The organism is Serratia sp. M24T3 (assembly GCF_000257645.1).
Lineage (GTDB): Bacteria > Pseudomonadota > Gammaproteobacteria > Enterobacterales > Enterobacteriaceae > Rouxiella.
In genome coordinates this window covers 112,477-170,147 of sequence record NZ_AJHJ01000009.1, presented here as the reverse complement: position 1 = coordinate 170,147, position 57,671 = coordinate 112,477, and the positions used below count along the sequence as shown (strand labels likewise).

43 protein-coding genes and 1 pseudogene are annotated in these 57,671 nt (G+C 51.0%); 19 read left to right on the top strand and 25 right to left on the bottom strand.

Annotation, left to right across the window (positions count from 1 at the left end):
- Positions 1–101 precede the first annotated feature (101 nt).
- The gene (gene fghA, locus SPM24T3_RS10275) at positions 102–950 is read right to left on the bottom strand and encodes an S-formylglutathione hydrolase (RefSeq protein WP_009636687.1); all 849 of its coding nucleotides are present in this window, start codon (positions 948–950) and stop codon (positions 102–104) included.
- Positions 951–975: 25 nt separating this feature from the next.
- Positions 976–1,857 carry a LysR family transcriptional regulator gene (locus tag SPM24T3_RS10270; RefSeq protein ID WP_009636686.1) on the bottom strand — a complete coding sequence of 294 codons (882 nt, stop codon included), beginning with the start codon at positions 1,855–1,857 and terminating at the stop codon, positions 976–978.
- A gap of 142 nt (positions 1,858–1,999) precedes the next feature.
- Between SPM24T3_RS10270 and SPM24T3_RS10265 the strand changes: the two genes are divergently transcribed.
- The 7 genes from SPM24T3_RS10265 to mglC all read left to right on the top strand — a co-directional run bounded on the left by SPM24T3_RS10265 (position 2,000) and on the right by mglC (position 10,577).
- Positions 2,000–3,127: a YbfB/YjiJ family MFS transporter gene (locus SPM24T3_RS10265; RefSeq protein WP_009636685.1), complete on the top strand. Its 1,128-nt coding sequence runs from the start codon at positions 2,000–2,002 to the stop codon at positions 3,125–3,127.
- Between the two features lie 127 nt (positions 3,128–3,254).
- The gene (folE, locus tag SPM24T3_RS10260) at positions 3,255–3,917 is read left to right on the top strand and encodes a GTP cyclohydrolase I FolE (protein ID WP_009636684.1); all 663 of its coding nucleotides are present in this window, start codon (positions 3,255–3,257) and stop codon (positions 3,915–3,917) included.
- Between the two features lie 129 nt (positions 3,918–4,046).
- Positions 4,047–5,204 carry a DUF418 domain-containing protein YeiB gene (yeiB, locus tag SPM24T3_RS10255; RefSeq protein ID WP_009636683.1) on the top strand — a complete coding sequence of 386 codons (1,158 nt, stop codon included), beginning with the start codon at positions 4,047–4,049 and terminating at the stop codon, positions 5,202–5,204.
- Between the two features lie 254 nt (positions 5,205–5,458).
- A complete protein-coding gene (gene galS, locus SPM24T3_RS10250; RefSeq protein WP_009636682.1) occupies positions 5,459–6,490 on the top strand; it encodes an HTH-type transcriptional regulator GalS in 1,032 nt (343 codons plus the stop codon).
- A gap of 265 nt (positions 6,491–6,755) precedes the next feature.
- A complete protein-coding gene (gene mglB, locus SPM24T3_RS10245; protein ID WP_009636681.1) occupies positions 6,756–7,751 on the top strand; it encodes a galactose/glucose ABC transporter substrate-binding protein MglB in 996 nt (331 codons plus the stop codon).
- Positions 7,752–8,027: 276 nt separating this feature from the next.
- Entirely contained in the window at positions 8,028–9,548 is a 1,521-nt protein-coding gene (gene mglA / locus SPM24T3_RS10240; RefSeq protein ID WP_009636680.1) for a galactose/methyl galactoside ABC transporter ATP-binding protein MglA, read from the top strand.
- 18 nt (positions 9,549–9,566) lie between these two features.
- On the top strand, positions 9,567–10,577 hold the full coding sequence (gene mglC / locus SPM24T3_RS10235; protein WP_009636679.1) for a galactose/methyl galactoside ABC transporter permease MglC: 1,011 nt from the start codon (positions 9,567–9,569) through the stop codon (positions 10,575–10,577).
- Between the two features lie 117 nt (positions 10,578–10,694).
- On the opposite strand, the gene sanA is transcribed toward mglC, so the two are convergent.
- The 7 genes from sanA to artP all read right to left on the bottom strand — a co-directional run bounded on the left by sanA (position 10,695) and on the right by artP (position 17,710).
- Positions 10,695–11,570, bottom strand: coding sequence for an outer membrane permeability protein SanA (gene sanA / locus SPM24T3_RS10230; RefSeq protein ID WP_009636678.1), 876 nt, complete (start codon positions 11,568–11,570; stop codon positions 10,695–10,697).
- Between the two features lie 150 nt (positions 11,571–11,720).
- Entirely contained in the window at positions 11,721–13,418 is a 1,698-nt protein-coding gene (locus tag SPM24T3_RS10225; RefSeq protein WP_009636677.1) for an NAD-dependent malic enzyme, read from the bottom strand.
- A gap of 234 nt (positions 13,419–13,652) precedes the next feature.
- Complete coding sequence (cdd, locus tag SPM24T3_RS10220) at positions 13,653–14,537, bottom strand: cytidine deaminase (protein WP_009636676.1); 885 nt, start codon at positions 14,535–14,537, stop codon at positions 13,653–13,655.
- A gap of 279 nt (positions 14,538–14,816) precedes the next feature.
- A complete protein-coding gene (gene artM, locus SPM24T3_RS10215) occupies positions 14,817–15,485 on the bottom strand; it encodes an arginine ABC transporter permease ArtM (RefSeq protein ID WP_009636675.1) in 669 nt (222 codons plus the stop codon).
- On the bottom strand, positions 15,485–16,201 hold the full coding sequence (artQ, locus tag SPM24T3_RS10210) for an arginine ABC transporter permease ArtQ (protein WP_009636674.1): 717 nt from the start codon (positions 16,199–16,201) through the stop codon (positions 15,485–15,487). Before artQ ends, artM begins: the two co-directional genes overlap by 1 nt.
- Positions 16,202–16,212: 11 nt before the next feature.
- On the bottom strand, positions 16,213–16,944 hold the full coding sequence (gene artJ, locus SPM24T3_RS10205) for an arginine ABC transporter substrate-binding protein (protein ID WP_009636673.1): 732 nt from the start codon (positions 16,942–16,944) through the stop codon (positions 16,213–16,215).
- 37 nt (positions 16,945–16,981) lie between these two features.
- Positions 16,982–17,710 carry an arginine ABC transporter ATP-binding protein ArtP gene (gene artP, locus SPM24T3_RS10200; protein ID WP_009636672.1) on the bottom strand — a complete coding sequence of 243 codons (729 nt, stop codon included), beginning with the start codon at positions 17,708–17,710 and terminating at the stop codon, positions 16,982–16,984.
- A 221-nt stretch (positions 17,711–17,931) separates the two neighbouring features.
- On the opposite strand from artP, the gene SPM24T3_RS10195 reads away from it, so the two are divergent.
- Positions 17,932–18,777 (top strand): N-acetylmuramoyl-L-alanine amidase, encoded by an 846-nt coding sequence (locus SPM24T3_RS10195; protein WP_009636671.1) that lies wholly within the window; start codon positions 17,932–17,934, stop codon positions 18,775–18,777.
- 120 nt (positions 18,778–18,897) lie between these two features.
- Here SPM24T3_RS10195 and SPM24T3_RS10190 read toward each other — a convergent pair whose 3' ends face one another.
- The 5 genes from SPM24T3_RS10190 to SPM24T3_RS10170 all read right to left on the bottom strand — a co-directional run bounded on the left by SPM24T3_RS10190 (position 18,898) and on the right by SPM24T3_RS10170 (position 25,483).
- A complete protein-coding gene (locus SPM24T3_RS10190) occupies positions 18,898–19,929 on the bottom strand; it encodes an NAD(P)-dependent oxidoreductase (protein ID WP_009636670.1) in 1,032 nt (343 codons plus the stop codon).
- A gap of 162 nt (positions 19,930–20,091) precedes the next feature.
- Positions 20,092–21,549 carry a DUF2867 domain-containing protein gene (locus tag SPM24T3_RS10185; RefSeq protein ID WP_009636669.1) on the bottom strand — a complete coding sequence of 486 codons (1,458 nt, stop codon included), beginning with the start codon at positions 21,547–21,549 and terminating at the stop codon, positions 20,092–20,094.
- Between the two features lie 90 nt (positions 21,550–21,639).
- Positions 21,640–22,653, bottom strand: a complete 1,014-nt coding sequence (gene ltaE / locus SPM24T3_RS10180) for a low-specificity L-threonine aldolase (protein ID WP_009636668.1) — start codon at positions 22,651–22,653, stop codon at positions 21,640–21,642.
- Between the two features lie 107 nt (positions 22,654–22,760).
- Positions 22,761–24,482, bottom strand: a complete 1,722-nt coding sequence (poxB, locus tag SPM24T3_RS10175) for a ubiquinone-dependent pyruvate dehydrogenase (protein ID WP_009636667.1) — start codon at positions 24,480–24,482, stop codon at positions 22,761–22,763.
- Positions 24,483–24,583: 101 nt separating this feature from the next.
- Positions 24,584–25,483, bottom strand: coding sequence for a lysine exporter LysO family protein (locus SPM24T3_RS10170; protein ID WP_009636666.1), 900 nt, complete (start codon positions 25,481–25,483; stop codon positions 24,584–24,586).
- A gap of 183 nt (positions 25,484–25,666) precedes the next feature.
- Between SPM24T3_RS10170 and SPM24T3_RS10165 the strand changes: the two genes are divergently transcribed.
- Positions 25,667–27,472, top strand: a complete 1,806-nt coding sequence (locus tag SPM24T3_RS10165; protein ID WP_009636665.1) for an ATP-dependent endonuclease — start codon at positions 25,667–25,669, stop codon at positions 27,470–27,472.
- Between the two features lie 145 nt (positions 27,473–27,617).
- Here the strand turns inward: SPM24T3_RS10165 and SPM24T3_RS10160 are convergent, their stop codons facing one another.
- Together SPM24T3_RS10160 and cspD are read right to left on the bottom strand one after the other, a co-directional pair.
- Complete coding sequence (locus SPM24T3_RS10160) at positions 27,618–28,562, bottom strand: VirK/YbjX family protein (RefSeq protein WP_037378140.1); 945 nt, start codon at positions 28,560–28,562, stop codon at positions 27,618–27,620.
- A gap of 288 nt (positions 28,563–28,850) precedes the next feature.
- Complete coding sequence (gene cspD, locus SPM24T3_RS10155) at positions 28,851–29,072, bottom strand: cold shock-like protein CspD (protein ID WP_009636663.1); 222 nt, start codon at positions 29,070–29,072, stop codon at positions 28,851–28,853.
- 442 nt (positions 29,073–29,514) lie between these two features.
- Between cspD and clpS the strand changes: the two genes are divergently transcribed.
- Both clpS and clpA read left to right on the top strand, forming a co-directional pair.
- The gene (gene clpS / locus SPM24T3_RS10150) at positions 29,515–29,835 is read left to right on the top strand and encodes an ATP-dependent Clp protease adapter ClpS (RefSeq protein ID WP_009636662.1); all 321 of its coding nucleotides are present in this window, start codon (positions 29,515–29,517) and stop codon (positions 29,833–29,835) included.
- A gap of 27 nt (positions 29,836–29,862) precedes the next feature.
- A complete protein-coding gene (clpA, locus tag SPM24T3_RS10145) occupies positions 29,863–32,142 on the top strand; it encodes an ATP-dependent Clp protease ATP-binding subunit ClpA (protein WP_009636661.1) in 2,280 nt (759 codons plus the stop codon).
- A 209-nt stretch (positions 32,143–32,351) separates the two neighbouring features.
- Here the strand turns inward: clpA and infA are convergent, their stop codons facing one another.
- The 5 genes and pseudogenes from infA to trxB all read right to left on the bottom strand — a co-directional run bounded on the left by infA (position 32,352) and on the right by trxB (position 38,093).
- Complete coding sequence (gene infA, locus SPM24T3_RS10140) at positions 32,352–32,570, bottom strand: translation initiation factor IF-1 (protein ID WP_002211347.1); 219 nt, start codon at positions 32,568–32,570, stop codon at positions 32,352–32,354.
- Between the two features lie 100 nt (positions 32,571–32,670).
- Entirely contained in the window at positions 32,671–33,399 is a 729-nt protein-coding gene (gene aat, locus SPM24T3_RS10135; protein WP_009636656.1) for a leucyl/phenylalanyl-tRNA--protein transferase, read from the bottom strand.
- A 60-nt stretch (positions 33,400–33,459) separates the two neighbouring features.
- Positions 33,460–35,109 (bottom strand): annotated as a pseudogene (gene cydC, locus SPM24T3_RS10130) (cysteine/glutathione ABC transporter ATP-binding protein/permease CydC); the annotation flags it as partial.
- A complete protein-coding gene (gene cydD, locus SPM24T3_RS10125) occupies positions 35,106–36,878 on the bottom strand; it encodes a cysteine/glutathione ABC transporter permease/ATP-binding protein CydD (protein WP_009636654.1) in 1,773 nt (590 codons plus the stop codon). The gene cydD and the pseudogene cydC, both read right to left, overlap by 4 nt.
- Before the next feature lie 246 nt (positions 36,879–37,124).
- Positions 37,125–38,093, bottom strand: coding sequence for a thioredoxin-disulfide reductase (trxB, locus tag SPM24T3_RS10120; RefSeq protein ID WP_009636653.1), 969 nt, complete (start codon positions 38,091–38,093; stop codon positions 37,125–37,127).
- Positions 38,094–38,695: 602 nt separating this feature from the next.
- On the opposite strand from trxB, the gene lrp reads away from it, so the two are divergent.
- The 6 genes from lrp to SPM24T3_RS10090 all read left to right on the top strand — a co-directional run bounded on the left by lrp (position 38,696) and on the right by SPM24T3_RS10090 (position 47,964).
- Positions 38,696–39,190 (top strand): leucine-responsive transcriptional regulator Lrp, encoded by a 495-nt coding sequence (gene lrp / locus SPM24T3_RS10115; protein WP_009636652.1) that lies wholly within the window; start codon positions 38,696–38,698, stop codon positions 39,188–39,190.
- 126 nt (positions 39,191–39,316) lie between these two features.
- The gene (locus tag SPM24T3_RS10110; RefSeq protein WP_009636651.1) at positions 39,317–42,835 is read left to right on the top strand and encodes a DNA translocase FtsK 4TM domain-containing protein; all 3,519 of its coding nucleotides are present in this window, start codon (positions 39,317–39,319) and stop codon (positions 42,833–42,835) included.
- A gap of 241 nt (positions 42,836–43,076) precedes the next feature.
- Positions 43,077–43,688 carry an outer membrane lipoprotein chaperone LolA gene (gene lolA, locus SPM24T3_RS10105; RefSeq protein WP_009636650.1) on the top strand — a complete coding sequence of 204 codons (612 nt, stop codon included), beginning with the start codon at positions 43,077–43,079 and terminating at the stop codon, positions 43,686–43,688.
- Between the two features lie 7 nt (positions 43,689–43,695).
- Positions 43,696–45,039, top strand: coding sequence for a replication-associated recombination protein A (locus SPM24T3_RS10100; protein WP_009636649.1), 1,344 nt, complete (start codon positions 43,696–43,698; stop codon positions 45,037–45,039).
- Between the two features lie 104 nt (positions 45,040–45,143).
- Positions 45,144–46,436: a serine--tRNA ligase gene (gene serS, locus SPM24T3_RS10095; RefSeq protein WP_009636648.1), complete on the top strand. Its 1,293-nt coding sequence runs from the start codon at positions 45,144–45,146 to the stop codon at positions 46,434–46,436.
- Between the two features lie 382 nt (positions 46,437–46,818).
- Complete coding sequence (locus SPM24T3_RS10090; RefSeq protein WP_009636647.1) at positions 46,819–47,964, top strand: MFS transporter; 1,146 nt, start codon at positions 46,819–46,821, stop codon at positions 47,962–47,964.
- Positions 47,965–48,396: 432 nt separating this feature from the next.
- Here SPM24T3_RS10090 and pflA read toward each other — a convergent pair whose 3' ends face one another.
- The 4 genes from pflA to ycaO all read right to left on the bottom strand — a co-directional run bounded on the left by pflA (position 48,397) and on the right by ycaO (position 54,721).
- The gene (gene pflA / locus SPM24T3_RS10085) at positions 48,397–49,137 is read right to left on the bottom strand and encodes a pyruvate formate lyase 1-activating protein (RefSeq protein ID WP_009636646.1); all 741 of its coding nucleotides are present in this window, start codon (positions 49,135–49,137) and stop codon (positions 48,397–48,399) included.
- Between the two features lie 116 nt (positions 49,138–49,253).
- A complete protein-coding gene (pflB, locus tag SPM24T3_RS10080; RefSeq protein WP_009636645.1) occupies positions 49,254–51,536 on the bottom strand; it encodes a formate C-acetyltransferase in 2,283 nt (760 codons plus the stop codon).
- Positions 51,537–51,591: 55 nt separating this feature from the next.
- On the bottom strand, positions 51,592–52,455 hold the full coding sequence (focA, locus tag SPM24T3_RS10075) for a formate transporter FocA (protein WP_009636644.1): 864 nt from the start codon (positions 52,453–52,455) through the stop codon (positions 51,592–51,594).
- 502 nt (positions 52,456–52,957) lie between these two features.
- The gene (gene ycaO / locus SPM24T3_RS10070; RefSeq protein WP_009636643.1) at positions 52,958–54,721 is read right to left on the bottom strand and encodes a 30S ribosomal protein S12 methylthiotransferase accessory factor YcaO; all 1,764 of its coding nucleotides are present in this window, start codon (positions 54,719–54,721) and stop codon (positions 52,958–52,960) included.
- Positions 54,722–54,997: 276 nt separating this feature from the next.
- On the opposite strand from ycaO, the gene serC reads away from it, so the two are divergent.
- Both serC and aroA read left to right on the top strand, forming a co-directional pair.
- The gene (gene serC, locus SPM24T3_RS10065; RefSeq protein ID WP_009636642.1) at positions 54,998–56,083 is read left to right on the top strand and encodes a 3-phosphoserine/phosphohydroxythreonine transaminase; all 1,086 of its coding nucleotides are present in this window, start codon (positions 54,998–55,000) and stop codon (positions 56,081–56,083) included.
- Between the two features lie 136 nt (positions 56,084–56,219).
- The gene (aroA, locus tag SPM24T3_RS10060; RefSeq protein ID WP_009636641.1) at positions 56,220–57,503 is read left to right on the top strand and encodes a 3-phosphoshikimate 1-carboxyvinyltransferase; all 1,284 of its coding nucleotides are present in this window, start codon (positions 56,220–56,222) and stop codon (positions 57,501–57,503) included.
- Positions 57,504–57,671 lie beyond the last annotated feature (168 nt).

Sequence of the window (57,671 nt, the reverse complement as noted above, 5' to 3'; positions counted from 1 at the left end):
AGCCATGCGCAGCATTAAAGCCCGTGCGCAGCACACAAGCCAGTGCGCAGCACAAAAAAGTTGCCTTTAGATTGCCAATCTAAAGCCGCTAAGGGATCGGTCTATCCCAAATTCCCGGCATGGAAACGCAGGTGATCCTCGATAAAGCTCGCGATAGTGAAATAGCTATGGTCATAACCAGGCTGTACACGCAGCTGCAGCGGCCAGTCGCGCTGACGGGCCAGTTCGGCGAGCTTGGCCGGTTGTAGCTGGTCGGCGAGGAACTGATCATTGTCGCCCTGATCGACCAAGATAGGAAAAGTCGCCTGATCTGCCGGATAAACACTCAGCAAATGGCAGCTGTCATACTGTAACCATTGACTCTCGTCGTCGCCGAGATAGGCGCTAAACGCCTTGCGACCCCAAGCTACCTGACATGGATTAACAATGGGGGCAAAAGCAGAAGCGGAGTGGAAACGCTGGGGATTGCGTAAGGCCAGCATCAATGCGCCGTGTCCGCCCATCGAGTGACCCATAATCGACTGGCGATCGCTGATATTGAAGTGTTCCTGCAGCAGTAGCGGAAGCTCATCGATAACGTAGTCGTACATTCGATAATGAGCTGCCCATGGTGACTGGGTCGCATTTAAGTAAAAACCAGCGCCCTGGCCTAAATCGTAACCTTCGTCGTTGGCGACATCTTCACCGCGCGGGCTGGTATCCGGCATCACCAAAACGAGCCCTAATTCTGCAGCAATGCGCTGTGCGCCTGCTTTGGTTGTGAAGTTTTCATCGTTGCAGGTCAGGCCCGATAGCCAATAAACCACCGGAGGCGGATTGTCATCACGCGGCGGTGGCAGGTAGATGCTGAAGGTGGTGCTGCTTTGCAAACTGCTGGAGAAGTGACGATAACGCTGTTGCCAGCCGTCGAACATCCGGTGTTCTTCCAGAAGTTCTATTGATGTGCTCATCTGTTGCTCCTTTAGAGTTTTATAATTAATGCGCTAAATTCACAGAGCCATTCAGCTCCAAAATCAGTTCCTGCAATGCCCTTACGTTAGGCCCAAAAGCATCGCGCCGCCAAAACAGCCAAGTAGTGCTGGCGGCGAATTGCTCATCTAACTCATGTACTTGCACGCGTTCTTTGCCCTGCATTTGATCCAGCAGACTGCGCGGCAGCATGGCAATACCCGCCCCGCTGGCGACGCAGGCGACCATGGAGTGATATGACTGAATCTCCATGGTGCTGTTGGCGTGAAATCCGGCATGTCTCATCCAGTTCTCTAAACGTTGACGATAAGAGCAGCTGGGACGAAACGCAAATACCGTGTGTCCCGGTCGGCCAGGAAGGGTGACCATTGGGTCTTCTCCCTGCGGGGAGATGAGTACCAACCGTTCCTGAAAAGCCACGCAGCCGGTTAAATCTTCATCGTCAATTGGACCTTCAGCCAGACCTGCTGCCAGTTTTCCAGAACGGACGCTGTCGATGGTTTCGCCCGACGGTGCGGTGTTCAACGAGAGTGCAACCTGTGGATGACGCTGATGATAAGCCGCAAGCAGAGCAGGAAGGCGTGTCGCTGCCGAGCTTTCCATTGCGCCCAGCTCGAATTGCCCAGCAGGTTCACCGGCATGGGTTAAAGCCAGCGCTTCTTCACTCAACGCCAGAATTCGTTTAGCGTAACTCAAAAAGTTGTAGCCAATAGCTGAAAGCCGTAGTCGCTGTTTTTCGCGGATAAACAAATCAGTGCCCAGCTCTTGTTCAAGTTGGCGCAGGCGGGTGGTCAAATTAGACGGCACGCGGTGGAGCTGTTGTGCTGCACGCGCTACCGAGCCGGTTTCTGCCACACAGCAAAACATTCGTAACTGGGTAAGATCCATAATTTATTCTCTTATCGTAACGAAGTTTGTTTGTATTATTCACTATTCGTGATTCTAACTTTAGGTCATCATGATTAACAGAATTTTTAACGCACGAGAATTGTGAGCCGTGCGAATAACCACAGACTTTTCTGGAGTGAGTATGGCATTTCGTGTAGCACTGACCGGCTTTTTGGCCTTTGTAGTGGCATTGGGAATAGGGCGTTTTGCGTTCACTCCCCAGGTTCCGTTGATGATCGCCGAGCATCAGTTTACGTTGACCGGTGCTGGATTAGTGGCAGCATTTAACTATCTTGGTTACCTGTTTGGTGCCTATGACGCGATGAAATCCACCCGTCACGTTGAACGCCGCCTGTGGATTGGCGTTTGGGGAGCGGTGGTGCTGACGCTGCTTTCTGCCGTGGTCACTGGCGAAATCTGGCATTCTGCCATCCGCTTTGTGATTGGCTGGACCAGCGGTTGGGCGATGGTGTTGGTTTCGGCCTGGTGCAACGAGCGATTGGCACACTATGGCCGCCCGGCGATGAGCGCTGCGGTGTTTGCTGGCCCCGGTGCGGGAATTTTCCTCAGCGGTATTGTTGCTGCCGCCATTCACAGTCTGGCGCTGAGCGCTGCCGTAGCCTGGGCAGTTTATGGTGGATTAGCGCTGATTCTGGTGCTGCTTATTACCCGCAATTTTCCTCGCGCCGGTGAGCTGCACCGCGCCAATGTATCGACGATTCCGTTAGTCCTGACTCCTGACCTCAAAAGGTTGGTGCTGTGTTACAGCCTGGCAGGCTTTGGTTATATTCTTCCTGCGACATTTTTCTCACAGATGGCCAACGCTCGTTTTCCCGATAGTCTGTTCGCACAGTTTGTCTGGCCGGTGTTTGGCGGCGCGTCAATGATCGGCATTGTTATCGGTATCATGACCCGACACTGCCTGAAAACGCATCAGCGTCTGGCGTTGACGCTATGGATGCAGGGAATTGGCGTACTCTGTTCAGAAATTGTTCCCGGTGTTAACGGGCTGATTATCGGCGCTTTGCTAACCGGTGGCGGGTTCCTGTGTGTGGTTCAGCTGGCGTTGCAGTACAGCCGCGAGCTGGCACCCAACCATGCACGTTACATGGCAGGTTTACTCACCACCGGTTATGCCGTCGGGCAATTGATGGGACCCCTGCTATCGGCGGTTTCCACCTCGCTGACTCATCGACTTGAGCCCGCACTTTATGTGGCTATGGCCGGATTCTGGCTCGCCGGAGCACTGGTCATCAAACGCAGTCGATAACTTCGAGCTATTTCAGCCATCATGAAGAGCAATCACTGGATTCTGCGGGCGGACTCAACTACAGTAAGCCACCTCATTTTGGTGTGATCTGCATCAAGGTGATATCAACTGCTGGAGAAAGAAGAAAATGGCAACATTGAGTAAAGAAGCTGTATTGGTTCATGAGGCGTTAATGGCCCGTGGTCTTGAAACCCCGCTGCGTGAAGAGCCGTCTTTAGACGCCGATACCCGCAAACAGCGGATTAAAGAGCATATGACCGGTATCATGCAGCTGCTCAATCTTGACCTGAATGACGATAGTCTGGCTGAAACCCCGACGCGCATCGCCAAGATGTATGTCGATGAGATTTTCTCCGGCCTCGACTACGCCAACTTCCCGAAAATCACCGTTATCACTAACAAGATGAAAGTCGACGAGATGATTTCGGTGCGTGATATCACGCTGACCAGCACCTGTGAGCACCATTTTGTCACTATCGATGGTAAAGCGACGGTGGCTTACATCCCTAAAGACGCGGTGATTGGTTTGTCCAAAATCAACCGTATCGTGCAGTTCTTCTCGCAGCGTCCACAGGTGCAGGAACGTTTGACTCAGCAGATCCTGATTGCTCTGCAAACCCTGCTTGGCACCAAAGACGTTGCAGTGTCTATCGATGCAGTTCACTACTGTGTGAAAGCGCGCGGTATCCGTGATGCGACCAGCGCGACCACGACGACCTCCCTCGGCGGCCTGTTTAAAACCAGCCAGAATACCCGTCAGGAGTTCTTGCGCACAGTCCGTCATAACTGATCGCTGCGTTGATAAAATCGCTATACTGTACAGTATTGGCTCGAAGCCAATTTTCAGGGCAAACGCCTCGAAGAGCCCCAGGGCCTCTCGAGGCGTTTGCTTTTGTATCCCTGCAACAGGACGTTATTGATGCGCCCACGTATTGCTACCCTTGATTTTGCCCGTGGCATCGCCATTTTCGGCATCCTTCTTCTTAATATCAGCTCGTTTGGCCTGCCCAAGGCCGCTTACCTGAATCCTGCCTATGCCGGGCAACCTTCTGGCGTTGATGCCTGGACGTGGAGCGTGCTCGATGTGCTGGCACAGGGAAAATTCCTGATGATGTTTGCCATGCTGTTCGGCGCGGGGTTGCATTTGCTGTTACCGCGCGGCAAGGCCTGGATCCAGTCTCGGCTTTCGCTGTTGCTGCTGTGCGGGTTGATCCACGCGGTGTTTTTCTGGGATGGCGACATTTTGCTGTCTTATGGCCTGATAGGGCTGGTGTTTTGGCGGCTGGTGCGCGAGGCGAAAAGCAATCAAACACTGTTTCGAACCGGCGTGATGTTATATCTCATGGGCGTGGCGATTCTATTAATGCTTGGCCTGATTTCTAAACCCGATCCCGGCAGCTTCTGGAATCCTGGTTATGCCGAGTTGCAGTACGAGCAGTTCTGGCGCTTCAAAGGCGGCATTGAGGCAATCAATAATCGGCTGGACTTACTGTCGTCGAGCCTGATTTCAGTGGCCGTGCAATATGGCTGGGAATTGGGCGGTGCAATGTTGATGGGCGCGAGCCTGATGCGCAGCGGCTGGTTGAAAGGGCAGTTTAACGTTCGCCATTATCTGGGCGTAGCGGCAGTATTGTTACCGCTTTCATGGATCATTCAGATCCCGGCGGTGGCCATTGCCTGGCACACTGGTTGGGACTATCGTTGGAGCGGTTTTTATCTACAGGCCCCGCGTGAAATAGGCGCGCTGATGCAAGCCATGGGTTATCTGGCGCTGTGCTATGGCTGCTGGCCATGGCTGGTGAAGCAGCGTTGGGCTCTGTGGATGTCGCAAGTGGGGCGCATGGCGCTGACCAACTACCTGCTGCAAACGCTGATTTGCGATTTTTTCTTTAATACACTTCATTTTTATCAACATTTCAATCGGTTGCAGTTATTGGCGCTGGTTCCCGCTGTCTGGCTGTTAAACCTGACCGTCACGCTGTGCTGGTTGCACTATTTCCGTCAGGGGCCAATGGAATGGTTGTGGCGTCAGTTGACTGCCAAGGCCGCCGGAGAACCTGCCAATAGCGGCCGATGACGCAGATTGTGTGAGGATGCGACAAAAGTTGCAAAATTGTATGTAAACGTTTTCTGAGCTGTGACGAGACTCACGCTGGTTTGTCGTCAAAGTGTTTAGGATAGCGGTCGTGCAGAGTAAGCCGATCGCTTAACTAAAACAGGAAACAACCATGATCACTGTACTTTCTTTTTCGCTAGACTTTCTCTCTTCTGCCCGGGGTTCATCTCTTCCTAGCTGCCGTCGGCCTCTGTTCACGACCTGCGGAGCGACCTATGGTTACCATTCGTGATGTTGCCAAACTGGCCGGCGTGTCTGTTGCCACGGTTTCCAGAGTCTTGAATAATCCCGCTATTGCCAGTAAAGAGGCGCGAGAACAGGTGCTTAGCGCGGTCAAGGTGCTGGGCTATCGGCCAAACGCCAATGCGCAGGCACTGGCGACTCAAAGCAGCGATACCATTGGCGTAGTGGTCATGGATGTCTCCGATCCGTTCTTCGGTGCATTGGTCAAAGCGGTTGATACCGTGGCCCAGCAGCACAATAAATATGTGCTGATTGGCAACAGTTACCATCAGGCCGAAAAAGAACGTCATGCGATTGAAGTCTTGATCCGCCAGCGCTGTAACGCATTGATCGTACATGCTAAAGCGTTGGGAGATGCCGAGCTGGCACTGTTTATGGATCAAGTTCCCGGCATGGTACTGATCAACCGTGTGGTAAGCGGTTACGAACACCGTTGTGTGTCGCTGGAAAACGTCGTTGGTGCCGAGATTGCAACTAAACTGCTTATATCTCAAGGGCATCAGCGTATCGGCTATATAGGTTCCAGCCATGCTATTGCCGATGAAACCCAGCGTTTTGCAGGCTACGTAACCGCCATGAAGCAGGCACGTCACGACCAAACCTTGCCACCGGACAGCTGGCGCGCGGAAGGCTCTCCCGATTTACAAGGCGGTGAGGCGGCAATGGTCGAGCTGTTGGGGAGAAATTTGAACCTCAGCGCGGTGTTCGCCTACAACGATTCTATGGCCGCCGGTGCTCTGGCAGTATTGAAAGAAAACGGTATTCGCATTCCCAGCGAATTTTCATTGGTCGGATTCGATGATATTCCCATCGCTCGTTATACCAGTCCGAAGCTGACCACCGTGCGCTATCCGATTATCTCCATGGCCACGCTGGCGACCGAGCTGGCGCTTCAGGGAGCAGCCAATCAGCTATCTGCCGGAGTTTCCCACTGTTTTATGCCTACGCTGGTAAGGCGTCATTCTGTAGCGCCATGGCAAAGTGTGGCACCCGTCACTCCCTGAGAATTTAATCTGATGTAACCGTTTTCAATCTGTGAGAACTTTCACAGTTTATTAACATCGCACCTATTATGATTCAGGCGTTTTCAGGATGATTCTATCTGTTTCATTTTGATTGATACACAGCACAAATAAATAACAAAAGTGATGATTGGCAGTTCAGGAAGATCTTCGTCAAGGAAGGCGGGTATCTGGCAAAAATGTCGATTTAAAAGATATTGGACAGACACCAAATTCTGTACCCCCCTACATAAAACCGGAGATACAAATGAATAAGAAGGCTTTCACCCTGGCTACTCTGGCTGCCTGCATGATGTTTGGCACTGCCGCTCATGCTGCTGATACCCGTATCGGTGTCACTATCTATAAATACGATGACAATTTCATGTCTGGCCTGCGCAAAGATCTCGAGAAAGACGCGAAAGCGGCGCCAAATATTCAGCTGCTGATGAATGACTCGCAGAATGACCAGTCCAAGCAAAACGATCAGGTTGACGTGTTGATTGCCAAGGGCGTAAAAGCTTTGGCTATTAACCTGGTAGACCCGGCTGCTGCTCCTGTGATTATCGAGAAAGCCCGCGGTGCAGGTATTCCGGTTGTGTTCTTTAACAAAGAACCTTCACGCAAAGACCTGGATAGCTACGACAAAGTGTATTACGTCGGTACCGACTCTAAAGAATCTGGTGTGATCCAGGGGCAACTGATTGCCAAACACTGGAAAGCCAATCCGTCATGGGATCTGAACAAAGACGGTATCATTCAGTATGTGCTGTTGAAAGGCGAACCAGGCCATCCTGATGCCGAGGCTCGCACCACTTATGTGGTTAAAACGCTGAACGATCAAGGCATTAAAACCCAACAGCTGCAGCTTGATACCGCAATGTGGGATACCGCTCAAGCGAAGGATAAAACCGACGCCTGGTTCTCTGGCCCAAATGCCAACAAGATTGAAGTCGTAATCGCCAACAACGATGCGATGGCAATGGGTGCAGTAGAAGCATTGAAAGCTCATAACAAATCCGCCATTCCAGTATTCGGTATCGATGCCCTGCCAGAAGCATTGGCGCTGGTGAAATCAGGTGCGATGGCCGGTACCGTGTTGAACGATGCAGACAATCAGGCAAAAGCGACTTTTGATCTGGCTAAAAACCTGGCAGAAGGTAAACCAGCTGCAGACGGCACGCAATGGAAAATCGTTGATAAAGTGGTACGCGTTGCCTATAAGCCAGTTGATAAAGATAATCTTAGTGATTTCGTCAAATAATTTGTCGTACTTGCCGCCTCGCTACATCGTCAATGATTGAGAGTTTTTGTTTTAAGCGAGTATTGCAGCCAACACTATTTTGACCTGAAGTACGGATATAAAAGAAGTGGGAAGGTTAGTCGGCTAAGAAGCTAAAAGCAGTGGCATGTTTTAAGCAAGTCTTACGAGCTGGTTAAGTAAATATACTTTGCGTTATGTCGCTTAGGTCAGCCGGTCAGGAAATATCTGACCGGCGATTTTAATCTTTAGCCCGGTTTCATTTAATTAGGTAGCGCTATGGCCGATCTTAATACGGAACAGCCCCGCGAGTGGCTGCTGGAAATGAGTGGAATTAATAAATCATTTCCGGGCGTAAAGGCGTTAGACAATGTGAATTTAAAAGTGCGCCCACATTCCATTCATGCATTGATGGGTGAGAATGGCGCAGGTAAATCTACATTATTAAAATGCCTGTTTGGTATTTATAGTAAAGACTCAGGGACCATTCTTTTTCAGGGCAAGGAAGTTAATTTTAAAAGCTCGAAAGAGGCGTTAGAGCAGGGTGTATCGATGGTTCACCAGGAATTGAACCTGGTGTTGCAGCGTACGGTAATGGATAACATGTGGCTCGGCCGTTATCCAACGAAAGGTTTTTTTGTCGATCAGGACAAAATGTATCAAGACACCAAAGCAATTTTTGATGAGCTTGATATTGATATAGACCCGCGTGAAAAATGCGGAAAGTTATCTGTGTCGCAAATGCAGATGATTGAAATCGCCAAGGCTTTTTCGTATAACGCGAAAATTGTAATTATGGATGAACCGACCTCTTCTCTGACCGAGAAAGAGGTTAATCATCTGTTTACCATTATTCGTAAACTGAAAGATCGCGGCTGTGGAATTGTCTATATTTCTCACAAGATGGAAGAGATTTTCCAGCTGTGCGATGACATTACCATCCTGCGCGATGGCCAGTGGATCGTGTCACAGTCCCTTGAGGGCCTGGACATGGACAAGATCATCTCGATGATGGTCGGTCGTTCATTGAGTCAACGTTTCCCGGATCGTTTAAACACGCCGGGAGAGGTGATTTTGGAGGTGCGTGGCCTGACATCTTTGCGTCAGCCCTCGATTCGCGACATCTCTTTTGACCTGCACAAGGGTGAAATCCTGGGTATTGCCGGGCTGGTGGGCGCCAAGCGCACCGACATCGTTGAAACACTGTTTGGTATCCGTGAAAAGGTGCAAGGGACTATTAAGCTGCACGGCAAAAAAATAAATAACCACAGTGCCAATGAAGCCATCAACCACGGTTTTGCTCTGGTGACCGAAGAACGTCGTTCAACCGGTATATACGCTTATCTGGATATCGGCTTTAACTCGTTAATTTCGAATATTCGTAGTTATAAAAATAAAATAGGTCTACTTGATAATAATCGCATGAAAAGTGATACCCAATGGGTTATCGATTCTATGCGCGTTAAAACTCCGGGACATAAGACCAGTATTGGATCGCTGTCCGGCGGTAATCAGCAAAAAGTCATTATTGGACGCTGGTTGTTAACTCAGCCAGAAATATTGATGTTGGACGAACCTACGCGCGGCATTGACGTTGGAGCTAAGTTCGAAATCTATCAATTAATGACTGAACTGGCCAAGAAAGATAAAGGGATTATTATTATCTCTTCTGAAATGCCGGAATTATTAGGTATTACCGACCGAATTTTGGTTATGAGCAATGGACAGGTTGCGGGTATTGTTGAAACAAAAAATACTTCGCAGAATGAAATTCTACGCCTTGCATCCTTGCACCTCTAATTTCTAAGGGTTCTTATTATGAATGCATTAAATAAGAAAAGCATGCTCACTTATTTTAAAGAGGGCGGGATTTATGTTGTACTGTTTGTGTTGTTGGCAATTATTATATTCCAGGATCCGACTTTCCTGAGCCTGATTAACCTGGGCAACATTCTTACCCAATCGTCTGTGCGCGTAATTATTGCACTCGGCGTGGCTGGGTTGATTGTAACTCAGGGCACCGATCTCTCCGCAGGTCGTCAGGTAGGGCTTTCGGCAGTCGTAGCCGCGACCATGCTGCAAGGTATGGACAACGTCAACAAGGTATTTCCGCATCTGGAAGTCGTGCCAATTCCGCTGGTGATCCTTGCCGTTTGCCTGATCGGTGCGGTGATTGGTCTGGTCAACGGGATTATTATTGCCTATCTCAACGTAACGCCATTTATTACGACTTTAGGCACCATGATTATCGTCTACGGTATTAACTCGCTGTATTACGATTATGTGGGCGCGTCGCCAATTGCCGGATTTGATTCCCACTTCTCGCAGTTTGCTCAAGGGTTTATTACTCTTGGTGGCCTAAAGCTGTCTTATATTACCTTCTACGCGATTATTGCTATCGCCTTTGTATGGGTATTGTGGAATAAGACTCGCTTTGGCAAAAACATTTTTGCCATCGGCGGTAACCCTGAAGCAGCCAAGGTTTCCGGCGTTAACGTTCCGCTAAATCTGATAATGATCTACGCATTGTCCGGGGTGTTTTATGCCTTTGGCGGGATGCTCGAAGCAGGGCGCATCGGCAGCGCGACCAACAATCTTGGTTTTATGTATGAATTAGACGCAATTGCAGCCTGCGTTGTCGGTGGGGTTTCATTCGCCGGTGGTGTCGGTTCTGTAGCAGGCGTGGTAACCGGGGTGCTGATCTTTACTGTAATCAACTACGGTTTGACCTACATCGGTGTTAATCCTTACTGGCAGTATATTATCAAAGGCGGAATTATCATCTTCGCCGTGGCTCTGGATTCTCTGAAATACGCCAAGAAGAAGTAAGTTAAAACTTAACCTAAGAAGTTTACCTAAAGTCATTGTTCCGGTTTCAATGGCGGAGGGTAATACAGAAGCCTTTAATAGCAGGGTACAGGATTGTACTCTGCTTTTTTTTGCCCATTATTTACGAGCAGGAGGAATAACAGGATCTTTCGTGCTGCTGTCGGGCAATGGCAAAAATTCAGGTTTGCCGAGCAAATCGGGGATTGCCGGGGCTTCGGGGGCCAGGCTCTTGTCGGGTACTGCAACAGACTTTTTCTTCAGAGCTGCTTTCTTCTCCGCTGCCAGCATATGTTGCAGGGTAACCACTTGTTCTGGCGTAACCGCTGGATAACCTTGAGCATCTTCCGGAATATGATGCACAGCCGGAATGGGTATAAGCGGCCCCAGGAAACGCGGCTGGCGGTTAAGAATGTAAAGATCATTCAAGGCACCCAGACGGGCAAAAATCTCACGCACGCGAACGGTGAGAATATCCTTCGGCGACGGAACGGCAAAACACTGCGCCTGAATGCCCATATGTAAGGCAATAAACAGCGCGCGTTCGCAGTGGAATCTTTGGGTGATGATCAGAAAATCGTTGGTATCGAAGACCTTGCGAGTGCGCACAATAGAATCCAGAGTGCGGAATCCTGCGTAATCAAGCACGATGTCACTGGAAGGGATCCCCGCAGCCATCAAGTCACGGCGCATGGTCATCGGTTCGTTGTAACTTTGCAGTGCGTTGTCGCCGCTGAGCAGCAAATATTTTACCTTGCCGCTGTTATAGGCATTAATCGCGCCCTGAATGCGGTAAAGATAATACTGATTGATTACGCCGGTGCGATAATATTTAGCGGTGCCGAGCACTACGCCAACCTGCCGATGGGGCAACTGCTGCACTTCATCGTAGATGTAATCTTTGGTTTTCCAGCTGATCCAGCGGTCAAGCCCAATAGCGACAATCAGCATCAGGACTACGATGCCGATAAAGCTCACTATTAGCCGCTTAATCATGGTATTGCCTTAAAGTCATAGTAATGATGCAGAGGGTTCAAGGCTACTTTACCTGCGGGGATGAAGCAATAAGCTGAGGCTTAAACGACGGTGCTTGCTGTGTTTTTAAGCGAAATCCGCCACGACTGATGCCGGATTTCGCTTTGACTGTTAGAACGACGTACGTTTATAGCTACGATACTGCGGAGCCCAGAAGTTGTGCTCGATGGCTTTCGACAGTGCGTCTTCAGTAGTGACCTGTGCTACGCCCTCAATCTGCGCCATTTTCGCGACTTCCATAGCGATGCATTTCGATACACCCTGGATATCATTGACGTCGGGCAGCAAGGAACCCACGCCATCTGTTGCCAGCGGCGAACACTCTGCCAGAGCGCGACTTGCCGCCATCAGCATGCCGTCGGTTACCTGTTTGGCTCCAGAAGCAATCACAGCCAGGCCAATACCCGGGAAAATATACGAGTTATTGCACTGAGCTATTGGATAAACTTTGTCTTTGTAAGTTACCGGCGCAAACGGACTGCCCGTTGCCACCAGCGCAGCGCCGTCGGTCCAGGTGATAATATCGGCAGGATGCGCTTCTACACGCGAGGTCGGATTGGTCAATGGCATGACGATCGGACGTTCGCAGTGCTTGTACATTTCACGAATAATTTCTTCAGTAAACAAACCTGGCTGTCCAGAGACGCCGATCAGTACGGTCGGTTTAGCATGACGCACAACTTCGAGCAGGGAAATATTGTCGCTGTCGACGCCCCAGCCTTCGAGTTTTTCCGTTTTCTGCACCAGCAGGCTCTGGAAATCCAGCAGGTTAGTCAGCTTGTCGGTGAGCAAGCCAAAACGATCAACCATGAAGATGCGCGCGCGGGCTTCCTCTTCGCTGAGTCCTTCGGATTTCATCTGTGCAACGATTTGTTCGGCGATACCACAGCCAGCAGAACCCGCGCCCAAGAAGGTTACAGTCTGGTCACGCAGTCGGCTTCCTGCCGCGTGGCTGGCTGCCAACAGGCTGCCCACGGTGACCGCAGCAGTGCCCTGGATATCATCGTTAAAGCAGCATAGCTCTTCGCGATAGCGCTTGAGCAGCGGCATAGCGTTCTTTTGTGCAAAATCTTCAAATTGCAAAAGCACATTGGGGAAGCGAACTTTCACTGCCTGAATAAATTGATCAACAAAGTCGGAGTATTCTTCGCCGGTAATGCGCGGGTGTCGCCATCCCATATACAGCGGATCGTTAAGCAGTTGCGGGTTGTTGGTCCCGGCATCCAGCACTACTGGCAGCGTGTAGGCCGGGCTAATCCCGCCACAGGCGGTATAAAGTGACAGCTTGCCGATAGGAATGCCCATGCCGCCGATGCCCTGATCGCCAAGGCCAAGAATGCGTTCGCCGTCGGTAACCACAATCACTTTTACGTGCTGTTTGGTGGCGTTTTGCAGCATGTCATCGATGTGTTCGCGATTTGGATAGGCGATGAACAAGCCACGGGCGCGACGATAAATCTCGGAGAAATGCTCACAGGCTTCACCCACGGTCGGGGTGTAAATCACGGGCATCATCTCGCTTAAATGTTCATCAATAAGGCGATAAAACAGGGTTTCGTTGGTGTCCTGAATATTGCGCAAATAAATGTGTTTATCGATATCGGTTTTGAAATCCTGAAACTGGCGATAGGCACGAGCGGCCTGTTCTTCAATGGTTTCAACCGTTTCAGGCAGCAGGCCGTGCAGGTTGAAATTGGCACGCTCCTCTTGGCTAAACGCGCTGCCTTTGTTCAATAACGGGAATTCCAACAGGATCGGGCCTGCGTGAGGAATGTACAGCGGACGCTTACTTTCGTATTCAAGTTCCATTAATTTTTACTCTTCTGGTCTTGGTAGGGGACAGGTGAAGCAAAAGGTCGGAGCAAAGGTCACATTGTTTTTAAAATATGTGTGACAAGGACTTTAGCAGAGGTGAAAGCTCTAACTCAATTTTTTCACAATAATGGGGAGCTGCGTTGATAAACCGTTAATCAATAGAAGAAATGGGAGCCAAGAAATTATGGCCCCTTATTATGAAGGAAATACGAGTGCGGTAATGGAAGGTTAGATTTCGACGTGCTGTAACTGCAAGCAGCCCAATGCCGCGAGCGTGGCGCGGGTGGCATCGTGTTGGCTGACCAGCGGATCGTGGCTTTCGACTAGCACGGCCTGTTTAATTCGGGTGCAGTCCTCTCCGCTTAGATTAAGCACGATCAACGCAGCCTGTAAGGGTGGCAAACTTGGGTTAAAGGCGGCATTTTCAGCATAGCGGCCGGTAAATACCTGACCACTAAAGCTTTCCAGCGCGATACCGCTATGCGACTGGCTGTAGGGAGCATGGCTCTGATTACAGGCCGTTAGCGCCTGTTGAACCAGCGGAGCGGCGTTGGCAAGCTGATAGCCGTGGTCCACGTCGTCCATCAGCAGTGTCTCAATGGCTAAATCACGCGGGCCGAAGGAATAGGGTAAATACTCGCCGAGGCTGGCAACGGCGCGATCGGGCAGATGGATCTCCAGTTCAGTCCCGCTGTTCAGTTCATTCATAAACTGGCGACAGTGGCCGCAAGGGGTGTAATTAACGGTGATCGACTCCAGCCGTTTTTCTCCGCGCATCCAGGCATGAGTCACGGCAGACTGCTCGGCATGAACGGTTTGCTGCATCGAGGCGCCGCGAAACTCCATATTGGCTCCAAAATACAGGTTACCGCTGACGCCGCGCGCCACGGCACCCACGTAAAATTTGGAAATAGGGGCCACTGAGCAGGCAGCGGCCAGAGGCAGCAGCGCAAAAGCCAATGCGGCGTCATCAAGACCAGTTTGCGATTTAATCAGGCTCACCTGCTCGGAGCGCAACATCGCGGGGAAGTCGTCATCACTGAGTATCGGCTCAAGGGCTGATTGCAGATTGGCGGGCAGGCCGGCATAAGCAGCGACAAAACGAGTGTGCATTGAGACATCCTTGATAGCATTACGGGAAGTTATTTTACGAGGCTTTATACGAATTATGTGTGACTAGCATCACTTTATTTGTGCAATAAATGTAATGAGTATCAGCGATGCGAGATATCTCGCAGGTTTATGGATCTTTCAACCTGTTTTGCGAGTTCGTCAGATTGTTCATATCCGAACAAACATCAGGCTGTTCATCGAGAGTGCTGAAGTAACGAAGTTGAAGGAGACAAGGCGCGAAATCGAGAGATATTTTTCCGCGCCTTAAAATGACAGCGATTAGTTACGTCTTTCAAACGCCAGCGCGCGACGCTCAATCAGACGCATCATCAGCGTGAGCAAACCGTTGACGCAAAGATAAACTACCCCCGCAGCACCGAACACCATCACATCATAAGTGCGGCCATACATCAGCTGGCTGTGGCCCATGATATCCATCAGAGTAATGGTGTAAGCCAGCGAGGTACTTTTGAACACCAGCACCACTTCATTGGAGTAGGAAGACAGCGCGCGTTTAAAAGCAAAAGGCAACAAAATGCGCAGCGACGCTTTTCGCGACATCCCCAAAGCCTGGCAAGATTCCCACTGACCGCCCGGAATCGCTCTTACTGCACCGGTAAACAGCTGGGTGGTATAGGCTGCGCTATTAAGCGCCAATGCAAACATCGCACACAGCCAGGGTTGTGACAGCATTTCCCACAACCACGGGATAGTGCGGATTGACGGGAACTGCCCCGGACCATAATAAATCAGGAAGATTTGCACCAGCAGCGGCGTGCCGGTAAACAACGTAATGTAAGCGCGTACTATCGGGCTTAACACCGGCACTTTTAGCGTCAGTACAATAGTAAACAGCAGCGAAAGCAGCAGCGCGACAATCAGCGCGGCTACGGTCAGCGTCAGGCTAGTTTGCAGGCCTTGCAAAACTTCAGGCATATATTGCCACATCAGGAAGCGCTCCGATCAAATCGGGTGGTACGGAGTTCGATGCGTTTTATGACGAACTGACTAAACAAGGTCACTACCAGATAGATAGCCGCCGCGGTCATGTACCAGGTAAACGGCTCCTGAGTGCGGGTGGCAATACTCTTGGTTTGCAGCATCAGGTCATTGACGCTAATCAGTGAAACGAGTGCGGTGTCTTTGAGTAGCACCAGCCATTGATTGCCGAGGCCAGGCAGTGCGTGACGCCACATCTGCGGCATAATCAGCCGGAAGAAAATGGCTACTTTAGTCATTCCCAGCGCCTGACCGGATTCCCATTGACCATGAGGAACCGCTTTTAACGCACCGCGCAACGTTTGCGAGGCGTAGGCAGAATAAAGCAGAGACAGTGCAATCACACCACAGACAAACGGGCTGACTTCGAAATTATCGACTGGCAGTTTAACGGGGATCTGGAACAGATACAGATTGATGTCAAAGCCGTCGGACAGTGTTAGCAGCAGCTGTGAGGAGCCGAAATAGATGAACAGCACCACCAGAATTTCTGGTAGGCCGCGTAAAATTGTCACCCAGGCAGTGCCCAGCCAGCTTAGCGGTTTCCACGGGGATGACTCCCACACGGCAAACAGCATTGCCAGAAACAGGCCCAGGATCAGTGCACAAATGGCAAGGCCGACGGTCATACCGGCGGCGCTTAGCAGAGGTTGAAATTCAATCATCGCTATTCAGATTATTGCGTAAACCATTTGGTATACAGCGCTTTGTAAGTGCCGTCTTGTCTGACTTTCGCCAGCGCATCGTTCATTTTTCCCAACAATTCGGTATTGTTCTGACGCACCGCGATGCCTAAACCGCTGCCAAAGTAGCTCTGGTCGGTAATTTTGTCGCCGACTGTACCGAGGCCTGGGTTTTGCTTCAGGAATTCCTGTACTACGGCAGTATCGCCGAATACGGCATCAAGACGACCATTTTTCAGGTCCAGCACTGCATTTTGATAGCTGTCGTAAGGCACAGCAGTGATTTCAGGATGCTTGTCCAGCAGGTATTTCTGATGGGTAGTGCCGTTCTGGATACCGACGCGTTTGCCTTTCAGAGAAGCCAAATCGGTAAACTTACCTTTCTGAGCAAAGAAAATAGCGGAGTTGTCATAGTAAGCGTTAGTGAAAGAAACCTGCTTCAGACGCTCGGCGGTGATGTCCATGCCTGAAATAACCGCGTCGGTGCGGCGGAATTTAAGGCTTGGGATCAGGCTGTCAAAAGACTGATTGGTAAAGGTGCAGGTGGCCTGCATTTGTTTACACATAGCATTTGCCAGGTCGATGTCGAAGCCCTGGATCTTGTTGTTTGAATCAACAAATTCAAACGGCGCATAACCGGCTTCAGTGGCGAAACGAATGGTTTCTGCCGCGCTGGCGGATAAGCTGATACTGGCTAAAACAGCCGCAATAATAAGCTTTTTCATTGCAAACGACTCCATCATATAATCTTAAGGGGGCTAATCAATGTGATAAATAGCTGGCAAACTCTTGGGTTTGCGGCTGCGCGAAGCAGTTGGCATCACCTTGCTCGACGATACGGCCATTTTCCATGTACACCACGCGAGTAGCGGTTTTACGCGCAACTTCGACTTCATGGGTCACGATAACCTGCGTAATCCCGGTATCGGCCAGCTCACGGATAATGCTGACAATTTGTGCGGTAATTTCCGGATCAAGCGCGGCTGTGGGTTCATCAAACAGCAGCACCTGTGGCTCCATCATCAACGCACGGGCGATGGCAACGCGCTGCTGCTGACCGCCGGATAAATGCAGTGGATAGCGGTTAGCGAAGTCTTTGAGTCGCAAGCGAGTCAGCAGCTTCTCGGCCCGCGCCATGGCGGCATCTTTGCTTAAGCCGAGCACGCGGCACGGAGCTTCAAGCAGGTTGTCGAGCACGGTGCGATGCGGCCAAAGATTGTATTGCTGGAACACCATGCCGACGTTTTGACGCAGTTCGCGGATCGCTTTTTCGTCCGGCTTCTTTTGGAAGTCGAATTGATTACCGGCGATCTGCAGCGTGCCGGAGCGCGGCATTTCCAGCAGGTTAAGCACACGCAGAAGCGAGCTTTTACCCGCGCCGCTTGGCCCGAGCAGCACCAGCGTTTCACCCGCAGGGCAGTCGAGCTGAATGTCAAAGAGTGCCTGGTGGACTCCGTAGAAGCAGTTAATACTGTTTAGTTGAATACTCATGCGCAAATACTGAATAGCCATTAATGCCGCAGAGGGTACCCTCTGTAGCATAGTTATGCAACAAAGGAGCTGAGAATTTTATTTGTGTGCGGCCTGAATCCTAAAGTTAGCATAAGATATGGTTACCAGAGTGTTACATTTCGCTTATTTCAATACTTTTTACTTCAACCATTATACTGTCCGTAATCGGTGGCTAGCCAATGCAGGGAAGGGCGATAAAGATGTTATTTCCAATAGGGTTACACAGATTTAGTGTGTTTGCCGGGCTGTTGCTGGTGGCTGGCTGTCAGGTAACGGCTCCTGTTAAGGAACAGCATAACTATGTGCTTGAAACCACTCGGCAGGCGCAGGGGGCCGATCAGCGTATTCGTTTTTTAGTGATTCATTACACCGCCGAGGATTTTCACACGGCATTAAATACGCTGACCGATGAACACGTAAGCGCGCACTATCTGATTCCAGCCAGACCTCCTCTGGTCCACGGGCAGCCGGTGGCCTGGCAGCTGGTGCCTGAGTCTCTGCGCGCATGGCATGCCGGTGCCAGTGAATGGCAGGGTAGAAACAATTTGAATGACACTTCTATTGGTATCGAGCTGGAAAATAAAGGCTATACCCGCAGGATGCTGGAACAGCGTTTTTATCCGTTCCCCAAGGCGCAAATAACGCTGCTAACCTCGCTGAGTCAGGACATCGTAAAACGCTATCAAATCAAACCACAAGATGTGGTGGCGCACGGTGATATCGCGCCGCAGCGCAAGGAAGACCCAGGTCCGTTATTCCCTTGGCAACAGTTGGCTGAAAACGGTGTTGGTGCCTGGCCACAGGCGTCGCGGGTGAAGACGTTATTGCACGGGCGTGATCCGCAGCAGCCAGTTCCAATAGAGGAATTATTGAGCAAACTGGCGCGTTATGGGTATCCGGTGTCAACCAATATGACGCCGCAGCAGCAGCGTCGTGTGGTTGCAGCCTTCCAGATGCATTTCAGGCAGAGTGATTATCGTGGTAATGCGGATGCTGAGAGTGAGGCTATTGTGGAGGCGCTGCTTGAGCAATACCCTTCGTCATAAGCACTGTCATCGGGCTGGATGAGTTTACCAACCCGAAACATCAACTTGCCCAAGCTCATCGAGATACCTTCTCCGGCGGCCTTGTTACATCACCAATGACATAGAATAGAGGCTTTTACGTTAATTCGGATGGCCGATAATTCCCTGCTGTTGTTGAAGAGTACCGTGGTCTTTCAGCCAGATAGCGGTGCGGCGGATGCCCTCGTCGAGAGAAACAATCGGGCTATAGCCGAGTTCGGTTTTGGCGCGATGAATATCCAGCGTGACGTCAAAGTTAAGTTTGGCCACGCTATAGTGAGTAAACATCGGCTCGCGGTGTTGCTTGCGGCCAAGTTTTTCCATGCCGCGCGCCATCATGTCCAGCAGAGGGTAGGGCACCGAGCGAATACGATATTTAACGTCCAGTCCGCCCATTAGCTCCTCTAACAGCGTTTTTAACGGCCTTGGCTGCATATTAGTGATGTTATAGGCGCGCCCGGATTCATGATTTTGACTCTCGGTCGCCAGCCACATTGCATGTGATACGTTTTCGACGTAAGTCATATCAACCAGTGCCTCACCGCCGCGTGGCAGCATCAGCGTGCCGTATTTGATCATCTGCAATAGTCTTGGCAACAGCACATTATCGTGTGGGCCAAAAATACCCTGCGGGCGTAAAATCGTAAAATGGGTTTGCGGATTGGACAGCGCCAACGTGGTGATCACCTGCTCCGCAGCCGCTTTGCTGCGGGCAAACTGGTTGGCAAAGCGAGCGGGCCTGAAATCTTCTTTGATATCGCGATGGTGATGAAAATCGAAATAAATCGCTGGCGAAGACAGATGTACGAAGTTCTCAACACCGTAGGCTGCCGCCCATTCGCCGAGACGACGAGTAGCGCGAACGTTGGCCAACTGGAAATCTTGCTCGCTGCCCCAGGGCGCGCTCAGGCCAGAACAGTGCCACAGGGTGTCAACATCGGCGAGCAGCACTTTCGCCTCGGCGGATACCAGGTTAGTCAAATCGGCATGAATAAACTCCGCACCCAGCTTCTCCAGTAAGGGCCCCATTGCCGCATTGCGGCCGGTAGCCCTGACTTTGAGTCCTTTCTTACACAGATATTCCACTGCGTTGCGGCCTGGACCACTGGTTGCACCGGTAACCAATACCTTCATATGTATCCAAATTCTATAAAAATGTCGTTGCCGGGAGCCTGAACGTTGCTCCTGATAAATAGGTCGCCATTCTTTCTTGAATTTCTATGCTATGCAATCAGAAACAGGGAAAGTTGTGAGGCTCCTCGGTGCGTTTGCCTGCAAAATAACCCGGCTGCTTTTTCAGTGACCGCGCCGGTCTTTCTGACGCGCAAGGCTGGCAATTCGTTTCGCCATGCCGCGAAAAACAAACAGATGGGCAGGCATCATTGCATACCAGTAACAAAGACCGCGTGCTCCGGCCGGATGCCACCATGAGGCGATCTCCAGACTGCGCCTTTCACCATGATCTTTCAGTGTAAATGTTAGCCGCCCCAGACCAGGCGCCCGCATGCCAAACAGCAGCGTCAGCGATTTATCTGGCACCAGGCTTATCACTTTCCAGCCATCAATGTTGTCACCAACCGCAAACCGGTCAGTTGCAGGCCGCCCCGAAGGGGTTTTATTTCCCAACATCCGATCGATTCTTGCCCGTAACCGCCACAGGCCTTGAGAATAGAAGAAACCTTCCTCACCGCCCAATTGTTGAATCACGTGCCACAGCGCTTTGATTGAAGCTGAGGTTTCCAGTCGAAAATTCACTTCTTTCGGATAAAAAGCATAGCCTGGACGCCAGCGGCGATGCGCATCGGCATCATTGGCCCATTCCGGCGTGTTTAGCACCGCGTCTTCTTCCTGAGCCAGCGTCTGGGTAATTGCATCATCTATCGTGGTCAACTCCAGCGGCACGAGCTCGCGCAAGGTGTCACTATCGGGCGGCAGGTCTTGTTTAACGCCTTGAATCAAGGACTTGACCAGCGTGCTGGGTACCGAGGTCAGCAGTCCGAGAAATGCGACGGTCAACAGTTGTGTAGGAAGGGGAACCGGCACCAGCCAGCGTCGCTTATTGCTCAGAGCCATAAATCGCTCCATCAGCTGACGATAGCTGAGGTATTCAGGCCCTGCGGCATCAAAGATTTGGTGCTGCGCCGAGGGAGCAATACCAATTAACCCGCCGAGATAATGCATCAGGTCGTTAAGCGCAATCGGCGCAGAGTGCTTCCTCACCCAGCTCGGCGGTGTTAGCACCGGCAGGTTGTAAATCATATCGCGCATCAGCTCGAAGGCAGCAGAGCCAGGGCCGATGACAATCCCCGCGCGCAGCTCGGTAACGGGTATGCTACCCATGCGAAACAGATCGCCGGTCAGTTTACTGGCCTGTAATTGCAGTGAAGAGTCATGCTCTGGCTGCATCGAACCCAGATAAATAATTTGCCTGATTGATGAGTCTTTTAACGCCAGCAGTGTGTTTTGTGCCGCCTGACGCTCTTTCTCGAACAGGTCTTCGGCATCGCTCATGGCGTGAACCAGATAAACCAGGACGTCAGCATCGGCGAATGCATCGCGCAGGCTGGCGTTATGATAAACGTCAGCGAAGCAGCAGCGTACGCCTGTCCATTTCTGCGCAACCAGCACGTCTCTGCGCCGGGAGGCAGCGGTGACCTTGTATCCCTGCTGATTCAGGTGGGATACAAGGTGTTGGCCGATATACCCGCTTGCGCCAAGAACTACGACGCGAGTGTCTGCGTTGAGTGTAGGCATCTTCCATTTTGCTCGTTCAAAGTGACAAAAAAAATAGCCCGCAGGCGAAGAGCGGCGTCCTTGCTCTCGCGCAAACCTGCAGGCCGTGGATTAGCCCGGATTACGTAAAAAACGCTGCCATAGTTCGACAACTTTTTCCAGATCCTGACGGCTAATGTTGATGTGAGTAATTAACCGTGTCACCGGACCAGAGCTGATTAACACCCCTTGCTCTCGCATCCAGTTACCCAATTTCGCAGCCTGTTCAGCGGACTGGCGGACATACAGAATATTGGTCTGAGCACCCGGTGCAACAATATCGAGACCGATGTCGCGCAGCTGTTGCTCCAGCCAACGAGCATTATCGTGATCTTCTTGCAGGCGTTGAACATTGTTTTCCAATGCATAAATGCCTGCTGCCGCCAGAATACCTGACTGACGCATGCCGCCGCCGGTCATTTTTCTCCAGCGATTGGCACGCAGCATGTACTCTTTACTACCGCACAGCAGCGAGCCAATTGGCGCGCCAAGACCTTTGGACAGGCAAATGGTCAGCGTATCGCAATACTGTGTGATTTCGCTTAGCGGCACGTCCAATGACACTGCGGCGTTCATGACTCTTGCGCCATCGATGTGCAGCGCCAAACCTTTTTCACGCGTGAATTCAAAGGCCTGCTTGAGATAAGCTAAAGGCAGAACCTTGCCGCTGTGGGTGTTTTCAAGGCTTAGCAGGCGTGTACGGGCAAAGTGAATATCATCGGGCTTAATTGCTGCGGCGACTTTATCCAGGGGAATAGAGCCGTCATCGGCCATGTCCAGCGGCTGTGGCTGAATGCTGCCGAGCACCGCGGCGCCGCCTGCTTCGTACATATAATTATGCGCTTTTTGGCCGACAATGTATTCATCCCCGCGCTGACAATGAGACAGCAGCGCAACCAGATTGGCCTGGGTTCCAGTGGGGAAAAACAGCGCGGCTTCTTTGCCGGTCAGCTCGCAGGCTAGAGCCTGCAAGGCATTAACCGTAGGGTCGTCGCCGTAAACATCATCGCCTACCTCGGCCTGGTACATGGCCTGACGCATAGCTTCGCCTGGGCGCGTAACGGTGTCACTGCGTAAATCGATCAACGTTGCTTCCTCTTTATTGGCCTTGAAAAGCAGGGGCGTTGGTCGCCCCTGGTGGAATGTCTCCTCCACTATATACCTCTAAAATGCCAAAATGCAGAGCGGTTTCCTCAACGTAACCAGTTAGTTTTAGCTAAATCAACGACCTCGTCGCCTCGACCGTTAATAATCGCCCGCAGCATATAGAGGCTGAAACCTTTGGCCTGTTCCATTTTTATTGTCGGCGGCATCGCCAGCTCTTCCGTGTTGGTGATGACATCTATAAGTACCGGGCCGTCATGGGCAAAGGCCTCTTGCAGCGCTGCATCAACCTGAGAGGCTTTTTCAACGCGGATGCCTTTAATCCCGGTCGCTTCGGCGATGGCGGCAAAATCAGGGTTTTTCAGCTCGGTGCCGTCGGTCAGATAGCCGCCGGATTTCATCTCCATTGCCACGAAACCTAAGGAACTATTGTTGAAGATAACCAGCTTGATGGGCAGTTTGTGCTGGGCAATAGACAGAAAATCGCCCATTAGCATGGCAAAGCCGCCATCGCCGCACATCGCGATCACTTGGCGACTGCGGTCAATAGCCTGCGCGCCGATAGCCTGGGGCATGGCGTTAGCCATTGAGCCATGGTTAAACGACCCCAGCAGGCGGCGTTTGCCGTTCATTTTTAAATAACGGCAGGCCCAAACGGTAGGGGTGCCGACGTCACAGGTAAATATGGCGTTTTCATCGGCAAACTTACTGATCTGCTTAGCTAAATATTGTGGATGGATAGGCTGTTTGTCATTCATCGTCGCTAAATCGTCAAGACCTTTGCGCGCTTCTTGATAGTGTTTCAGCGCCTTATCGAGGAAACTGGTGTCGGTTTTGGCCTTGAGGCCGGGAAGCAGTGCTGAAAGAGTGGTTTTAATGTCGCCTACCAGCGCGACATCAACGTGGCAATGCGAGCCGATGCTGCCTGGGTTGATATCAATTTGAATGATTTTCGCATCGGTTGGGTAGAAGGCGCGGTAAGGGAATTGCGTGCCCAGCAGGACCAGCGTGTCGGCGTTGAGCATGGCGTGGTAGCCCGATGAAAAGCCAATAAGGCCAGTCATGCCAACGTCATAGGGGTTGTCCCATTCAATATGTTCTTTGCCGCGCAGCGCATGCACGATTGGGGCTTTCAGCGTTTCGGCGAGTTTAACCACTTCCTGATGCGCTCCGGCGCAGCCGCTGCCGCACATCAAGGTGATATTACTCGAGTTGTTTAACAGCTCGGCCAGTTTTTCCAGCTCCGAGCGAGGCGGTTGAACCAAAGGCAATTGAGGAGGATACCACTGGGTGCTTGCCTCTTCAGGGGCTGGTTTCAATGCTACGTCGCCCGGCAGTACGATGACCGATACGCCTTTGTTCAGAATGGCTTTGCGCATGGCAATTGCCAGCACCTGAGGCAGCTGTTCAGGGTTACTGATCAGTTCACAATAATGGCTGCACTCGCGAAACAGTTCGGTAGGGTGCGTTTCCTGAAAATAGTTGCTGCCAATTTCACTGGAAGGAATATGTGCAGCGATGGCAACCACGGGAACGTGATTACGATGGCAGTCGTAAAGTCCATTAATCAGGTGCAGGTTTCCAGGGCCGCAAGAACCGGCACAAACCGCGAGTTCCCCGGTGATTTGTGCTTCTGCACCTGCCGCAAACGCCGCGACTTCTTCGTGACGGGTGCCGATCCACTCGATTGTGCCCATGCGATTCAGGCTGTCGCTCAGGCCGTTGAGAGAGTCGCCGGTCACGCCCCAAATTCTTTTTACGCCAGCTTCTTCGAACGTTTTTGCAATAAATGCCGCAACGGTTTGTTTCATCAATTCCTCCGGTGTTTTTTGATTTTCTTACCGCATAAAAAGTTTGCTGCGGTTTTATATAAATTTAAAACGACTGGGGGTAAGCATAGTTCATAACTGATTTACGAAGAGAAAAGTGCCATCAGTATTGGAGCCAACAGGCTTAGCAGGAAGCCGTGAACCACCGCAGGCGGCACCATGTCGATACCGCCACTACGTTGGAGTACGGGTAGGGTAAAGTCCATAGACGTCGCTCCACACAGCCCTAGAGCCGAAGAACGACTGCCGCGCACCAGAGACGGTATAAGCATGATGGCGCACAGTTCGCGTGCCAAATCATTAAAGAACGCGGCGCTACCAATGACCGGGCCAAAAGAATCGGTTAACACGATGCCAGAAAGCGAATACCAGCCGTATCCGGACGCCATCGCCAGGCCTGTTTTTAGTGGTAATCCTAAAATGCAGGCGGCAAGCAAACCGCCACCGAGCGAGGCGACGCATACCACTGTAGCTACCATCACCCCGCGCCGGTTGAGGATAATCTGGCGCAACGTCAGGCTGCTGTTACCCAGCTGAATGCCAACAATCACAAGCAGTAAAATTAGCGCGGCTTCACTGGCCTCGCTGGCATAGGTTAGCCAGTGCCATTGAGTCAGGCCAAGCAAGAAACCAACCACCACCACGCCGCACAGCCGCAGCGAATCTAATGCCATACGCCATCTCGAGGTCAAAACTTCCTGACGATGCAAAGATTTCCACGGCTTGCGGCGTTCAAGCAGTCGCAGCGCCAGCAGGTTAAAAGCAAAGATGCAGACGAAAAATATCGAGGCGTATTCAAAAATCATTAGCAGGTTGCTGCTGAGATTGTCCAGAAATGCCAGACTGACCCCCATCACAAACAGGATCACGTAGACCATCCAGCTCAGTAACTGGTCGACGGTGCGCAGCAAACGCCGATTTTTGACCGGAATAAGATAGCCGAGGATCAGTGGCACAAGGATAATCAGCAGACCTGAGTACATATTAATAAGAGTCCATTCAAAAAAACGATAAAAAGCGTGCCACAACCTAGCGAAAACCTATGCAGGAGTAAAGGTCTGAGAGTAAGCAGGGTCTTTCGCTATTGACTCTTGACCAATGCGCCTGTTTGTCGTCATGCTCAGAACAGGAATCAGACCATAATAAAAGCTGCACGGGAGGTGCCAATGTATCTGGAGCATATTGATATTGTCGGGTTCCGGGGGATCAACCGACTCTCCCTGACTCTGACGCAACCAGACCGCCGCGGTGTGGCGCTTAACTCGCTCAATGCAGATAATGGGCTGACCCATCTGGGAACCATCAACACTAATACCGTGCTGTTGGGGGAGAACGCCTGGGGTAAGTCCAGCCTGCTTGATGCGCTGACCCTGCTGCTGTCACCAGAACCAGATCTCTACTGTTTTCAGGAGCAGGATTTCCATTTCCCGGCCGGTGAAAAACAGGATAAGCAGCGATACCTGCACGTGGTCTTCACCTTCTGTGAAAATCAGCCCGGCAATCATATGTCGCCGCGCTTTAATCCGCTTTCGCCACTTTGGGTTCGCTGCGATGACCGTTTAAATCGTATCTATTATCGGCTGGAAGGCGAGATGGATGACGATGGCAGCGTAGCAACCTGGCGATCTTTCCTTTCTGCCAACGGTGAGCCGCTGGCTTTGACCACTATCGATCCGCTGGCCAAAGCATTGATCAAGCTTCATCCGGTTTTGCGTCTGCGCGATGCGCGCTTTGTCGGCCGGATCCGCAAAGAAGATCTCTCGCCGCAGCTGCAACAAGATGCCGGAACCATGGCTCGACAGCTTGATGACCTGACCCGCGCGCTGATTCATAATCCACAGGCGCTGACCAACGCCGAGTTGCGACAAGGGTTGGCAGCGATGCAGCAGTTGCTGGAACATTACTTTGGAATGAACAGTTTTATCAGCGATACACCCGGCATTGGCAGCGCAACGGCGGGCGACAACAGTGCGGAGGAACGGAAACGAAACAAAAAATCCTGGCAGCAGAAGCGCCATGGCCGTAATGAAAGTCGCCAGGCGTGGCGTTCGCTGAATAATATCAATCAGATGATCGCCGAGCCCAACAGCCGCAGTATGAGAGTGATGCTACTGGCAATGTTTTCGACGTTATTGCAGGCTAAAGGTTCGGTGGCACTGCATCCTGATGCTCGCCCGCTTTTACTGATTGAAGACCCGGAAACGCGTCTGCATCCGATTATGTTATCAGTTGCCTGGGGATTGCTGGAGCAGCTTCCGTTACAGCGTATTACCACTACCAATTCTGGGGATCTGCTCTCGCTGGTGCCTGTTGAGCAAATCTGTCGTCTGGTCAGAGAATCCGGCAAGGTGGCGGCCTACAGTATTGGGCCACAGGGTATGTCTTCAGAAGACAGTCGCCGTATTGCCTTCCATATTCGCTACAGCCGACCTTCATCACTGTTTGCCCGCTGCTGGTTGCTGGTGGAGGGTGAAACGGAAGTGTGGCTGCTCAATCAGCTTGCCCGCCAGTGTAACTATAATTTTGAGTCTGAGGGTATCAAGGTGATCGAGTTTGCCCAAAGCGGGCTGAAACCGTTGCTGCGCTTTGCCCGTCAGATGGGTATTGAATGGCACGTGTTGGTCGATGGCGATGAGGCAGGGCGAAAATATGCCGCGACGGTCGCCAGTCTGGTTGAAAATCATGAGGATATTTTGCGCGATAGGTTGACTGCTTTGCCTGCGCTGGATATTGAAACTTATCTTTATCGCAATGGTTTCGAGGATGTTTATCGTCGCGCCGCGGGAACGCCAGAGGGCACGCCGATTTCTCCACGGCACATTATTGAAAAGGCGGTGCAGCGTAATTCGAAACCCGATCTGGCCATTGAGGTAGCAATGTCAGCCGCTACGCGGGGGCTCAGTTCAGTACCAACCGAGCTAAAACAAATGTTTTCGCGCGTGGCCTGGCTCGCCCGTGGGCGTGCCGACTGATACTCGACGTATTTGAGGCTGCCACTTGGTTGGCTGCGCGGGTTCCCCTGAATCACTGACCTGAGTCAGCTCATCGGGATTCACGCACTTGCCGCCTTGTTGCAGCGCCAATTACATAGAATATCGATTTGGGATAACAGAATACTTAGTTGAATCTGTTGCGGATCTGCGTTTCCATCTCATCCAGCAACTGGTAGCGGCGGCGGTATTCTGCGCGCTTTTTACTCGCGATGTCGTCCAGCGAGCGGTGTTTGACCTGCGCGGGAAAATGAAAATACCCGTTGGGATGCTGATGCGCTCCCAGCGTTTCCCAGAAAGAGTCATAGTCGGCAAAAATAGACTTTTTGCGTTTACTGTAGCGCGGGTTGGCATAAATATGTGTTTGATTACCCACGGCAAAGACTTGCTGCATATTCATCTTTTCTGCAAAAAGCAGTACGGCTTCCATTAATACTCTTTTCGGAAAAAGACCGTGACAGGCTTTTGTCGCTTGTTGAATCCTGGTGTGATCAATATTTTGGCTTGGGCCCTGAATCGCGCCAATAAATAATGTAGAAAGCCCCTGGAAATTAATTAATGCAAAAGTGACATTAGCCAGCGGCTCGTCATTTTCATCAAGAAATCTAAGGGTAATTTCACCTTCTTTATCGAGATGCAGCGAAGAATTCATGCTAATTGAGTAAGTCGCTTCGTCTTTACCTAAAAATGAAGCCAGCTTGAAGTGTTCTCTCTCAAGGTGCCCTAACTGCATTGCCTGTGGCATGCGTTCTCGAATGAATCGATAGTGATCGCACAGACCACTGGCGTGCTGTTCGCGAAGCATATTCACCGCTAGATAGGTGCGATGCACTTTGCACGGCAGAGTAGGCTGTGCATGCAGAATTTCATTTCGCATTGGGTTTGAAGCCAGCTCGTTCATGACCTTTAACGTTGCTTTGGGGAACATCAGGCTTCGGATCATAAACTTAAGTCTATAGGCAGGCTTTTGCCACATTCTTCCCGGTTTATTCTTCCCGGTTACCAACGACGAGATCAGCGCAAGGCCAGACTGCGGTTTCGCGCCTGAAGCAGGGTAGCTAAGAATTGACATATTGAGAGACCATAAGAGACATTGACACTATATTAGTTGCAGGATCTTAAACCTTGTAACAACAGGATTGTGAGTAAATTAAGAAGATTGTGAAGTGAAACCAGAATTTTAAATTAACGGAAAAGTCTGATTTCTAATGAAGAGATAAATAAAGTTAATTTTTTTTACATCAAGGCTTGAAGAGATACTCATTCTCCCCCATAAATAAAATACCAGCCAACGAGCGACTGGTATTTTATAAAGTTTGCATGATTGTTTGCTGTTATCACCTGGGGTTGAGTTTGGTCGTCAGGCGACCACTTCAGTTTCCACTGGAATGATAATGCTGGCATGGTTTCCTTTGGGTCCCTCATGAACGTCATAACTGACCTGTTGCCCGGCTTTTAGCGTCCGATAACCCTCCATTTTAATGGTGGAGTAATGTGCGAAGATGTCTTCGCCGCCGCCGACAGGACAGATGAAACCAAAGCCTTTAGCATTATTGAACCATTTAACAGTACCCGTCTCCATGCTCTCATATCCCTCTCATGACTATGGTGGTAGTAATAAAGAGTTAAAGCCTGCACCACAAAATCAAAATATTGTGGGGTTTTAGGCGTATTACCGTTGGAAAATACGCAAAAAATGATGATGTGCCGCAGCTCATCCGGCTTATAAATTTACACTCTAGTGTATTAGTCTAAGACGTCAAGAGATGGCTATTTGTCTGGGGCAGGTAGATAACCAAAGTTTGAAGCAGGTAACGATATTGAGATTTTTTAGGCCTATTTTACGGCAGATAGCCTGCTAAATGGCGCAGTTTATGTCCTGCGGCATGGAAGTCTAAAAAATGGTAAAATAACTGGAGTAATCTGGTGACCCGAGACGAGATGCAACGTGATACATCTTTCGCAAGGTGTCGGATCAAACTGTTTCTAACAAATTTCTAGATGCAAAGGGTAGCGGACAGGCAATGGGCGACAATCAGGATTGGCAAAATTTTGAACATTTGGCGGCAGATAAACAAAAGGAAGAGCTAAAACCGCCATCTATGTATAAAGTTATATTAAACAACGACGATTACACTCCAATGGAATTTGTGATTGACGTGCTGCAAAAGTTCTTTTCTTATGATATTGAACGTGCAACGCAACTGATGCTTACAGTGCACTACAAAGGCAAGGCCGTTTGCGGGATCTATACTGCAGAAGTTGCTGAAACCAAAGTCGCACATGTGAATAGCTACGCTAAGGAGAACGAGCATCCGTTGCTGTGTACGCTGGAAAAAGCCTGATTAAGGCAATCTATTTGGGAGGTGCCTATGCTCAATCAAGAACTTGAACTCAGTCTCAATATGGCTTTCGCAAGAGCCCGCGAGCACCGGCATGAGTTTATGACCGTCGAGCACCTGCTGTTGGCGTTGCTGAGCAACCCGGCAGCTCGTGAAGCGCTTGAGGCCTGTACGGTCGATTTAGTGGCCTTACGTCAGGAATTGGAAGCCTTCATCGAACAGACCACACCCACTTTACCCGCTAGCGAAGAAGAGCGTGATACCCAGCCTACGTTGAGTTTCCAACGTGTGTTGCAACGCGCTGTTTTCCATGTGCAGTCTTCAGGCCGAAGTGAAGTTTCCGGCGCGAACGTGCTGGTTGCCATCTTTAGTGAACAGGAATCTCAGGCTGCTTATCTGCTGCGTAAGCATGATGTCAGCCGCCTTGACGTGGTGAACTTTATCTCCCACGGTACGCGTAAAGACGAAGCGAGCCAGGCTCCGAACAATGCGGAGAACCCGGTTAACGAAGAGCAGTCGGCAGGGGAAGATCGTATGGAGAACTTCACCACAAATCTCAACCAATTGGCGCGCGTTGGTGGCATTGACCCGCTGATTGGCCGTGATAAAGAATTGGAACGTGCTATTCAGGTGCTGTGCCGTCGCCGTAAAAACAACCCGCTGCTGGTGGGTGAGTCCGGTGTCGGTAAAACAGCTATCGCCGAGGGTCTCGCCTGGCGTATTGAACAGGGCGATGTGCCTGAAATCATGGCCGACTGTACGCTCTATTCTTTAGACATTGGCTCACTGCTTGCGGGTACTAAATACCGCGGCGACTTCGAAAAACGTTTTAAATCGTTGCTGAAACAGCTGGAACAGGACAAAAACAGCATTCTGTTTATCGATGAGATCCACACGATCATTGGTGCAGGTGCGGCGTCCGGTGGCCAGGTTGATGCGGCTAATTTGATCAAACCGCTGCTCTCCAGCGGCAAGATCCGCGTAATTGGTTCAACTACCTATCAGGAGTTCAGCAGTATCTTTGAGAAGGATCGTGCGCTTGCGCGTCGTTTCCAGAAAATTGATATTACCGAGCCATCTCCTGAAGAAACAGTGCAGATCATCAATGGTCTGAAAACCAAATACGAAGCGCATCACGACGTACGTTATACCGCGAAAGCGGTGCGTGCAGCGGTTGAGTTGTCGGTAAAATACATCAACGATCGTCACCTGCCTGATAAGGCAATCGACGTGATTGACGAAGCGGGTGCGCGTGCTCGGCTGATGCCGGTCAGCAAACGCAAGAAAACGGTTAACGTCAGCGATATCGAAAGCGTAGTTGCTCGAATTGCCCGTATTCCAGAGAAAACCGTGTCAGCCACCGACCGTGACGTGCTGAAAAACCTCGGCGATCGCCTGAAAATGCTGGTATTCGGGCAGGACAATGCCGTTGAAGCTTTGACTGAAGCGATCAAAATGAGCCGTGCCGGCCTGAGTCAGGACCGTAAACCTGTTGGTTCGTTCCTGTTCGCGGGTCCAACTGGCGTCGGTAAAACCGAGGTAACGGTTCAGTTGGCAAAAGCGCTGGATATCGAACTGCTGCGTTTTGATATGTCGGAATACATGGAGCGTCACACCGTGAGCCGTTTGATTGGTGCTCCTCCAGGTTATGTTGGTTTTGATCAGGGCGGTTTGTTGACTGATGCTGTAATCAAGCATCCGCACGCCGTAGTGCTGCTCGATGAAATCGAGAAAGCCCACCCAGATGTCTTTAACCTGCTGTTGCAGGTAATGGATAACGGGACGCTGACCGACAACAACGGCCGTAAAGCCGACTTCCGTAATGTGATACTGGTAATGACCACCAATGCCGGTGTGCGTGAGACAGAGCGTAAATCGATTGGTCTTATCCATCAGGACAACAGCCCTGATGCGATGGAAGAGATCAAGAAAGTGTTTACCCCTGAGTTCCGTAACCGCCTGGACAACGTGATTTGGTTTAATCATCTGTCTCCTGAGGTTATCCAGCAGGTTGTCGATAAATTCATCGTCGAACTGCAGGCTCAGCTGGATGCGAAAGGCGTGTCGCTTGAAGTTAGCGATGAAGCGCGCGACTGGCTGTCAGTTAAAGGTTACGATCGTGCAATGGGCGCTCGTCCAATGACGCGTATCGTGCAGGAAAATCTGAAGAAACCGTTGGCTAATGAACTGCTGTTCGGTTCGCTGGTCGATGGAGGTTCAGTTTCCGTAGCTTTGGATAAAGTGGCCGATAAACTGACCTATCACTTTATGAGTGCGCAGAAGATCAAAGAAGAGGGTGCGGTGCACTAATCTTTTGATTTGAAGTGTTAAAATAGAAAAAGGCGATGTGAAGACATCGCCTTTTTTACATCGGTAAATCCGTATTATCTTCTGAAGCAGCTTTAGGCGCTAAATAGCGGAAACCACAAAACGCCCTTGCCACGTATCATTTCTGACTGTGGAAGAGCGAAATGGGTAACCTCAGGTATCGCGGGATGAATCAGCGATGAGTGAGCCTATCAGCGGCTACGGAAGACAATGCGGCCTTTGCTCAGGTCGTACGGGGTCAGCTCTACAGTGACTTTGTCGCCCGTCAGGATGCGGATATAGTTCTTGCGCATTTTACCGGAGATGTGTGCGGTTACCACGTGTCCGTTTTCTAATTCAACGCGGAACATGGTGTTTGGCAACGTGTCCAATACGGTGCCCTGCATTTCAATGTTGTCTTCTTTGGCCATCGAATCCTCTAGGTGTTACTACCATAGTTTTTAACCGGCAAGATAATGCCGAAAAACCCACATTATGTAAAGAATTGTTGGCGTTTTCCGCACACATTCCCTATTCCTTCAGGAGGGATGGCAAATCAACGTCATGTGGGGGTAAGTCTTGTGGCAACCAGCATTCCGGTGGCAACGTGAGTTGCGAAAGTCGGGATAACTGCTGCAAAAATTGGCGGCGGGGGATCTCTCTCGCACCCAGCGACGCAGTGTGAGGGTTGATCACCTGACAGTCAACCAGTTCTCCCCCCTGAGCGGTAAAATATTGGCAAAAAGCCATGATTGCGCACTTGGATGCGTTGATACGACGGCTGAACATCGACTCGCCGCAAAATAGTCCACCTATCGCCACGCCGTAAATTCCACCGACCAGTTCGCCTTTGGACCAGACCTCGATCGAATGTGCATGACCCTGCCGATGCAGCGCAAGATAGCCTTTTTGCACCAATGGGCCAATCCAGGTTCCACCCTCGCGGTCTTCGGCACAGGCCGAGATGACCTGTCCAAACGCCCGGTTCAGGGTGTAGCAGTAGTCTGATTGGCGTAGAAAACGTCTCAGGCTGCGGCTGATGTGACGCTCTTGCGGAATCAGAATCGCTCGTGGATCGGGCGACCACCAGAGGATTTCTTCTCCGGGTTCAAACCACGGAAAAATGCCGCCTGCATAGGCCGAAAGCAGGCGCGTGGGGGAGAGGTCACCGCCAATCGCCAGCAAGCCGTTGGGTTGGCGCAGCGCGGTCTCTGGGTCGGGAAAGCGAATTGAATTGGCAGAAAGCTGCACCAGGCGCATAAAAAGTCTCAATCAAAAAAAGTTTCAGAATGATGATTATAGCCGTGCCGGCGACGCCGCTATTTTCCCATCAGACATGATGCAGACACGATCCATTTTATCGATACCCGTGAGGCGATGGGTTATCATTAGCAAGGTTTTGTTTTTACAGTAACTGTCGAGCAAGGCCAGAATATGGCGTTCAGTTTCGGTATCCAAACCTTCCGTAGGCTCATCCAGTATCCACAGCGGAGCATCATGTAGCAGCGCCCGCGCCAATCCGAGACGCCGTTGCTCCCCGCCGGAGAGCTGCCTGCCGCCCTCGCCAAGCCAGGCATTCAGCCCTGTATCATCAAGCAAACTGCCCAATTCTACCAGGCGTAATACCTCAGACAGCTTTTCATCGCTGCTTTGCGGAGCTGCCAGCAGGAGATTGTCACGTAAAGTGCTGTTAAATATGTGCACTCGCTGACTCAGAACCGTCACCATGCTGCGCAAGCTTGATTCTTGATAATCTACTAACGAAACCCCGTTAAGCTGAATACGGCCCTCCTGAGGGTCCCACGCGCGGGTCAGTAACTGAGCCAGTGTCGATTTGCCACAGCCGGTTTTACCCAGCAAGGCAATATGCTCGCCGGGCTGGATCTCCAGACTGACTTCTTGCAATACTGGCTGGGGTTGTCCGGGATAGGTAAAACTCACATCTTGAATCGATAAGAAAGCTGTCGTTTCACCCCCAGGACCTTTGTCGGGGAAGGTGACGACGGGGCGCTGGCTGATAATCTGCGTCACGCGACCCGCAGAGGCCATGACCTGTCCAAGATGCTGGAAGGCTCCGGCGACTGGCCCCAAAGCTTCAAAGGCCGCCAATGGGGTAAAGACAAACAGTGCCAGCAAAGCACCGGGGGCAGGTAAACTGCCAACACCACCCGATGCCAGCCATAACAGCAGGCACAGGGTCAAACCCGAAGTGGCAATCACCAAGGCCTGTGATAGGCCGGAGAGTTTCGCCTGCTGCTGCTGGCGGTCAAGCCAGCGTCGTTCGATTTCATCCAGCGTTTTGCGGCTCTGTGCTTCGGCACCGAAAATCACCAGCTCCGACTGACCCTGCAACCAGCCGCCTAACTGGGCGCGATATTCTCCGCGCAGCTGCGTCAGGCCATGGCCAATAGGCTGACCCGCGCGATAGAAAATTACCGGTAGCAGCACCAGCAGTGTCAGCATAATGCCGCCGAGCGTGAGCGCTAACTTCACATCAACAAAACTCAACCCAATGGTGACTGCGACAATGACCACTAGCGCTGAAATTAGTGGCGAAATAACGCGCAGGTAAAGATGGTCAAGGGTATCTACATCGGCGACCAGTCGATTAAGAATTTCGGCTTTTTGGAAACCGGCCAGCCCACCGGGAGACAGCGGCAAAAGTTTGCTGAAAGTGAATACTCGCAAATGTGCCAGCACGCGGAAGGTCGCGTCGTGACTGACAACTCGCTCGGCATAGCGCCCTGCGGTGCGGAAAATGGCCGCTCCACGCACTCCGGCGGCGGGCAGCATATAGTTGAAAGTATAAATCCCCGCCAGACCTGCCAGAGAGGCTGCAGCCAGGAACCAGCCAGATAATGCCAGCAAACCAATACTTGCCAGCAAGGTCACAATGGCAAGCACAATACCCAGCGCCATGAGCAGCCAGTGTCGGCGATAAAGTGCTAAATACGGTAACAGGATTTTCATAGCGGCAGATCCCTGTCTTGTTGGGCGTGCAAGCGGGCAAAATGCCCCGACTGTGCCAGCAATTGTTGATAACTGCCTTTCTCTACCAGCAGCCCGTGGTCCATGACCCAAACTTCATCATATTTCTCAGTGGCTTCCAGCCGATGAGTGACCAATAGAGTGCTTTGTTTTTTGGCAGCGCTATTTAGCGTGCTCATCACCCGCTGCTCGCTTTCGGCATCGAGGCTGGCCGTTGGTTCATCCAGCAACAGCAGCAAGCAGGGAGAAAGCAGGGCGCGAGCGACGGCTACACGCTGTGCCTGCCCGACCGACAGGCGAGCGGCATCTTCACCTATCAAGGTGTCGATGCCTTCAGGCAGCAGGGGCAGAAACTCGCTGACAAAAGATTGTTCCATCACCTGATTCAACTCCTTGTCACTGGCGTTAGGCTGACTCAACAAAATGTTCTGTCGTAGCGTAGGCTCGGTGAGCTGCGGATTTTGCCCCACCCAGCTGATTTGCTGTCGCCATTCTGTCATTAACGTGTCTTTAAGCTCTTGTCCGTTGACTTTCAATTGGCCCTGATAAGGCAAAAAGCCCAGCAAGGCATTGATCAGCGAGCTTTTACCGGCTCCGCTCAGTCCGACAATTGCCACGCTTTTTCCCGCGGTCAGCTCAAAATTCAGCGGTCCGGCAAGGCGCTGGCCCTGTGGCGACATAATTTGCAGATTAGTGGCGGTTATCGTGACAGTTTCACAGGTTGCAAAATGTTCGGTTCCGCTGACCGGCTGTTCAGCTTCAACGGTTAAAAACTCTACCAGACTCTCGGCCGCACCTACCGCTTGCGCTTTGGCGTGATAAAACACCCCTAAATCACGCAGTGGCTGAAAGAATTCAGGGGCCAGAATCAGCACCAGAAAACCGGCAAATAACGTGACAGGCGTACCGTAATGGCCAAAATTAAGCTCGCCAAGATAAGAGAAACCAAAATAAACCGCGACGACGGCAATCGAGATAGAGGCAAAAAATTCAAGCACGGCAGAAGAGAGAAACGCTAACCGTAAAACTTCCATGGTACGGGCGCGGAAGTTTTCAGTAGAATCCTTGATTTGCTTGATTTCAGCATCGGCACGATAAAACAGTCGCAGAGTATCAAGACCGCGCAAGCTGTCGAGGAACTGGCCGCTTAATCGAGCCAAAGCCTGGAAGTTACGCCGATTGGCATCAGCCGCTCCCATGCCGACCAGCGCCATAAAAATAGGGATCAGTGGAGCGGTGGCGAGAAGGATAAGTCCGGCGGCCCAGTTGATCGGGAAGATGCTTACCAGGATCAGCAAGGGAATGATCCCCGCCAGAGAGATTTGCGGCAGGTAGCGGGCGTAATAATCCTGCATATCCTCAATTTGTTCGAGGACAAGCGTGGCCCAGCTTCCCGCAGGTTTGCCCTTAATACACGCCGGGCCAAGTAGGTGCAGGCGATCCAGCACTAACTTGCGCATTTCCTCACGGATTACTCGGCCACAAATAAATCCCACTTGTTCTCGCAGCCAGGTAACCGCGGCGCGTAGGGCAAAGGTCAAGGCCAGAAACAGGAAGCTTTGCAACAGAGTGTCGCGCGGTGCGTGGTTGACTATCAGGTTATGCAGCAGGCCGGCCAGCAACCAGGCCTGAGCAAGAATGAGCAGACCGGAGATAAGGCCAAGCATCATGGAGAGGCGAGTCCAGCGTTTGGCGCGCAAGCTTTCTTGCTTGAGCCAGCGGATTAATTCTTGTTGCCGTGTTTTGTTCATCCCAGTTTTGTTCATCCCAGGTTAGCCGAATGCAGAACGCATAAGCCGAAAAAGCACCGCTGAGGATGCAATTGTCAGTTGTTGCCATGTCAGGCGGAAAGCCCGCATATTCTACAGGGTCTTTTCCGCGATGAACACTCCGACTGTTACAAATAACTGCGTATAATACAAACAAAAAAGGCGACCCGAAGGTCGCCTTTATCTTTAGCAGATCAAATGGTTAACATTGACTGCTGCTGTGTAACATTACTTGAAATTAGCTTCAGCCAGTCCGTCAAGATAACGTTCTGCATCCAGTGCTGCCATACAGCCCGTTCCGGCAGAGGTGATTGCCTGACGATATACGTGGTCCATAACGTCGCCGGCGGCAAACACGCCCGGAATGCTGGTCTGGGTTGCATTACCCTGAATACCGGACTGCACCTTGATATAGCCATTTTCCAGGGCCAGTTGACCCTCGAAAATGCCGGTGTTCGGGCTATGTCCGATGGCGATAAACATGCCCGCAACGTCCAGCTTGTTCAGCTCATCGTTGTTGATGTCACGCAGGTTGGCACCGGTTACGCCCATTTCATCACCCAGAACTTCATCGAGAGTTTTGTTGGTGTGCAATACGATTTTGCCGCTGGCCGCTTTCTCGTTCAGGCGGTCAATCAAGATTTTTTCGGCACGGAAGTTCTCACGACGGTGGATCAGATGGACTTCAGAGGCGATGTTGGCCAGATAAAGCGCTTCTTCCACTGCTGTGTTACCGCCGCCGACCACAGCCACTTTCTGATTGCGGTAAAAGAAACCGTCACAGGTTGCGCAGGCTGAAACGCCACGGCCTTTGAACGCCTCTTCTGAAGGCAGACCCAAATAACGTGCAGATGCGCCGGTGGCGATAATCAATGCGTCACAGGTGTATTCTTCGCTATCACCAAACAGGCGGAACGGGCGGGTTTGCAGGTCAACGCGATTAATATGATCAAAAACGATTTCAGTATTAAATTTAACCGCGTGCTCGTGCATACGATCCATCAGGCCAGGACCGGTTAAACCTTCCGGATCTCCCGGCCAGTTTTCAACTTCAGTCGTGGTGGTCAGCTGACCGCCTTTCTCGATACCGGTGATTAAAACCGGCTTAAGGTTGGCGCGGGCAGCATAGACTGCAGCGGTATAACCCGCAGGGCCAGAACCTAAAATCAACAATTTACTATGTTTAACTGTACCCATAAGGAATTCATCTCCGTGATGCAAACTACGTCATGGTAGGGATTGTAGGGAAAAAGGCCGCGTAAAAAAAGCATACTCAGATGTTGTTAGCGATTTGTCTGATAGTTTTTGCCTGAAATCACGGGTAAAAATGATTCCTGTCTGAGTTTGTCATCTGCTTTTGTTATTGTTCAATCCGAAAAGACAGCGAAAAAGGACGTTCACGGATTTCAATCTGGAATGTTCTTCTGATTTTGCTTCTTTTACTTTGACAATCCGCTGTGCATTTGCGAAAACATCTAGGTAAGAAGAAATTATACGCCTGTAGGTGCCTCAAATTTACACAATGTGCTACCGCTTTACCCGTTCCTGGTTCGCATTGTTCATTTTTAAGACACAGACAATCAGCAATTTAGGTTTTATTATGCCTAATTAGTTACTTAGCGTTATTTCTTTTTCGGCTTCACTAAAAAAAATTCGTTTTCTTCTGACAGGGGCAAGACGTCTTAAAGTGGGTCGCTACAACCTAAAAAAAACAGGTCTTCGCTTAGGATACACCCTTATACATTGAAGTTGGTTAGGGTATGGCAAGTGCAGGGAAGGACATCAGAGAGATAATAATAATGGTAGATAACAAGAAACGTCCGGGAAAAGATCTCGACCGTATTGACCGTAACATTCTTAATGAGCTGCAAAAGGATGGCCGGATCTCTAACGTCGAGCTTTCCAAACGTGTAGGTTTGTCACCTACACCATGTCTGGAACGCGTTCGTCGTCTTGAACGCCAGAATTTCATTCATGGCTACACTGCTTTGCTTAATCCTCATTATCTGGATGCTTCATTGCTGGTGTTTGTTGAGATTACCCTCAACCGTGGCGCACCGGACGTGTTTGAGCAATTCAATGCGGCAGTACAAAAACTAGAAGATATTCAGGAGTGTCACTTGGTTTCCGGGGACTTCGACTACTTGTTGAAAACCCGTGTACCTGATATGTCTGCTTACCGTAAACTGCTGGGCGAAACGCTTCTTCGTTTACCGGGTGTTAACGACACTCGTACCTATGTGGTAATGGAAGAAGTGAAACAGACTAACCGCCTGGTAATTAAAACCCGGTAAGTAAAAGGTACAGGTGCAAAACCTAATTTATTTAGCTACACTCCTGTGTATTCATACAGCCTTGGCGCCGGGCTTCATTCCCGGCGCTAGCGCTATTTCAGTTCACAGGAACCTGGAGAGCCTTTCTTGAGCCAGGAATATACAGAAGATAAAGACGTTACCTTGAAAAAACTCAGCGGTGGCCGCCGTATTCTGGAGGCCGTGCTGGTTGTGGTAGCCGTTTTCGCCATTTATTTGATGGCAGCACTGCTTAGTTTCAATCCGTCCGATCCAAGCTGGTCACAAACCTCTTGGCATGGTCCTATCCATAATTTGGGTGGCGGCGTCGGGGCCTGGATGGCCGATACAATATTCTTCATCTTTGGTGTGTTGGGATATGCCATTCCTCCAATCATGCTTTGCCTTTGCTGGGCCTCTTTCCGTCAGCGAGACAATCAGGATTACATTGACTATTTCACCCTGTCGCTGCGTTTGATAGGGACGCTGGCGCTCATCCTCACCTCGTGTGGACTGGCGTCGCTCAATATTGACGACCTTTATTACTTCGCTTCTGGCGGCGTGATAGGCAGTCTTCTGGGCACGGCGATGACCCCATGGTTCAACAACATTGGCGCAACGCTGCTCCTGCTTTGTGTCTGGGCGGCAGGTTTGACCCTGTTCACCGGTTGGTCATGGCTCACTATCGCTGAAAAGATTGGTGGTACGATTTTGGGTGCTACCACCTTTATGACCAACCGTTCGCGACGTGATGATGATTACGACTACGAGTATGACGAGCGTGAAGAACACGACGATACATTGCTCAATGACAAGCATCATGAAGAGCAAAAGAGCGAGCATAGTCCAGCAGACCCTGCTCGGCTGGCAACGGCGGCGACAGCAATAGTTTCAGCAGCGGCAATGGCCGACGAGGATGACGACGTCCTGTTTTCTGCCTCTTCTATCCACGATAAAGCCCAGGCACAAACATCGGCTGTTGCCGAAGTTCACCCTGAAATGCCTGCCGCAGGCGAATCTGTTGCACCGGTGAATCCGTTGTCTCAGGGACATGTTGATGCGCAAACAGCGGCTCAGCCTGTTGCGCCAGCCGCTGCGCCAATACAGCCAGCAACGCCGCCGCTTTATAGTTTTGAAGTTCCGCAAGAAACCCCTGCGCCCCGCACGGTTCAGCCAGCAGCTTCTGCGCAGACTCGTCGTTACGATGAGCCACAGCTGGGCGACTGGAATCAGGTAACTGAACCTCAACATCACGATCGTTCACCGTTCGATTTTAGCGCTGCGCCAGAAGTCAGCAGCGTTGCGGCAACCGCCGCGTTGGCAACGGGTCTGGCTCAGGCCGGTAAATCAGCTGCTGCCGAAGCAGGCAATACCTTTATGCCGGCTTTCAGCGCCGTGAGTGATGAAAATCCGCAAATCAAGAAAGGCTTTGGCCCAGAATTGCCGCGCCCCAACCCTGTGAAGCTGCCTACCCGCCGCGAGCTGGCGTCTTATGGCATCAAGCTACCTTCTCAGCGTATTGCCGAGCAACAAGAGCAAGAGGCGGCTCGTCTGGCACGTGAGACCCAGTCTCAGCATCAGATCGAAAGTGACTCTGCCGAAGACGAGGAAGCACTGCAACAGGCTGCATTAAGGCAGGCATGGGTTGATCAGCAAAACCAGCGCTATGGTGAAACGGTTGAACAGGCAGAGCCGGTAGAAGACGATGAGGATGCGTTGCTTCAGGCACAGCTGCGCCAGCAGTTTGCCGCCCGTGAGCAGGCGCGTTATCAACCCGTCGAGGCGGAGGAATCCCAGCCGTATCAGGAAACGCATTATCAGCAATCTGCGCCTGCCCATCAGTTGCCGCAGGATGCTCAGTCGTTGTCTGGCCAGAATATCAGCACTCATGACGCCTTCAATTTCTCTCCGATGGCCGATTTGATTGATGATACGCCTGTTGAACCGTTGTTTACGCTTTCACCACAGGTTGAAGAGTCAAAACAACCCGCAGCTTACAGCCAACACGCGCCATCGGCCCCTGTTAACGAGCCGCAGTATGCTGCCGAGCCTCAGCAGTATGCCGCTGAATCGCAGACGCAGCCCGAGCCCGTGAAATCACCAATGGATAGCCTGATCCATCCGGCGCTGATGCGTAACGAAATGCCGGTCAATAGGCCAACTACGCCGTTGCCAAGTCTGGATCTCCTGACTTCGGCACCTGCAACGGAAGAGCCAGTTGACATGTTTGCCCTCGAGCAAACGGCGCAGCTGATTGAAGCTCGGCTGAACGATTACCGTATCAAGGCCGAAGTGGTAGACAAGCTTCCGGGGCCGGTAATTACGCGTTTTGAACTGGATCTGGCGCCGGGTGTTAAAGCTGCCCGCATTTCCAATCTGTCACGCGACCTGGCGCGATCGCTGTCCACTGTAGCGGTGCGTATCGTCGAGGTCATTCCTGGCAAGCCTTATGTCGGCCTTGAGCTGCCGAATAAAAAGCGCCAGACAGTTTATCTGCGGGAAGTGCTCGACTGTCCTCAGTTCAAAAACGATCCTTCTCCACTTACCGTAGTGCTGGGTAAAGATATCTCCGGTCAACCCGTGGTGGCAGATTTGGCAAAAATGCCTCACTTGCTGGTCGCGGGTACTACCGGTTCGGGTAAATCAGTCGGCGTTAATGCCATGATCCTGAGCATGTTGTATAAGGCTACGCCGGAAGACGTGCGCTTTATCATGATCGACCCGAAAATGCTTGAACTGTCAGTATATGAAGGTATTCCGCATCTGTTGACTGAAGTTGTTACCGACATGAAAGACGCCGCCAATGCGTTGCGCTGGTGTGTCGGTGAGATGGAACGTCGCTATAAGCTGATGTCTGCCCTTGGCGTGCGTAACCTTGCCGGTTACAACGAGAAAATCAAGGAAGCGGAAGATATGGGCTGGCCAATCCCGGACCCATTCTGGAAACCGAGCGACAGCATGGGCCATGAGCCGAGGAAGCTGGGTAAAGAGCCGTTTATCGTGGTGCTGGTGGATGAATTTGCCGACCTGATGATGACTGTCGGTAAAAAAGTTGAAGAACTGATTGCCCGCCTGGCACAAAAGGCGCGTGCAGCAGGTATTCACCTGGTGCTGGCAACTCAGCGTCCTTCGGTAGACGTCATTACAGGCTTGATCAAGGCTAACATTCCGACCCGTATTGCCTTTACTGTTTCGAGCAAGATTGATTCGAGAACTATCCTCGATCAGGGCGGCGCGGAGTCCTTGCTGGGAATGGGTGACATGCTTTATATGGCGCCTAACTCCTCGATTCCGATCCGCGTTCACGGAGCTTTTGTGCGCGATCAGGAAGTTCACGCTGTCGTTCAGGATTGGAAAGCGCGCGGCCGCCCTCAGTATATCGACAGCATTATCAAGGGCGGTGAAGAGGGCGAAGGCGGCAGTTCAGGTCTTGAAGAGGGTGAAGAGCTGGATCCGTTATTCGATCAGGCCGTAGAGTTTGTGGTTGAGAAACGTCGTGCATCAATTTCCGGCGTTCAGCGCCAGTTCCGCATTGGCTATAACCGTGCGGCACGTATCGTTGAACAAATGGAGGCACAGTCTATCGTGAGCACGCCGGGTCACAACGGCAACCGCGAAGTACTTGCACCACCGCCTCACGAGAGTTGAGGGGGTAGAACAAGGGCCGCAAATGCGGCCCTTGGCAATTCTGCCGTTCCGTTTTGCAGCGTCGACCCGCCTGTTAGTCGCGTTTGCAAAGAATCGTAAAAGCGTTAATTCTCAGACGATTGAGCTATCGGTGAGCCAATAGGTTCAGCTAAAGTTTAGCTCTGGGGTTGTTTTCCCGCTTATTCCCCCAATTGTTGGGAGAGGTCGTCTGTTCGCAATGGATTTTGAGGTAACAATAACAATGAAAAAATTATTAGCTGTAGGCTGTTTATTGACCGCGTTTATTTCAGGATCTGTATTGGCGGATGCCAGCAGCGATTTAAAGAGCCGTCTCGGTAAGCTGAACACTTTCCATGCCAGCTTTACGCAAACAGTAACCGGCGACGACGGTTCCAACGTTCAGCAAGGCGAAGGGCAGCTGTGGGTGAAGCGTCCTAACTTGTTTAACTGGCACATGACGTCGCCGGATGAAAGCATTCTGGTGTCTGACGGCAAAACGCTGTGGTTCTACAATCCATTTGTTGAGCAAGTGACGGCAACCTGGCTGAAAAACGCAACGGGTAACACACCATTTATGCTGATTACCCGCAACGACAGCAGCGACTGGGCCAAATATAACGTTACCCAGAAAGGCGATGATTTTAACCTGACGCCTAAATCAGCAACCGGCAATCTCAAGCAGTTTGCGATTACTGTAACCTCAAGCGGCACCATCAAAAGCTTCACTGCCGTTGAGCAAGACGGCCAACGCAGCGCCTACGCCCTTAAAGGCGAGCAGAATGCCTCCGTTGATGATGCTAAATTCAAATTCACTCCGCCTAAAGGCGTGACGCTAGACGATCAACGTCAGTGAGGACTTAGTGAGCAATCTGTCACTCGATTTTTCCCACAATGAGTTTCAGCCACTGGCTGCCAGAATGCGGCCAGTGACGTTAGCTGAATACATCGGCCAGCAGCATCTGTTGGCTCCGGGTAAGCCTTTGCCTCGCGCTATCGAGGCGGGGCAACTGCACTCCATGATCCTGTGGGGACCACCGGGAACGGGAAAAACAACATTGGCAGAGCTCATTGGCCGTTATGCCGATGCCGATGTCGAACGCATATCCGCGGTGACTTCCGGAATTAAAGAAATCCGCGAAGCCATTGAGCGTGCCCGTCAGAATCGCAATGCCGGTCGACGCACGATTCTGTTTGTCGATGAAGTACACCGCTTCAACAAAAGCCAGCAGGATGCTTTTCTGCCGCACATTGAAGACGGCACCATTACTTTTATCGGCGCAACTACCGAAAATCCAAGTTTTGAGCTGAACTCGGCGCTGCTATCCCGAGCCCGCGTTTATCTGCTCAAGGGATTAACGGCGGACGACATCGAGAAAGTCATCGATCAGGCGATGAACAACGCCGATCGCGGTTATGCCGGTCAAAATATCCGTATTTCTCCGCAGACTCGGCGCATGTTGGCCGAGTTGGTCAACGGCGACGCCCGTCGTGCATTGAATAGCATCGAAATGATGGCAGATATGGCGGAGACTGATGAGCAGGGAGTCCGAGTGCTGACTACTGAGCTGCTCAATGAAATCTCCGGCGAACGCAGCGCACGCTTTGATAATAAAGGCGATCGCTATTACGACTTGATATCTGCGCTGCACAAATCAGTACGTGGTTCTGCTCCAGATGCGGCGCTTTACTGGTATGCACGGATTATTACCGCCGGTGGCGATCCGCTGTATGTTGCAAGGCGTTTGCTGGCCATTGCATCCGAAGACGTGGGCAATGCCGATCCGCGCGCGATGCAAATTGCCATAGCGGCTTGGGACTGTTTTACCCGCGTTGGGCCAGCAGAAGGCGAGAGAGCAATTGCCCAGGCCATCGTTTATCTGGCCTGTGCGCCCAAAAGCAACGCTGTTTACACAGCTTTCAAAGCTGCGATGCGCGATGCCAAAGAGCAAGCCGATTACGACGTGCCTGAGCATTTACGCAATGCGCCAACCAAGCTAATGAAAGAAATGGGGCTGGGTGCAGAATATCGCTACGCCCATGACGAACCCAACGCCTATGCGGCGGGAGAGAACTATTTTCCCCCTGAAATGGCAAAAACGCAGTACTATTATCCGACCGCACGGGGTATGGAAGGTAAAATCGGTGAAAAGCTGGCGTGGTTGACTGAACAAGATCAAAATAGCCCGACAAAACGCTACCGATAAATTTGCTCTTGCGGTAAGGTTACCACTGATAACTCTTTGACATGCTGCCGTTTCAGGCTGCGTGTGTCATCAAAATTTATTTAATTCAACACGACAGGATTAGCATGCTCGATCCCAATCTGCTGCGTAATGAGCTAGACGCAGTTGCAGAAAAACTCGCTCGCAGAGGTTTTAAACTCGATGTAGAAACATTGCGCGCTCAAGAAGAACGTCGCAAAGTACTGCAAGTAGAAACGGAAAATCTTCAGGCTGAAAGGAATGCACGATCTAAATCGATCGGTGCGGCCAAAGCTCGCGGTGAAGACATCGATGCCCTGCGTCAGGAAGTTAACGAGCTGGGTGACAAGCTGAGCGCAGCCAAGGCTGAATTGGAAACGCTGCTGGACGAAATGAATAAAATCACTCAGGCGCTTCCGAACTTGCCTGATGATTGCGTTCCTGTCGGTAAAGACGATAGCGAAAACCAGGAAGTTAGCCGTTGGGGCGAACCGCGTCAGTTCGATTTCGAAGTGCGCGACCACGTTTCTCTGGGCGAACTGGCCGGTGGCCTTGATTTTGCTGCCGGCGTCAAGCTGACCGGCGCACGCTTCGTGGTTATGCAGGGGCAAGTTGCCCGCATGCATCGCGCGCTCTCACAGTTCATGCTCGATCTGCACACTGAGCAGCACGGCTATATCGAAACAGCAGTGCCTTATCTGGTTAACCAGGATTCACTGTTTGGTACCGGTCAGTTGCCGAAATTTGGTGAAGATCTGTTCCATACCAAGCCATTGGGCGAAGAAGCGGGCAGCAGCAACTATGCACTGATCCCAACTGCCGAAGTCCCTTTGACCAACCTAGTGCGTGACGAAATTCTTGAAGAAGAATCTCTGCCGCTGAAAATGACCGCGCATACCCCTTGTTTCCGCTCAGAAGCCGGTTCTTACGGCCGTGACACCCGTGGCCTGATCCGTATGCATCAGTTCGACAAAGTCGAGATGGTCCAGGTTGTCCGCCCGGAAGATTCCATGCAGGCGTTGGAAGAACTGACAGGTCACGCCGAGAAAGTGCTGCAGTTGCTGAACTTGCCATACCGTAAAATGCTGCTTTGTACCGGTGATATGGGTGCTGGCTCTTGCAAAACTTACGATCTGGAAGTGTGGTTGCCAGCGCAAAACACCTATCGTGAAATTTCTTCCTGTTCAAATATGTGGGATTTCCAGGCTCGTCGTATGCAGGCTCGCTGCCGTGCAAAAAACGAGAAGAAGCCTCGCCTGGTTCATACTTTGAACGGTTCTGGTTTAGCGGTAGGCCGTACTCTGGTTGCGGTGCTGGAAAACTACCAGCAGGCTGACGGCAGTATCGTGGTGCCAGAAGTTCTGCGCCCATACTTGCGTGGTCAGGAAGTTATTGGTTAAGCAGGTAATTATTTGGAAATAAGAGCGATGGTCTCATCAGTCGCTTAATTTCTCAATAATCATCAAGGTCGAACGTTAAGGCGTTCGGCCTTTTTTGTACCCTTTTGGGGTTTATAACCATCGGCGATATTTTTTAATCGAACGTCTTGTTTTAAAGCTGTTTTTTCAAGTTTTCCCATCCAAATTTAAAATAAATTCCTTAATAATCATCTTGATAGAAAATCTTCGGTCGAGCCGTGATTTTCTTCATTCAGACGATTGATTAGTTATTTAAATCATCGAAATACAGATTGTGCGGCGGCTCGATTTCGCCAGATTGACTTTTTTATTGCCAGTGGCATGATGCGCGCAATTTCCTTGCATTTCTGGTCGCTCAATCCCTATGTCTGCGTATTCTCGCCCGGTGCTGTTGCTGCTCTGCGGCCTTTTGCTGTTGACCGTATCAATTGCGGTTTTGAGCACCCTCGTCCCTTTATGGTTGACGCACGAAACCCTGCCTACCTGGAAAGTGGGGCTGGTAAGCTCTTCTTATTACGCCGGTAATTTAGTAGGGACATTGATTGCAGGTCGAATCATCAAGCGCTTTGGCTTTAATCTCAGCTACCAACTTTCTTGCATCTTGTTTGCCGTTGCGACCGCAGGATTGACACTCTCAATGAGCTTTATGGGATGGGTCAGTTGGCGTTTTATGGCCGGTATCGGCTGTGCGCTGATTTGGGTGGTGGTTGAGAGTGCGTTGCTGCGTAGCGGAACGGTGAAAAACCGTGGGCAGCTGTTGGCTGCTTACATGATTGTTTATTATATCGGCACTGTTATGGGCCAGTTGCTCCTCGGTAAAGTCTCCACCGAATTGTTTAGCGTTATTCCGTGGGTCACAGGGCTGATTGTTATCGCTATGCTGCCGCTGTTATTTGCGCACATTGCTAATCAAGACAGCGAATTGCCAACTCTTTCAGTGTGGCCGATGTTCAAACGGCGTAGTGCACGGCTTGGAATCAATGGCTGCGTAATTTCCGGTATTGTGCTGGGTTCGCTTTACGGCTTGATGCCGCTGTTTCTGGCGCACCGTGGTTTGAGCGATGCAGATGTGGGTTACTGGATGGCGTTATTGGTCAGCTCCGGGATTATCGGCCAATGGCCGGTAGGGCGACTTGCCGACCGCTATGGTCGTTTGATGGTGCTGCGTGTGCAAGTGTTCGTGATTATTCTCGGCAGTATCGCAATGCTTGCAGGTTATGCAATGGCACCGGCTCTGTTTGTGCTGGGCTGTGCCGGCTTTACGCTGTATCCGGTAGCAATGTCCTGGGCCTGTGAAAAGGTTAGCTCGGACGAGTTGGTGGCGATGAACCAGACATTGCTGATGAGCTACACCATTGGCAGTCTGGCGGGGCCATCAATGACCGCGATGCTGATGCAGAAGTACTCTGACCGGGTGTTGTTTGTGATGATCGCCGCCGTGGCGCTGGTTTATCTGGTAATGTTATTGCGCAAAGCGGATCAACAATCTACACCTGTTGCCACTGCCTGATAAAGATACCCTTCGTACTTGAAGCCGAAACTGTATTAGCTACGCTCGCTCACCCCAGTCACTTACTCATGTAAGCTCCCGGGGATTCGTCTCGCTTGCCGCCTTGTTGCAGCTCCAATTACTTTGGGTATCTGCAACCGCAACTGTGTTTACCCTTCGTACTTGAATCTGCAACTGTGTTGGCTACGCTCGCTCACCCCAGTCACTTACTGATGTAAGCTCCCGGGGATTCGTCTCGCTTGCCGCCTTGTTGCAGCTCCAATTACTTTGGGTATCTGTAACCGCAACTGTGTTGGCTACGCTCGCTCGCCCCAGTCACTTAGTGATGTAAACTCCCGGGGATTCGTCTCGCTTGCCGCCTTGTTGCAGCTCCAATTACTTTGGGTATCTGCCAAAAGCTAAAGACTCGACCATACTTAATTTACTGATTTATTAATACATTACTGTGTGGCCATAGCTTTCCAAGATCCCTTTCACCTTATCCATGATCTCTTTGCTCGGCGGGTTAACGCCCTCAAGGCCGTACTCTTCGCCCATCGCTATCCATTTATGCTTGCCAAGCTCGTGATAGGGCAGCAGCTCGATTTTTTCGATATTTGCCATATCTTTGGTGAATTCGCCGAGCATGTGGACCGAGTGTTCATCATCTGACCAACCGGGCACAACTACGTAACGGATCCAGGTGCGTTTGTTGCGTTCGGCCAGATAGCGGGCGAAATCCAGCGTGCGGTGGTTGGATACGCCGACCAGTTTTTCGTGGATATCATCATTGAGCTGTTTCAGGTCAAGCATTACCAGGTCGGTGGCATCGATCAGTTCATCGATTACCGGATCGTAACGACGCACAAAACCGTTGGTGTCTAAACAGGTTGTAATGCCTTCTGCCTGACAGGCGCGAAACCAGTCGCGCACAAATTCGGCCTGCAAGACAGCCTCTCCGCCTGAAGCGGTAACGCCGCCTCCCGACGCTTTCATATAATGACGATAGGTCACGATCTCTTTCATCAGATCTTCGACGCTGACCTCTTTGCCACCGTGCAGATCCCAGGTGTCGCGATTGTGGCAGTACATACAACGCATCAGACAGCCCTGAAAGAACACGATATAACGTATGCCGGGACCGTCAACGGTACCGCAGGATTCATATGAGTGAATGCGACCTTGGATTGACATTGCAGGTGTTCTCCATAGTCCCAGGACTCCTTCTCGTGGAGTCTTGAAAAAGCAGCTGGCAAAAGGCCCTACCGGAGTAGAGCCTTGATAGTAATGACGATTAACTTTAATACTGGTTACATGGATTTAGTAAAGGTTCGGGTAATAACGTCCTGCTGCTGCTCTTTGGTCAGCGAGTTAAAGCGCACGGCATAGCCGGAAACGCGGATGGTCAGCTGTGGATATTTTTCAGGATCTTCCATCGCTTCAAGCAGCATCTCGCGGTTCATCACGTTGACGTTAAGGTGCTGGCCGCCCTCGATGGCGTCTTCATGATGGAAGTAACCGTCCATCAGTCCAGCAAGGTTGGCTTTGCGTACGTTATCGTCTTTGCCCAGCGCGTTTGGCACGATGGAGAAAGTATATGAAATACCGTCTTTGGCGTAGGCAAACGGCAGTTTAGCCACTGAGGTCAGAGAGGCAACGGCGCCTTTCTGGTCACGGCCATGCATCGGGTTGGCGCCTGGTCCAAATGGTGCACCGGCACGGCGACCGTCTGGAGTGTTACCTGTTTTCTTACCGTACACCACGTTTGAGGTGATGGTAAGCACTGACTGGGTAGCCACCGCGTCGCGATAGGTTGGCAGTTTCTGAATTTTCTTCATGAAACGTTCGACCAGGTCGCAGGCAATATCGTCAACCCGCGCATCGTTGTTACCGAACTGTGGATATTCGCCTTCGATTTTGAAATCAACGGCCAGGCCATCTTCATCACGGATAGTGCTGACTTTGGCGTATTTAATCGCAGACAGTGAGTCGGCAGCTACTGATAAACCGGCTATACCGCAAGCCATAGTGCGATAAACATCGCGATCGTGCAGCGCCATCAGTGAAGCTTCGTAGCTGTATTTGTCGTGCATAAAGTGAATGACATTCAACGCAGTTACATACTGTTTGGCCAGCCAATCCATAAAGTGATCCATACGTTCCATCACTTTATCGTAGTCCAGCACTTCATCCATCATTGGCGCTTCTTTAGGGCCAACCTGGATTTTCATCTTCTCGTCAACACCGCCATTGATGGCGTAGAGCATGGTTTTTGCCAGGTTGGCTCGCGCGCCGAAGAATTGCATCTGTTTGCCGACAATCATCGGGCTCACGCAGCAGGCAATGGCGTAATCATCATTGTTAAAGTCCGGACGCATCAGATCGTCATTTTCATACTGAATGGATGAAGTATCGATGGAGACTTTAGCCGCGTATTTCTTGAAGTTTACCGGCAGCTTTTCTGACCACAAAATGGTCATGTTTGGCTCTGGGGAAGGCCCCATAGTGTATAGAGTGTTCAGGAAGCGGAAGCTGTTTTTAGTCACCAGCGTGCGGCCATCGACGCCCATACCGGCGATAGATTCTGTCGCCCAGATTGGGTCACCCGAGAACAACTCGTCGTATTCTGGAGTACGCAGGAAACGCACCATGCGCAGTTTCATTACCAGATGGTCAATTAATTCCTGTGCTTGTTTTTCATTCAGTTTGCCGGCTTTGATATCGCGTTCGATGAATATGTCGAGGAAGGTCGATACGCGACCGAATGACATTGCTGCACCGTTTTGTGATTTCACCGCCGCCAGATAGCCGAAGTATGTCCACTGCACGGCTTCTTGAGCAGTGCTTGCTGGGCCCGAAATGTCGAAACCGTATTTGGCCGCCATTTGTTTGATTTGGCCCAGCGCACGATGCTGTTCAGAGATTTCTTCGCGCAGCTGAATGGTCATCGACAAATCTTCGCCGTTTTCCAGTCGTGATTGCAGGGATTGGAATTGCGCGTATTTGTCGGCCATCAAGTAGTCGATGCCGTAAAGCGCGACGCGGCGATAGTCACCGATAATACGGCCACGGCCATAGGCATCAGGTAAACCGGTCAAAACGCCAGATTTACGGCAGTTCAGGATGTCTTTGGTGTAAACATCAAATACGCCCTGATTATGCGTTTTGCGATATTCAGTAAAGGTTTTTTTCAGCTGCGGGTCGAGTTCACGGCCATAAACCTGACACGAACCCTCAACCATTTTGATGCCGCCGAAAGGAATAATGGCGCGTTTTAATGGCGCATCGGTCTGCAAACCAACAATGGTTTCCAGCGATTTATTGATATAACCGGCATCGTGCGAGGTGATTGTCGAGGCAAGGTCGGTATCGAAATCAACAGGCGCTTTAGTCGCGTTTTCCTGCTTGATGCCTACCATCACGCTGTCCCACAGAGTCGTCGTCGCCGCAGTGGCGCCTGCCAAAAATGATTCATCGCCCTCGTAAGGGGAGTAGTTTTTCTGAATAAAGTCACGTACGTTGACTTCAGTCTGCCACTCGCCAGCGCTAAAATTCTGCCATGCAGTGGTCAATTTCTCATTGAGCTTAGACATGTTGCACCTACCTCTAATTTAATTTCCCAAAATCTAAATTTCACGACCGGCAGCGTTAATGTTGCTGAGCTTGCCCATCGCGCAGATAAATAACCCAATAGGTTAGACCCACCAGCAAGCCGCCACCGATGATGTTACCCATCGTCACCGGGACCAGATTGGCAGTGACAAATTGTAAAATATTCAGGTCGGCAAACTTTTCCGGCGCACTGCCAACGGCTTGCCAAAACTCGGGAGCAGCGAAATTTTTGATAACAATCCCGAGTGGGATCATGAACATGTTGGCAATGCTGTGCTCGAAGCCGCAGGCAACAAACATAGCAACCGGCAGAATCATGGCGAACATTTTGTCCATCAGGCTTCGCCCGGAGTAACTCATCCAGACCGCCAGACAAACCATCAGATTGGCCAGGATCCCAAGACAAACAGCCTCGACAAAAGTGTGATGCATTTTGTGATCGGCAGTTTGCAGGACATTCAATCCCCATTGGCCGTTATCAGTCATCGCCATGCCGGAAAGCCAAATCAGCGCCACAAAAAACAGAGCACCCACCAGATTGCCGATATAGACGTTGGCCCAGTTACGCGCCAGCTGTCCCCATGTAATTCGACCGCTGGCTTTGGCAATAACGGTTAGCACGGTGGAGGTAAACAAGTCTGCACCGCAAACCACCACCAGCATTAGCCCCAAAGAGAAACAAATACCCCCCACCAGCTTTGCCAGTCCGAAAGGAATGGTCGAAGTGCCAGTTGTCGAGGTGATATAAAAAACGAAGGCGATTGAAATAAATACGCCGGCAGTAATCGCCAGGAAGAAAGTTTTTATAGGTTGTTTAGTAGCTTTATACACACCTGCATCTTCAGCGACTTTAGCCGTTGCTGCTGGTAATAATAAATTGAAAGGGTTGTCAGCGTTCACATTAACTCTCTTATCGGGGTTATGTACTGCAAGACAGAGACTAGCAAGATAGTTTAGTTGAGTTATTGATTTGGATCATGAGAGGGGTTAACAAGCAAAAAGATAAAAAGGCGAAAGGGTCAATAAGCGATTAATTATTTGATAAGTAACGTAAAAATATTTTTTAAGATTTATATTAAAAGTTTACCAGCTTGCCATTCCCAACGGGCTGTCCGTTGATATTTATGAAGTAATGTTGGAGCGGTGTGGAAATTATGAAAATAAAAAATAGCGTTATTTAACAATTAAAAAGTCTATCTTGGTGAAATATATCCAATGTTAAATTTAATTTTCCGCTATTTAACTCTGGAATATCAGGAGAGTCAAACCAGATAAAATGCCTTTATTTCCTTCTGCCATAAAGGATTGAATCAAAAAGGTTATTTAACAGGGAAAGCGAGAATAAAAAAACCGGCAGTTTCCCACCGGTTTTTTAGTAAATACAAATCCTAAGCGGCGCTAATTATGCTTTTGACCAGTGACGACGTTTGGCCGCCTGCAATTTTTCATAGGCTGCCAGCAGCCCCTGATGAGCAGGCAAGGCTTTAAGATCTGCATCAACGGCAAACAAACCGTGGAAACGCTCTTCGCCGCTAATAGCCGCAGAGGCACGCTCAACGGCTTCCTGACCGTACATTTTAACGAATGCGCCATAGTACTGAGAGGCTTCGCGCTCTGGCTCCAGCGCCAGTTGCAGCAGAGTTTGCAGGCAACGGTAATAGTTATTGCGCTCGTCGCTGTACACGGAGGAATTGAACTCGTGTGCCCACTCGGCCCAGGTCAGAGCCTGATCCATATCACCACCGGCCAGCGCCAGCATTGATTTCAGTTCGCCGACGCGCAGCGTAGACCAGCCGTTATCCTTGCCGCTGGCGATGCCCAGCAGTTCGCGGACGCGGGTGAAGTCGTCCAGACCTTCGTCATCCAGCTGAGTGATCATTTCCAGATACTCTTCCGGGGCAAATTCAGTGTCTGGCAAGGCCAGAATTTGCTCGCGCAGGTGGGCGCCCATGCTGTTATTGGCCAGCAGCAGGTCTTCCGCCGGGTAAATATCGGACATGCCCGGAACGATAATACGGCACGCGTAAACGTCAAGATGCTCGTAATCGGCGATATAAACTTCGGCGTCTTCCTTATCGAAAATAGCCATCAGAGTCGCGAACTCTTCTTCGGTGCTGCCGCTGAAGCTCCAGTCTGCAAACTCGAAGTCAGCGTCCTGCTTGAACAGATCCCAACAGATAAGGCCGCTTGAATCGATAAAGTGAGTTTCCAGGTTAGCGTGCTCGGCAACTTCTTCGTCGTCGAAGGTTGGCGCAGTAAACACGTCCAGATCTTTCAGGCTACGACCCTGCAGCAGCTCGGTCACGGTGCGCTCAAGCGCCACGCCAAAGTCTGGGTGAGCACCAAAAGAGGCGAAACAGGTACCGTTGGCCGGATTGAAGAGTACAACGCAAATCACCGGATAGTTGCCACCCAGAGAAGCATCATAAGAAAGGATTGGGAAACCTTCTTCTTCCAGCTTGGCAATGGCTTCCACCACGCCTGGATAGCGCGCCAGCACGTCGGCCGGAATTTCTGGCAGGCTGATTGACTCGGCGATAATGCGATTTTTAACGTAACGTTCGAAAACTTCGGAAAGGCCCTGAACGCGCGCTTCGTTGGCGGTGTTACCCGCTGACATGCCGTTGGAAACATACAGGTTGCCGATAATGTTCATCGGGATATAAACGGTTTGCTGGTCTGACTGACGCGTAAACGGCAGGGCGCAGATCCCACGATCCGCATTGCCGGATTGCAGATCGATCAAATCGCCGCCGGTTAGCTCTTTCTCTTCGTCGTAAAACGCGTGCAGGCGCTCATCGAGGATGCCCGCTGGCAGGCTGTTATCTGCCGGGATTGGGAACCATTTTTCATTCGGATAGTGAACGAAATCGCCGTTGGCAATCTCTTTGCCCAGATAGAAATCGGCGAAGAAATAGTTGGTGGACAGACGTTCGAAGTATTCTCCAAGCGCCGAGGCCAATGCCGCTTTTTTACTGGCTCCCTTGCCGTTGGTGAAGCACAGCGGGCAATCGCGATCGCGAATGTGTACGGACCAGACGTGTGGGACCGGATTCAGCCACGAGGCCTCTTCAATATTGAAGCCGAGATCGGTAAGTTTCTGCTGAAAACGGGAGATGGAGTCTTCCAGCGCCGCGTCTTTGCCAGGGATAAAAGTTTGCGTCATTGAGTTCACTTTTGTGCGTTCTAAAAACGCGCAATGATACGGGTTTTTTGGCTTCAGCTCCATGTATTCGTGCCGCTAAGAAAAAAGAATATCAGCGCTGGCGACATGAATTTTATTACTGATTATTAATCTGTGGCGAATAACAATTGCAGCAGGTGGAGACCAGTGATAAAACCGATTAACTGGTTGTTGATAATGCCCATCGCGTTATTGTGGCTGTCAATCAATGACACAACTGGCTTTCAAGTAGCTATCTAAAAGAAGTGGTGAGGGGAAATGACTCAGGTATACAATTTTAGCTCAGGCCCGGCGATGATCCCGGCTGAAGTGTTACGTCGTGCCGAACAAGAACTCTGCAACTGGCACGGCCTCGGTACCTCGGTGATGGAAATCAGTCACCGTAGCAAGGAGTTTATCCAGGTAGCCGAAGAGTCCGAAAAGGATATTCGTGACCTGATGAATATCCCCTCGAACTATAAAGTCCTGTTCTGTCACGGTGGTGCGCGCGCGCAGTTCGCCGCAATCCCGATGAACCTGCTGGGCGATAAATCTACCGCAGACTACATCGACGGCGGTTATTGGGCACACAGCGCAGTGAAAGAAGCGCAAAAATATTGCACGCCGAACGTTATTGATATCACTACTACTATCGGTGACAAGCGCGGCCTGCTGCCAATGAGCGAGTGGAAACTGAGCCAGGACGCGGCCTATGTTCACTATTGCCCGAACGAAACTATCGATGGTCTGGCGATTGATGAACTGCCTGATTTTGGCGACAAAGTGGTTATCGCCGACTTCTCGTCCACCATTCTGTCAAGCCAGATTGATGTTAGCCGCTTTGGCGTGATTTACGCTGGCGCGCAAAAGAACATCGGACCTGCTGGCCTGACGTTGGTTATCGTGCGTGAAGACCTGCTTGGCAAGGCGCGCAAAGAGCTGCCGTCAATTCTCGACTACACCGTGCTGGCCGAAAACGAATCTATGTTCAACACGCCGCCAACTTTCGCCTGGTACCTGTCTGGTATGGTATTTAAATGGCTGAAAGAGCAGGGTGGCATTGCTGAAATCGAAAAACGCAACAAAGCGAAAGCTGAGTTGCTGTACAAAACTATCGATAGCAGCAACTTCTACCGCAACCAGGTAGCCGACGCCAACCGTTCACGCATGAATATTCCATTCCAGCTGGCAAATCCTGCTCTGGATGAAGTATTCCTGAAAGAATCACTGGCAGCCGGTCTGCATGCCCTCAAGGGCCACCGCGTAGTTGGTGGAATGCGCGCCTCTATCTATAATGCCATGCCGCTGGAAGGCGTTCAGGCGTTGACTGCGTTTATGAATGACTTTGAAAAACGTCACGGTTAATTCCGCGCAAAGCTAACTGTTTGATTTGCATTTTTATTATTAGAAATGTTGGTGATTAAACATAACCCCGGTCAATGATCCGGGGTTATGTTTTTTGAAAGATTAACGAAGACCTTTTCCGATTTGTGGGGACCCTGTGGAAGCTTTAACTATTCAGCCTGTTGCGCATGTCAACGGCACAATTAATTTACCCGGTTCAAAAAGCGTCTCGAACCGTGCACTTTTACTGGCCGCTTTTGCCAAAGGCACGACTCGACTGACCAATCTGCTGGACAGTGACGACGTTCGCCATATGCTCAACGCCCTGACCGCTCTGGGTGTCACGCATCGCCTGTCGGCTGACCGCACCCTTTGCGAAATTGACGGTTTAGGCGGGATTTTCCCGAAAGCCGATAATCTGGAACTGTTTCTGGGCAATGCCGGAACAGCAATGCGCCCGCTGGCGGCCGCGTTATGCCTGGGTCAACAAGATGTAGTATTGACCGGCGAGCCGCGCATGAAAGAGCGCCCAATCGGCCATCTCGTTGACGCTTTGCGTCTCGGTGGTGCGCAGATCGACTACCTCGAGCAAGAAGACTACCCGCCATTGCGCCTGCGCGGTGGCTTCAAAGGCGGTGAAATCAGCGTTGATGGCAGCGTATCCAGCCAGTTCCTGACCGCGCTGCTGATGACTGCACCGTTGGCGGAAAATGACACTATTATTCGTATCAAGGGTGATTTAGTTTCAAAACCTTATATCGATATTACCCTGAATCTGATGAAAAGCTTTGGCGTGGTCGTAGTCAATGAAGACTATCAGCAGTTTCGCGTGCAGGCCAGGCAGAGCTATCTTTCGCCGGGTAACTACCTGGTCGAGGGCGATGCCTCTTCCGCCTCTTATTTCCTGGCGGCTGCGGCTATCAAGGGTGGCACGGTTCGCGTAACCGGTATTGGTAAAAACAGCATGCAGGGCGATATTCGTTTTGCCGACGTGCTGGAGAAAATGGGCGCGACGGTCAACTGGTCTGAAGATTATATCGAGTGTACTCGCGGTGAATTGCATGGCATCGACATGGATATGAATCATATTCCCGATGCAGCCATGACTATTGCTACCGCGGCGCTGTTTGCTCAGGGCCCTACAACGCTGCGCAACATATATAACTGGCGCGTGAAGGAAACCGATCGTCTGGCGGCAATGGCGATCGAACTGCGTAAAGTCGGCGCCACGGTGGAAGAGGGCGAAGATTACATTAGTATCGTCCCGCCAACTTCACTGACCTTTGCGGAAATTGGCACCTATAATGACCACCGCATGGCGATGTGTTTCTCGCTGGTGGCGTTATCTGATACCCCGGTTACCATTCTCGATCCGAAATGCACCGCCAAGACCTTCCCTGATTATTTTGAACGCCTGGCTTCATTGAGCACACCGGCTTAAGGTTTTATATCTCGCGTGATCAAAACGGACATTACGGGTGTCCGTTTTTTTCTTTTTCACCGTAATCTTGCTGTCGCTGTGCTTAAATAATCTCTGTCTCATAGGTTTACTGTCTGTTTCACCGTGAAGTTGATTAGCTTTACCGCGATCGGTAGCTTATTTTCTTTA

Bases quoted from the DNA above. Each gene is read 5' to 3' on its own strand.
- fghA (WP_009636687.1), bottom strand. From the start codon at position 950: ATGAGCACATCAATAGAACTTCTGGAAGAACACCGGATGTTCGACGGC.
- SPM24T3_RS10270 (WP_009636686.1), bottom strand. From the start codon at position 1,857: ATGGATCTTACCCAGTTACGAATGTTTTGCTGTGTGGCAGAAACCGGC.
- SPM24T3_RS10265 (WP_009636685.1), top strand. From the start codon at position 2,000: ATGGCATTTCGTGTAGCACTGACCGGCTTTTTGGCCTTTGTAGTGGCA.
- folE (WP_009636684.1), top strand. From the start codon at position 3,255: ATGGCAACATTGAGTAAAGAAGCTGTATTGGTTCATGAGGCGTTAATG.
- yeiB (WP_009636683.1), top strand. From the start codon at position 4,047: ATGCGCCCACGTATTGCTACCCTTGATTTTGCCCGTGGCATCGCCATT.
- galS (WP_009636682.1), top strand. From the start codon at position 5,459: ATGGTTACCATTCGTGATGTTGCCAAACTGGCCGGCGTGTCTGTTGCC.
- mglB (WP_009636681.1), top strand. From the start codon at position 6,756: ATGAATAAGAAGGCTTTCACCCTGGCTACTCTGGCTGCCTGCATGATG.
- mglA (WP_009636680.1), top strand. From the start codon at position 8,028: ATGGCCGATCTTAATACGGAACAGCCCCGCGAGTGGCTGCTGGAAATG.
- mglC (WP_009636679.1), top strand. From the start codon at position 9,567: ATGAATGCATTAAATAAGAAAAGCATGCTCACTTATTTTAAAGAGGGC.
- sanA (WP_009636678.1), bottom strand. From the start codon at position 11,570: ATGATTAAGCGGCTAATAGTGAGCTTTATCGGCATCGTAGTCCTGATG.
- SPM24T3_RS10225 (WP_009636677.1), bottom strand. From the start codon at position 13,418: ATGGAACTTGAATACGAAAGTAAGCGTCCGCTGTACATTCCTCACGCA.
- cdd (WP_009636676.1), bottom strand. From the start codon at position 14,537: ATGCACACTCGTTTTGTCGCTGCTTATGCCGGCCTGCCCGCCAATCTG.
- artM (WP_009636675.1), bottom strand. From the start codon at position 15,485: ATGTGGCAATATATGCCTGAAGTTTTGCAAGGCCTGCAAACTAGCCTG.
- artQ (WP_009636674.1), bottom strand. From the start codon at position 16,201: ATGATTGAATTTCAACCTCTGCTAAGCGCCGCCGGTATGACCGTCGGC.
- artJ (WP_009636673.1), bottom strand. From the start codon at position 16,944: ATGAAAAAGCTTATTATTGCGGCTGTTTTAGCCAGTATCAGCTTATCC.
- artP (WP_009636672.1), bottom strand. From the start codon at position 17,710: ATGAGTATTCAACTAAACAGTATTAACTGCTTCTACGGAGTCCACCAG.
- SPM24T3_RS10195 (WP_009636671.1), top strand. From the start codon at position 17,932: ATGTTATTTCCAATAGGGTTACACAGATTTAGTGTGTTTGCCGGGCTG.
- SPM24T3_RS10190 (WP_009636670.1), bottom strand. From the start codon at position 19,929: ATGAAGGTATTGGTTACCGGTGCAACCAGTGGTCCAGGCCGCAACGCA.
- SPM24T3_RS10185 (WP_009636669.1), bottom strand. From the start codon at position 21,549: ATGCCTACACTCAACGCAGACACTCGCGTCGTAGTTCTTGGCGCAAGC.
- poxB (WP_009636667.1), bottom strand. From the start codon at position 24,482: ATGAAACAAACCGTTGCGGCATTTATTGCAAAAACGTTCGAAGAAGCT.
- SPM24T3_RS10170 (WP_009636666.1), bottom strand. From the start codon at position 25,483: ATGTACTCAGGTCTGCTGATTATCCTTGTGCCACTGATCCTCGGCTAT.
- SPM24T3_RS10165 (WP_009636665.1), top strand. From the start codon at position 25,667: ATGTATCTGGAGCATATTGATATTGTCGGGTTCCGGGGGATCAACCGA.
- SPM24T3_RS10160 (WP_037378140.1), bottom strand. From the start codon at position 28,562: ATGTCAATTCTTAGCTACCCTGCTTCAGGCGCGAAACCGCAGTCTGGC.
- cspD (WP_009636663.1), bottom strand. From the start codon at position 29,072: ATGGAGACGGGTACTGTTAAATGGTTCAATAATGCTAAAGGCTTTGGT.
- clpS (WP_009636662.1), top strand. From the start codon at position 29,515: ATGGGCGACAATCAGGATTGGCAAAATTTTGAACATTTGGCGGCAGAT.
- clpA (WP_009636661.1), top strand. From the start codon at position 29,863: ATGCTCAATCAAGAACTTGAACTCAGTCTCAATATGGCTTTCGCAAGA.
- infA (WP_002211347.1), bottom strand. From the start codon at position 32,570: ATGGCCAAAGAAGACAACATTGAAATGCAGGGCACCGTATTGGACACG.
- aat (WP_009636656.1), bottom strand. From the start codon at position 33,399: ATGCGCCTGGTGCAGCTTTCTGCCAATTCAATTCGCTTTCCCGACCCA.
- cydD (WP_009636654.1), bottom strand. From the start codon at position 36,878: ATGAACAAAACACGGCAACAAGAATTAATCCGCTGGCTCAAGCAAGAA.
- trxB (WP_009636653.1), bottom strand. From the start codon at position 38,093: ATGGGTACAGTTAAACATAGTAAATTGTTGATTTTAGGTTCTGGCCCT.
- lrp (WP_009636652.1), top strand. From the start codon at position 38,696: ATGGTAGATAACAAGAAACGTCCGGGAAAAGATCTCGACCGTATTGAC.
- lolA (WP_009636650.1), top strand. From the start codon at position 43,077: ATGAAAAAATTATTAGCTGTAGGCTGTTTATTGACCGCGTTTATTTCA.
- serS (WP_009636648.1), top strand. From the start codon at position 45,144: ATGCTCGATCCCAATCTGCTGCGTAATGAGCTAGACGCAGTTGCAGAA.
- SPM24T3_RS10090 (WP_009636647.1), top strand. From the start codon at position 46,819: ATGTCTGCGTATTCTCGCCCGGTGCTGTTGCTGCTCTGCGGCCTTTTG.
- pflA (WP_009636646.1), bottom strand. From the start codon at position 49,137: ATGTCAATCCAAGGTCGCATTCACTCATATGAATCCTGCGGTACCGTT.
- pflB (WP_009636645.1), bottom strand. From the start codon at position 51,536: ATGTCTAAGCTCAATGAGAAATTGACCACTGCATGGCAGAATTTTAGC.
- ycaO (WP_009636643.1), bottom strand. From the start codon at position 54,721: ATGACGCAAACTTTTATCCCTGGCAAAGACGCGGCGCTGGAAGACTCC.
- serC (WP_009636642.1), top strand. From the start codon at position 54,998: ATGACTCAGGTATACAATTTTAGCTCAGGCCCGGCGATGATCCCGGCT.